Below are 57,671 nucleotides of genomic sequence, written 5' to 3'. Positions count from 1 at the left end.
TCGAATACGCTTTTGGCCCTGGGGCGATGGATACCAGAGAGTTATCCTCCAAAGCCCATGACAGCCATGATGACCACGGTCATAGCGAGTATCCGCACGAGTCGCCGCTGACGATGACGCTGCCCCTGATTGTTCTGGCGGTGCCGTCGATGCTGATTGGTTTGGTTGGGACGCCTTTCCACAATTATTTTGAGGAATTCATTCACGCCCCCGGCGAACCGCTGACTGAGGTGCTGGAAAAAGCCACTGAGTTTGATTTGACAGAATTTCTGATCATGGGGGGTAATTCGGTCGGAATTGCCTTGATTGGAATTACTCTGGCTTCTCTGATGTACTTGAGAGGCAAGATCGATCCCGCTGCGATCGCTGCTAAAATCCCCTTCTTTTACAAGCTGTCGCTCAACAAGTGGTATTTCGACGAAATCTATGACACCCTCTTCGTTCAAGGGTGCCGTCGCTTAGCGCGACAAGTCATGGAAGTGGATTTCCGCGTGGTTGATGGCGCAGTCAACTTCACCGGCTTAGCGACGCTGTTGAGTGGTGAAAGTCTGAAATACTTTGAAACTGGTCGCGTCCAATTCTATGCCCTGATTGTGTTTGGGGCGGTGCTAGTGGGCGTGATTGTCTTTGGTGTGACTTAAATTTAGAAACCGCTCGCTGCGTGTTTCTACCCGCTGTCAACAAAAGATAAAAGGAAAAAGCCGAAAACTTTTTCCTTTTTCCTTTTTAAGTACACTTACTCATAGCTGACAGCTAAACCTTATTGCTCACGATTTGATATCTCATGAATACAGCTAATTTTCCTTGGCTGACTTTTATCATCCTGTTCCCCATCGCGGCATCCCTGTTGCTTCCGTTAATACCCGATAAAGATGGTAAGACGGTACGCTGGTACGCCCTCATTATTGGGCTGATTGATTTCGTGGTGATGGTTTATGCCTTCTATACTCAGTACGACTTTTCTAATCCCGGTCTGCAACTGGTGGAAAGTTACTCCTGGGTACCCCAAATCGACCTAAGGTGGTCGGTGGGCGTAGATGGCTTGTCAATGCCGCTAGTATTGCTTACCGGCTTCATCACCACCCTGGCGACTTTGGCAGCGTGGCCCGTGACGTTTAAGCCGAAGCTGTTTTACTTTTTGCTCCTGGCGATGTACGGCGGTCAGATTGCAGTGTTTGCGGTCCAGGATATGCTGTTGTTTTTCCTGGTGTGGGAACTGGAACTGATTCCGGTGTACCTGCTGCTGGCAATTTGGGGCGGTAAGAAGCGTTTGTACGCGGCTACCAAGTTCATTCTTTATACGGCTGGCGGGTCGCTGTTCATTTTAGTAGCCGCCTTGGCGATGGCGTTCTACGGCGATACCGTGACGTTTGATATGAGGGCGATCGCTGCCAAGGATTACCCCCTAACTTTCCAACTCTGGATCTATGCAGGGTTTCTGATTGCCTACGGCGTCAAGTTGCCGATTATTCCCCTGCATACTTGGCTACCAGATGCTCACGGCGAAGCAACTGCACCAGTGCATATGTTGCTAGCAGGAATTCTTCTGAAAATGGGCGGTTATGCTCTGATTCGGATGAATGCCCAGATGCTACCCGATGCTCATGCCGTGTTCGCGCCCGTTTTGGTGATTTTGGGCGTTACCAACATCATCTACGCAGCCCTCACCTCTTTTGCTCAACGGAACCTGAAACGGAAAATCGCTTATTCCTCGATTTCCCACATGGGATTTGTGCTGATTGGAATTGCCACGTTTACTGACTTGGGTTTGAGCGGTGCTGTACTGCAAATGGTTTCCCACGGTTTGATTGGGGCAAGCTTGTTCTTCCTTGTGGGAGCCACTTATGACCGCACCCACACCCTGATGCTGGATGAAATGGGCGGCGTCGGGTTGAGGATGAAAAAGATGTTTGCCATGTGGACGACTTGTGCCCTCGCGTCATTAGCATTGCCAGGGATGAGCGGATTTGTGGCAGAAATCATGGTGTTTGTTGGCTTTGCGACCAGCGATGCTTATAACCCCACTTTCAAGGTCGTGGTGGTCTTTCTAGCCGCCGTTGGCGTGATTCTGACCCCCATTTACCTACTCTCGATGCTGCGAGAAATTTGCTACGGGCCGGAGAATAAGGAATTAGTGGAACACGAAGCCTTGATCGATGCGGAACCACGAGAGGTGTTCATCATCGCCTGTCTGTTGGTGCCGATTATTGGCATTGGCTTGTACCCCAAAATCCTGACTCAAATTTACGACGCAACCACTTTGCAGCTGACGGAGCGACTGCGAGGTTCAGTTCCGACGCTGGCGAGTGGGCGACAGGTTCCGACCCAAGCACAGGCGGATATTCCCCTGTTGTCGTTGCGGGCACCAGAAATCGGCAATCGCTAGACAATTCAAAGGTGAAAAATCGCAAAAATTTTCTTGATGTTTGAGTTTTCAGCTTGCTAAATTTTCATAATCAATAATCCTTTTTGGGGCGGAATTAAATATCCGCCCTTTTTGTTAAAAATTACGAATTCATCGGCAATAGTATCAAATGTGTGATGGCGGATGCAGGGGAATTTCTATCAGAAATTGCGCCCCCTGACCGGGCGCTGAAATACATTTGAGTTGACCGCCGTGTTTTTCGACCACAATTTGATAGCTAATCGACAACCCAAGCCCTGTGCCAATACCGACAGGCTTAGTTGTGAAGAAAGGATCGAAAAGTCGCTTTCTGACTTCCTCTGCCATTCCTGGCCCATTGTCGGAAATCTTGATTGCGACTCGGTTATTTGTCAACACGTCGGTACGAATCCGAATGATACTGGCGTCGGCTTTGATTTGTTCAAGCGATCGCTTTTTGTTAGACTCATCCAAAGCATCAATTGCATTGGTGAGAAGATTCATAAATACTTGGTTAAGCTGCCCTGGATAGCACTCTACTTTAGGTAGGTTGCCATATTCTTTGATTAGCTGGATAGGGGGATGATCTGGTTTGGATTTGAAGCGGTTTTGCAGAATTAGGAGCGTACTTTCGATGCCTTCATGAATATCTACCAGTTTCATCTCGGCTTCGTCAAGGCGGGAGAAATTGCGTAAGCTACGCACAATCTCACAAATGCGCTCTGCCCCCACATTCATTGAAGAAAGTAATTTAGGCAAGTCCTTGATGAGAAAATCTAGGTCAATCGCGGCAATTTCGTCTTGAATTTCTGGCGTTGGATGGGGATATTGCTGTTGATATAGTTGCAGCAACCCAAGAATGTCTCGCGTGTATTCGCTCGCCGGAGCTAAATTCCCGTAGATGAAGTTAACGGAATTATTGATTTCATGCGCGACTCCAGCCACTAACTGACCCAAACTGGACATTTTTTCACTTTGAACCAGTTGAGACTGAGTACGTTGGAGTTCCTGAAGCGTGGTTTCGAGCCGGGTGGCGTGCGCTTGCGCGATCGCTGCGGCTTCACGAGTTTGAGTATAAAGTTCTGCTTGGTTAATCGCGATCGCGACTTGGTCGCAAACCGCCGAAAGCAGTTCCACTTCATCGTCATGCCAAGTTCGAGGACTGCTAAATTGACCGCAGGCAACTACACCAAGTTCGCCCGTGCGAGTCATTATCGGAAAATTTAGTATAGAAACGTACCCCAGCGATTGGAAGAACTGCCGTGAATTGGGGTCGGTTAACGCTTCAATATTATCCAAATGGATGATTTCTCGGTTTAAGAGTTGTATTACTTGAAAACTGGTCGGTTCCTCTGGATAGCAACCCAGAAAGCTAGGCAAATTGTCTACCTTCGCTTCATGCAATATCTCCCAACTTGCCGATTCACCATTGGGACGATACCACATGAAAAGGCACTGCTCAATTTGCAGCAGCCTGCGGATTTCCTGCACGGCTGTTTCCAAGATGGTATTGAGATCCAGCGAACTGCGAATTTGACTAGCAAGACGATTGAGTAGTTCTTCTCGCTGCGCGAGTTCTCGGAACCGAGCTTCTGATTGCCGCAACGCTTCTTCCACCTGCTTGAGAGCGCTGATATTACTTCCGGTGCCGATAATTCGATAGATGCGACCCGCAGCATCCCGCAGTGGAGTTAAAGTCGTTAGCCAATAAGTGTCTACACCCTGCAAGGGAATGCAATCCTCGTAAAAAGTACATTCCCCTGCGACGAGACATTTTGTATATCTCTCATGCAAGGAATTACCTAACTCTAAACCAAATAGTTCATGGGGAGTTTTGCCCATCGCTTGGGCACTACTGATGCCAGTAACCATCGCTATCGGTCGATTCCAGCTAAGGTAGCGAAAAACCCCTTGTGCGTCCACATCTAAAACAAAGATGGCGTTTTCCACGCCCTCGTAGATGGAATGGAAAAAGTCCTCACTCTGGATCATCTCTGCCGACAGGATCAATCCACCCCTTTCCCCGCTTGGGTGCTTCCAAGGATGCAGGCTCCACTTTATCGGCACCGAGGAACCGTCAGGGCAAACAAAGCTACTTTCCTGAAACTCCCCTGAACTCGCCCCAGATAAAACTAGCTCAGCCTTGTGCCGCCATTGGTCGGGAAGGTGAGGAAAAACTTCGTAATGCGATCGCCCAATCAGATTTTGCTCATCCAGCCCGTAATCGATTAGCCACTGACGAGAAGCGAGCAAGTAACGCATCTGGCGATCGCACATCGCTACGGCAGTGGGTGTATGTTGCAAAAATAGCCCAAACAGCTCTAAATTGTCTGAGGCGTTCATAGGTCGGCAAAGGCTCTTTTTGTAATGGCATTCAAATTTAGAGGTTTTTAGGGTGAAATGCCCTAAACATTGCAATATTCAATTATCTAAACATTTAATTTAAGGCATCCACTCTAGTACGACGCCAACCCGACTATCTTTGCGTTGTCTTGCATTTTGCTTCTCAATGTCTGTCGATAAGCGCAGGTTGCGGGTAAAGGCATAGCCGACGGAAAGCTTTGTAATTCCGACTTCTTCATTCGTTGCTGGAGCAACCCAACTCTGAGTTAAGGAGATATCGGCTGCACCAGTGCGAGATAAAACGAATATCAGCTTCGCACCCACATGTAAGCCATCTGTTGAGTATCGGTCAGTTTCCAAATGTCGATAGCCCACCAGGGGCGCGATATTAACGTAGCCACCCAAAGGAAGTACGTAGTACCGTAAATCTGCTCCATAAGCCTCGCGCTGACCCTTGAACGCAGTGTGATAATCCCCACTGACGGTTAAGCCGGTGCGACCCATAAAAACATCCTCCACACCAATATTGACTCCCCCGGCTTGCCCAGATGAAGGAAACTGGGAGTAACCGAGGCGCACCCTAGTCCGAAAGCTGGGATCATTGCGAATTTCTTCTAGCACATTCGGCACGTCTCGCCGCCAACGCTGCAAAACCGGGCTATTTTCAATCATTTCTGGACTTAAATCTAACTCGCTTGCCTCTGGCTTGGACGTTCCTGGCGGCTGGGTTTGAGTCTGGGTTTGAGCCTGGGTAGGCGAGATCCCCAAAATCAGAGAAGTGCCGATTGCGAACAGGATAGAGTTTCGCGCAAAGGCGCAAAGGCGCAAAGAAAGGCAAGTTAGCGTCTGTGCGTCTAGCGGGCTGAGGCGCGAGATGCTAAAGGTCTTCGTCATGGGGGTTGCGTCAGTTCTATATTTATGAGGAATTTTGATAAGGATAAAAAAAGTGGCTCTGCTTAGTGCAGAACCACTTTAGTTGAGGGAAGATGCTCAAAATTAGCGGGCTTTACCTTGCACGGCAGTCATATCAATCGGCTTGATTAGGTACAGGCGCAGCAGCTGCCAAGCGTTAGAAGCATAAAGGGGTAGCTTCTGGAACAATTGCAGGAATTTGGGGGTGTTGGAGGTTGCGATCGCACCCAGCTTCTCATTATTTTTGATGCACACTTCTAGGCGCTCGTAAAATTCTGGCTTCTCTACATCCAGAATCACTGGGAACACCCGTCCTGCGGTTTCGTTGGTCTTCTGAATCACGTGAATGTCATATTCCCGTGCATCCAGACCGAGTGTGGCATAGAATTTGGAACGCTGGATGTCGTTGAGATACATCGTCGCAAACACTGACAGCAGGAAGAAGCGACACCACAGCTTTGCTTTCCAATCATTCAAGAATTGGGGTTGCGCTCTCATTACGGCATCGAAGAAGTCTCCGTGCCGGTTTTCATCCTGGCACCAGTTTTCAAAGAAGCGGAAGATTGGATAAACTCGGTTTTCGGGATGGGCTTCTAGGTGCCGGTAAATGGTGATATACCGCCAGTAACCAATCTTCTCGGACAGATAAGTCGCGTAGAAGATGAATTTCGGCTTAAAGAAGGTGTATTTGTGATTCTTGGTCAGAAATCCCAAATCTAGTGACATATTGAAGTCTGACATTGCCTTATTCAGGAAGCCAGCATGACGAGCTTCATCCCGCGACATCAAGTTAAAGCCTTCTGCCAGAAGCGGGTTTTTGTCCTTCAATCGGCGTCCGAGTTCTTTGTAGAGTAGGAATCCAGAGAATTCTGCTGTGCAGGAACGCTCTAGAAATTCAATAAATAACTGGCGCGTCTCCCCATCAATATGATCCCAGGATTGGTCAAACTCGGCATCCCGCACGAAGTGGTGACGGTTGTAGTCAGCGCGGAACTCTTCCATCAGCGCCTTGAGTTCATCTTCATTTGGCGACAGATCCATCTTCGCCATTTCATCAAAGTCGGTGGTGTAGAACCGGGGCGTCAGTAGGGTTTCTTTCGCAGGTACTTTCACCCCTGGTCTTAATTCTTCAAAGCTGGGTTTTTTGAGGGAATCCACCATATTCTTTGTCTCTCTTGTTTCTCTTATTATTATGATTCCGTCGCTTTCACTCAAAGGCTTGCGTTCCAGTCTACCAATCTACACGAGAGCGATCGCACTTGCTACGTTAAGACTTACTACACGCTGTCAAGTTTTGTGACATCTTCAAAGTTCTTGTTGCTCAATTCCTAGGTGCAAGAGTGAAGAACAAAATCCTATGATTGAAGTTGGACATCTGAAGCGCTAGGAATCTTATGAAGAACGTCTCGACTGCCTATGTTCTTTGGCTAGCCTGTTTTTTGTCCCCACCAATAGCGGGGATGCATCGCCTATACAATGGCAAGATTGGCACGGGGCTGCTGTGGCTGTTTACGTGGGGTTTGTTTGGGGTCGGGCAGTTCGTGGATTTATTCCTGATTCCCGGCATGGTGGAAGAACATAACGCCAAGCTGCAAGACCGCTTGGGAGTATCCTCTACGGGCGTACCTCTATCGCCACCTGCGATCGCGCTTACCAAACAAGAGCTTACCCGCGATCAACTAATGGTTAAACTTGTGAAAGCCGCTGCTGCTAGAGGTGGCAAACTTTCCGTTACCCAAGCGGTGATGGATACAGGTGTAAGCTTTGCCAAGGCAGAAGCCACTTTGAAAGAAATGCTCAAAAGTGGCTACGTCATGGTTGACAATCACCCAGAAACTGGCGTTGTCATTTATGAATTTATCGAGTTGTAATGGCTCATTAGTCATTAGTAATTATCCAATGACTAATGAAATTCACCTTTCCCGACTAATTTCTTTCCAGCCACTTTTGAGCATTCAACCGCTGCGTCACGCCAAACACCATTAAATCCAGCGTGATCTTGCGCTCATCGCACAAAAAAGGCTCAATGATACTGGGTTTAGAGCCTTCAAAACAGGAAAAAGCTCTTTGTTTTTGGATGTCTTCTTCGGGAAAATAAAGGTTAAAGTTCCGCTTTCCCCCTTGCCAGCTCCCGTTGACTTGCCAGCATTCTGAGATTTCTTGAAGCGGTTTCTTGTCAAATTTCAGCTCTAAATTTTGGACGCCCTTTTTTTCAAGTGCTGTTTTCAAAGCTGGTAAATAGTCTTGTTGAATAAACTCAACAAAAGGCTTGTCTTCTACCGCAGGTGCCTTCTCTTTTTTAGCCGCTTTAGCAGCTGGCTTATCCCCTTCTGGCGACTCGTCCTTTTTAGCAGCTTTGGCACCTGCTGGCTTATCTGCTTTAGCAGCTTTGGCACCCGTTGGTTTATCCTCTTTAGATGCTTGAGCGGTTTTTTTAACATCTGGTTGAACCTGAGCCGAGTCATCTGGGGTTGATGCCTCTGTCGAAGATTTTTCTCCAGCCGCATTCGGATTCACCTCCGGATTCACAGCTTCTGGAGCGGGTGCGTTTGCTGTAGGAATGTCGGTTGCTACGTCAGAATCCGTACTGGGAGCATTTTCTTCAGAAACACTGGGAGCCTGCTTGTCAACAGTGCTAGGAGCCACCTCTCCGGCGTCATTGTGATTGGTTTCTTCTGCCATTGGACTTATCCGCAAGTTGGTGATTTTTTTGAATGTATGCAGCATGGATGAAGGTAGGATTTACAATCCCGATTCGAGATTGAAATCCTTTACTGCTCATCCTATCTTGGAATCAGCCTCCCGCCTGCGCTGCCACAATGCTTACCTCATCACCTTCGCTCAGCGGTGTCTGAGTTCCATGCAAAAAGCGGATGTCTTCGCTGTTGACGTAGAAATTCACAAATCTGCGGGGTTCGCCCTTTTCATCGCACAAACGCACTTTGATGCCAGGATAGCTTTGCTCTAAGGATTCGAGCAGTTCACCAATCGTACTGCCGCTGCCTTCAATGGTGGCTTGATTGTTTGTAAGCTTCTGGAGAGGAGTCGGAACGAGAACTTTGACTGTCATAGTTAAAGATTATTCAGTAGTCATTCATGCGTAGTCACGAGCGATGAGTCATTAGCAACCCCGGAGGGACTAATGACTCATCACAAAAAGCTGGTAGCGGTTATTAAACCAGAACTTGCTGCCAGTCGAGGCGTTCGAGTGTCCGAGAGCGCTCTAATGCCCGCTCGAAACTGTCCAGCTTCGCCTCAATTGTCAGGGGTTCCCCGATGTATCCTTGCACCGCTTCTTGGGTTTTCAGCCCGTTGCCGGTAATGTAAACAACGGTCGTTTCTTCGGGATCAATTTTACCCGCTTCTACCAATTTTTTCAGCACGGCGATGGTGGTGCCACCAGCGGTTTCGGTAAAGATGCCTTCGGTTTCAGCTAACAGCTTGATGCCTTCAACGATTTCAGTATCGTTAACTGATTCAATGTTACCGCCGGTTTTCTTCGCGACTTCCAGAGCATAAACCCCGTCCGCGGGGTTGCCAATCGCAATTGATTTGGCAATTGTATTCGGCTTCACGGGGGTTACGAAGTCGCGCCCTTCCCGATGAGCTTGGGCAATGGGAGAACAACCTTCAGCTTGGGCACCGCTGAAACGGACGCTCTTATCAGCGACCAGCCCAACGTTGATAAATTCTTGGAATCCTTTGTAGATTTTGGTGAACAGAGAGCCAGATGCCAAAGGAGCGACGATATGATCCGGTAGTTTCCAACCTAACTGTTCGGCTACTTCGTAGCCGAGGGTTTTGGAACCTTCCGAGTAGTAGGGACGGAGGTTAATGTTGACAAATCCCCACCCTTGGGTATTAGCAACTTCGCAGCAGAGGCGGTTCACTTGGTCGTAGTTGCCCTGAACTGCCATGACGGTGGGACCGTAAATGAGTGTACCTAGAACTTTACCGGCTTCCAGGTCGGCGGGGATGAAGACGCAGCAATCTAAACCAGCGTAGGCAGCGATCGCTGCTGTAGAATTCGCTAAATTACCCGTACTGGCGCAGGATACTGTCGTAAATCCTAATTCCTGCGCTCTTGTTAAAGCGACCGACACCACCCGATCTTTAAAGCTCAGGGTGGGCATATTGACGGCATCGTTTTTAATATAAAGATTTTTAATACCCAGACGGCGAGCTAAGCGATTGGCTTTTACCAAGGGGGTCATGCCAGTTCCCACGTCAATCGGCTTTTCTGTGGCGACGGGTAAGAAGGAACGATAGCGCCAAATTGAGTTAGGCCCTGCCTGAATGCTTTCACGAGTGACGGTGCGGCGCAAAACATCGTAATCGTAGGTTACTTCCAGAGGGCCAAAACAAAACTCACAGACATGAGTTGCCTTAAGTTCGTATTCGGTGCCGCATTCTTTACACTTCAGTGCCGTAAAGGTTGCCGTTGTTGACTGGGTTGCCTGGGTCATGGGTATTTACACTCTAATCGTCCGTCATCGCTCGGTTGATACTAACACAGGCAAAAATACCCGTCAAATATATCCGACTCTTTTAGTCGGGATTAAATGTTGTCTATGATACAAAATTTAGCCCTCAGTCTGAAGACTGGGGCGATTATATTCCAAGCTTGCGGTCGCTAATTTAGGAAAAAGAGGGAATTGAAGCGGATTTGGGATGAAAAAACCGAATTTCTGGCGTTTAACTTTTGTCTTTCCTAGCCACCGCTAACAGGGGGAATCAGCACGACTTCATCCCCATCATGCAGAATCGTGTCTGGCTCGACGAATTGAAAATTAACGCCAAAGCGAGTAACTTGACGCCATTTGTCAAGTTCTGGATGTTCGGAAGCAAATTTATCTAATATCGCTGAAACATCTGTATTTGGAGGGATTTTCAGCACCAGTTCCGAAACGCCATAGGCTTCTTGATAGGCAGCGAATAATTTGACGGTAATCGCGATCGCTTCAGTGGACATAGGAACTGATGCTAGAGGTGGCTGGCATTAGATTAGCGCGATCGCTGACTATCCGCTTTATGAATGCCCCCTAATCCAAAAAGCGATCGCACCCAAGAAAGGGAGACGGGGCTTTTGGCATCTTCAACATCTGCATCAGATGCACTCTCTTCGAGGTTCTCGGCGTTTTCTGCACAAGGAAGGGAATTTACCACGTTCAAGGAATCTTGTTGCACAGCCGCCAATGCTTGACCCACCGCCACGATAATCTGAGGTGCTAACTTAGCTTTAGCCCGTTGCTGCTGTAGATACCATCCTCTGGGACTGGTCGCATACAGGGCTGGCAGACGATTCAGGGCGTAAGCGATCGCATGGGCTGGATTGATATAGTTGACCAACTTTGGCGGTAACTGCTGGAGTTGTCGGTGTACTTCCTGAGCAACTAACAGTTCCATGACATTGCAGTAGGTTAGAACTTGATTCGGTTGCATAATCTTCTTAAAGACTGAGCTGGCGATCTCTGTAAAGAAGGACAGACGTTGAAGAAGGCGATCTAGCGCGTTATCCTCTTAGATTGCCAAAGACGCTTTCGCTTGACGGCTCACTTTTTTGCTCACCCTTTGGCTCAGTTTTCAGGGTACGGCTGCGATCGCTACACCGAAAGGTGAGCCAGAATAAGCGAGAATTGTGGTAAAGAGCTTAACTATGGCGGGGTCTCTCAGAGCATCTGCACGGGGACTAGAAAGCGTTGATAAAGCCCGAAAAAGGAAAGGTTGGACAAAAACAATGACCGTTTCTTGGTGGCAGGCTGCCCTAACGACCCAGGCAACCTTGAAACGGTTTTGGCAGAAAAAACCTATTCACCAAGAGACCTTTATTAATATTTGCCAAGCTGTCGGGATCGGCAACTGGAGGGAAATTGTTGATTCAGGTGCCGTTGAAGAAGCAGAAGCGCGTGAAATGCCTATACTCGATTGGGGTGAAGCGCCTGATGTCTCTGGTTTCTATGGGCGCACAGAAGAACTCGCTGTGCTTGAGAAATGGATTGTCGCTGATAGTTGCCACCTAGTAACGCTGTTCGGCATGGGGGGAATTGGTAAAACAGCGCTATCCGTGATGCTAGCCGAGCAAATTCAGAATGAGTTTGATTATTTCATCTGGCGATCGCTCCGTTCTGCCCCATCAGTCGAAGACCTGATCGCAGACTTGCTCCGACTCCTTTCCAACCAGCAATCAACCGATTTACCAAAAGATATTGGTCGCCGAATCTCCCAGCTAATTGAGTCTTTGCGATCTCCCAAAGGAACGAACCCTTCCACAGGTTCCCATCGCTGTCTAATAGTTTTGGATGAAGTCGAAACGATTCTAGGTGCTGGTCAAGCAACTGGGTATTATCGAGAAGGATATGAAGGCTATGGCGAACTATTCAGACGAGTGGGAAGAGAGCGCCACAACAGCTGCTTAATGCTAATCGGTCGAGAGCAACCGAATGAAATTGCATTAATCCAGGGAGAAACTCCAAGCGTTCGTTCCTTACTGCTGTCCGATCTCAATGATACAGACGCTTGGCAAATATTTAGAGCCAAAGGTTTGTCAGACGAGAACCACTGGAAAAGCCTTTTTCAAATCTATCGAGGGAATCCCTTAATCTTAAATATTATTGCCAGTTATATAAAAGACTCATTTGCTGGTAAAGTTTCTGATTTCTTAAAGCTAGAAACAATATTTTTAGGCGATATTCATCTAATTTTAGATACTTCCTGGCAACGGCTATCAAATTTTCAAAAAGAAATTATGTTTAAGTTAGCGGCTAATCTCAACCCCAGCTCTATCTTTAAATTAAAAGAAGAAATCAATCTAACGGTTTCAACTTCTGAAATTATGGAAGCGATTCAAGCATTAGAACGTCGTTCGCTGATAGAAAAGCAAATCGAAGGGAATGAAGTTATTTATACGCTTCAGCCAGTTGTGAGAAGGTATGTTAAAAGAAAAATTGCTAAGCGAACGGTTGAACAATAAAGTTATTTTCCGAGAGGAAGTTATAATTCTATAACATTCCCACTCAAATCGGGATAGTGTGTTTGCCGTGAGTTATTGCATCAATCCTAACTGCCGCAATTTCAACGAACCTGGTAATCAAAGCACTTGTCCTGACTGTGGCTCTGAAAGTTTAGTAGAAGGGCGCTATCGGGTCATCCAACGTTTGGGCAAAGGAGGCTTTGGTCAAACCTTTGAGGTGGAGGACGTGCGTCGGGAAGGTATAAAAAAAGTCCTAAAAATTTTGCTTACTGATTATGAGAAGGCAATCTGCCTATTCCAGCGGGAAGCCGAAGTTCTAAAGAAGTTGAATCATCAAGGGATTCCCAAAGTAGAGGCAGATGGATACTTCCAGTTATGTCATCTAAAGAGCGAAAAGCCCTTGCACTGCTTGGTGATGGAGAAAATTGAGGGGATCAACTTAAAAGAATGGTTGAGCAGCCGGAACCATCAACCCATCAGCCAAAAGCAAGCGATCGCTTGGTTGAAACAACTGGCAGAAATCTTACAGCAAGTTCATCAAAGCAACTATTTTCACCGGGATATTAAGCCGTCTAACATTATGCTGCGACCTGATAATCAACTGGTGTTGATTGATTTTGGTGCAGTCCGGGAAGCTACGGAAACCTACTTGCATAAATTAGCCGGAAGAGATGGCACAGCAATAATTTCCCACGGCTATACACCCCCAGAACAAGCCGATGGTAGAGCTGTTTCCAAATCTGATTTCTATGCTTTGGGACGCACCTTCGTTCATTTGCTGACAGGCATACATCCCCATGATCTTCCTGAAAACCCCCAAACAGGTCAGTTGAATTGGCGAAACAGTGCCCCACAGCTTTCACTAGAGTTGGCAACTTTAATTAATGACCTGATGGCTCCTTTCGCAGGGAATCGACCTGAAAATGCCCAAGAAATTGTGCAACGTTTAGAGGAAATTGAGACGCAAATTAACCATCATTGGCGGACACGATCTTCCGACGACACGCTTACTTTGCTTCCTGGAGGCAATTGTTCGGACGCGGAAATTACTAGGATTATCAACTCAGGCAATTTAAGGCTTGTACTCATTTGGGTCATGAGTGCAATTCTCTTGACAGGACTCGGAATAATTATTTATGCGCTCGTAAAACCGCCGAAGGCTTGTGATTCCAATCTTGCAGACAATGTCAGTTGTGGAGAAGAAGTTTTAGTTCCCAGCTTGAAAGGCGCTCTCAAGCAAAAAGGCGTGCAAAAATTTGCCAGAGGTCAATATGCTGAGGCTGTTGGTTTATTAGAGAAGGCACGGAGCGAACAGCCAAGCGATCCAGAAATTTTGATTTATCTGAATAATGCCCGATTGATGGATAGAAAGGAAAAGGCATACACGATTGCTGTTGCCGCTCCAATAACCAACAATCCAAACAGAGCGCTAGAAATTCTGCGAGGAGCTGCCCAAGCCCAAAATGAAATCAATCAAGGTCAAAGGATTAGTGGTAAAGGGCTGAAAGTAGTAATCGCAGATGATGCCAATAATCCTGTCAAAGCTAAACAAATCGCTGAGTCATTCGTGTTAAAAAAGGACATTTTAGCGGTCATCGGTCACTATGCCAGCGAAGTGACACTGGGAGCGATCGCAATTTATCAACAGCACGGGTTGGTATTAATTTCTCCAGGTAGCACCTCGGAAGACCTCTCTGAGTGGAGCCAAAAGAGCGAACACGTTTTCTTTCGCACTGTACCCAGTAATCGCGTGAATGCCCAGGCTTTGGCTAGCTACATGATCCAAGCCAATCAGCGGACAGCCGCAGTCTTTTACTCTGGCACGAGTAATTACAGCAAATCTATCCGAGATCAATTTCACGTTAGCTTCCCCGCAAGTAGAGGACGGGTAAGAGCAGATTTTGAACTGTGCAAAAAGGACTTCAATGCTGTTGAGGCGATTAACCAATCACAAGCAAAAGGCGCGACTACGCTTGTCTTTCTTCCGGATGGTCAGACCTGTCCTTTTTCCTTTCAGAATGTCTTAGCGGTGATTAAGGCAAATCAGGGTCGTTATCCGATGGTGGGAGCATGGGCTGTTTACAGTTCTGAGATTCTACAAATCGACCCTAAATATGTAGTCGGTCGCCTAGTAGTAACAGTCCCTTGGCATTCCTTGAGCAGCCCCAATCCAACGTTTCCCAAAGAATCTAAGCAGTTATGGAAAGCGGAAGTGAGTGGGCTGACCGCTACGACTTATGATGCAACTCGTGCGTTAATAACGGCTTTAGCGAAAAAACCTCAACCGAATCGTTCTGACGTGCGGCTGGTTTTATCGGCTCCCGACTTTCGAGCCAATGGTGCAATGGGGATAATTAGTTTTCGCGGTGGAGATCCCAATGAGCCGATCTTTACATTGGTCAAAGTCGTGCCGTCTAACTGCTCGCTTTATGGTTTTAAGTTTGTACCTGTAGACTATCCCCCAGATAAACTTAAGGAAATAGAGCGCGGTTGCAAAAACTAATCGTACTTATCCGAATGCTCTAGCGGATTCTAACAAATCCAGCCTTTTGAACCAGTTTTTGATACCAGTCTGTTAGCAGTAACTTGGCGTAAGCTTCCCCTGAGTTATTCAATTTGTTCGTTTTGTTTAACAATTACTGATAATCGGCGAGTTAGAGGATATCGACCATTCGAGAGTATTACCACTTGTGTATATCGTTGAATGTCATTAAGTCTCTATTTGAGTTCGTCATTCATCGTCAAACCTTTAACTTTCCAAACTTTTTACCTATGGTTGTTTCTCTCAACTGAATTAGGTTCGCTATATAAATCAGCTCTAACAGCTTCTGTCCTCTAATTCTTATGAGTTCTCTGCGCCTCAGGGGTTCGTTTTTTATCGATACTTCTTTTTAACAGCAACACGAGAATGGCACCAATTGCTAACCCTACACCATGTGCCCAATACCCAATGCCCACGGGATTGACGCCACCGGAAATATTTAAGCTACCGATTCCATAAAACATCTGCTGAATAAACCACCAGAATAGATAAAACAAAGCTGGCAATTCAATAGGGATAAACACAATTACTAGGGGCAAAATGGTATCAATTTTTGCCTGGGGAAAACTCAGAAAATAGGCTCCGAGGACAGATGCGATCGCGCCATTTGCTCCAATTAAGGGCATCGTCAAAGTAGAGTCCAACCAAACTTGTACGATGCCCGTCAAAATGCCGCCCAGCAAGTAAAGTAGCAGAAACCGCCGATGTCCGAGAAGATTCTCTACACTCTTTCCAAAAACAAATAAGAATAGGAGATTTCCTAAAATTTGACCAAAGCTGCTGTGGAGAAACATCGCCCAGAACAGGGAACTGGACAACATCAGCAAGGCAACCCACGCCGCTGGATTTTCCCCACTGAGGGTATCTGAAATCACAGCACTGATTCGGGCAGGAACGATACCCCAGTGTTGGATAAAAGCGCTCAGCTTACCTGCAAGCTCTAGTTTTAGCTCCCACAGAAATAAAGCAACATTGATTCCGATCAGGGCGTAATTAACAATCGGTTTGCTGCGACTGGGGATGTTATCAGCAATAGGAATCATGAAGGTTTTAGATTTTAGATTTTGGACGAATCATCAATCCACACGCTATGCCCTCAAACTTATCCTAGTTCGCTAAACAAATCCGCCAAAATTACATTAGAAAATAAAAAACCTTCCGGATCGGTTAATCTCAATCGTCCCTTTGGTGGGAGTTTCTGGGCGTCAAGTGCGATCGCTTCCCCGCTTTCGCCAACAATTTCTACCCAACCTTGCTGGTAGTAGGATTGCAAACACGTCCAAATTTGTTGCAGCGTCTGTTTGCCAAACTGTTCGGATAAGGTTGATAAACTAAGGCCCTCTGCTAGACGCAAGCCCAGCATCAATGTTTCCAACAATACTTCAGATGTCAATGTTTGAGGACAATCCCAGACGCCACCTGCTTTGACTATCTGTTGCACCCATTCGTAATATTCCCGTGTTTTGCGGGGACGGGTGAACCGGCACCCTTGCAAATGACTGGCGGCACCCATGCCAAAGGCATAGTAGGGGCGATTTTCCCAGTAAACTCGATTGTGGCGGCATTGATGACCGGGTTTGGCATAATTAGAAATCTCATAATGCTCATAACCGGCACTGGTGAGAACTTGCTGCGCCAGTCGGTACATCTCGGCAGCCATTTCATCGGTGGGAAGCGGTTTGGCACCGGGTTGATACTGACGCCCAAAGGCAGTAACTGCCTCGACTTGGAGATCGTAAATTGAAATATGAGTGGGCGCGATCGCTACTGCGGTTTCTAGAGATTCCTGCCACTGTTCCAACGTCTGATGGGGCAAACCAGAAATCAAATCTAAGCTAAATTCGGGAACCCCCACTTTGCGGACTAGCTCCACAGCTGCAAAAATATCAGAGACAGAGTGCGATCGCCCGCATACTTCCAATAGTTCTGGCTGAAACGCCTGTACCCCCAGACTGATTCGATTCACTCCAACTGAGCGGTAGCCTTGAAGTTGTTGCGAGTCAAAGGTGCCAGGGTCCATCTCCATCGAAATTTCAGCATCGGTGGCAATACCAAAACCAGCATCAAGTTGAGTCAAAATTTGCTTGAGTTGTTGCACCGATAACAACGAAGGAGTACCACCTCCAAAAAAAACTGTTTTTAGGGAATTTCCTTGTACTGGTGTAACTTCAATTTCTTGGCACAATACCTCAACATACTGCTCAATTGTGCCAGAGTTCTTACCAGTCTTGCGATCCCCTACCACAGACACTGGAAAATCACAGTAAAAGCACCGGCGTCTACAAAATGGAATGTGGAGATAAGCAGAGCTGGGGATACCCAAATTAATATTTTTTGCGTCCGGGATTAAATAATTTAAGACCATATTTGTATCAATACTCAATATAGCGATGAAATCTTTAAATGTTTGATTAACAGTTGTTACTTTACTGAATTGTTGTCAGGTCTTTTCTTCTCTTAGCAAGAATACGTCAAGGCTATACCCCGTCTTGTTTCCTGCCTTTTAGAAGCGACATAATTGGCTAATTTTTCAGAATTGTTCTTTTAATAAATAAAGAGGTGACTTCATCAAAATAGCTCAAATTGGATTAAATGCTGGTGCTAAATCAATGGTCATACGCAAGAGTGAAGTCAATAACACAAAAGATATAATAAAACAAATGTAAATTTGTATCAGTTCTTGAGAGCCGCTTTCAGGAATTGAAGCAATCATCCCAAATAACTGGAAACCATGCTTGACGCAATCATTATTATTTTATTCATCCTAGCAGCGGCGGGAATCGGGTTCGACGCGATTGAATTACTGCCTAGCGGTGCCCTACATCAAGTCAGCAATCAGGACGCTTTACGCTGGGTCTTCGCCGGGTTTGCCGCCCTGGTTGGGGGCGCTGCCGGTTTGCTCGTGCAGACGACCTATCGACGCTTGGAAAAGAGAGTCCGGGAAATGCCGATCGAGGTCATTTTGACCAGAGCTGTCGGTTTGGTGATTGGCTTATTAGTTGCCAACTTGATGCTGGCACCCGTTTTCTTACTACCAATGCCCTTCGATTTTGCTTTTATTAAGCCTCTTGTTGCCATTTTAGGCAGTGTCATGTTTTCCTACTTGGGAGTGACTTTAGCGGATACCCACGGTCGTTCCTTCTTGAGGCTGATTAGTCCCCACAGCGTGGAAACGATGTTGGTGGCAGAAGGAACCCTCAAACCTGCCTCGACCAAGGTTTTAGACACCAGCTGCATCATCGATGGTCGCATTGAAGAACTGCTAAACACTGGCTTTATCGAAGGTCAAATCCTCGTACCCCAGTTTGTCTTGCAGGAACTGCAACAACTGGCAGATGGTTCCAACGATCTGAAGCGAGTTCGGGGACGGCGAGGGCTAGATATCCTGAACCAGATGAAGGATGCTTACTCAGAACGGATTGTAATCCACTCCGCCGATTACGATGAAATTCCCAAGGTGGATGCGAAGTTAGTCCGGTTGACGCAAGAAATCAACGGCACTTTGCTCACCAACGACTACAACTTGAGTAAGGTTGCTACTTTGCAGAAAGTGCCGGTGCTGAATATTAACGATTTGGCTCAGGCAATTCGGGCAATTTATCTGCCTGGTGATAGCTTGGATATCAAAATTATCAAGGGTGGCAAGGAACCAGCTCAGGGCGTCGGCTACCTGGATGATGGAACAATGGTGGTTGTGGAAGACGGGCGCGACTACATGGGTGGTGAAATCCGAGTGGTTGTAACCAGTGCCTTGCAGACTTCGGCGGGGCGAATGATTTTTGCTCGCCCTCAAGCGTCTGTTGTGGCTTGAGTAGCTTGAAGTGGCGATCGCCACTGGTGGCACCTAGAAAGCCCACAAGCACCACTCTTAAAATCTCACCGCCAAGAAAGTACGCAGAGGTAAATTGCTTCCTCTGCGTACCTTTGCGTTAACCTTGGCGTACCTTTGCGTTAAAAAAGCCTACTCCTGCAAAATAGTTTTAGAGACGATCCGTGTCTTCTTCCTATCTGCTTCCGAAAGTTCTTCACCTGATTGCAAGCGAGTAGCACTGGTTTGGAGAACCGTCGCGCCTCCCTTGTCTCCCATTTGCAGGGCGGTTTTGGCGGCAGTTTGTAACATCGTCGCTGCACCCACGCGATCGCCTTGCTGCAATTTCGCCTCTGCTAACTGAGTTTGTCGGTATTTCGCCAACGCCAAAATAGACTGTTGCACCTGAGGATTGGGTGCGGGTTGGTAACTCCGGACAACATTCGCCTCAACTAAGACTTGTTGAGAAATTAGCCCCATTTTATCCTGGGCGGGATCGTCGTAACGGACTTGCACCTGGGCGATCGCTTGACGCCCTTCCGCTAGCTGGCTGACGTAAAGATTCGCCAAAATGATTCGCGGCACATCTTTCATCAAGTCTCCCAGACGTACCGTATAGCGATCGCCTTCTTGTTGCACCGGCAGTTCAATGGTATCTGGAGCAACTTGGGCGATGGGTTTGAGTTCCGCTAACCGTACCTTCGGCATTAACGAAATTGATAAGTAGGCATTTGTCAACCCCACCGCAGAGATTCGATTAAACAAGCGTCCAAACTCATTAACTGCCTGTTCGGGACGCTCAATATAGGACAGCGTACCGCCACCCGCATCAGCAATTTTTTCCAAAACATCCTGGTTCCAGTGAGCGCCAAATCCCAATGTATTCAACGTCAGGTTGTAGCCAGTCGCCACTTGGGCAAATTTCAGACAGCGGTTATTGTCGCCATGCTCATTTTCGCCATCTGTTAACAGAAAAGCTTGAGAAACCGTTTCCTTTTTGCCCTTCGCCAGTTCTTCAATTCCCAGTTTTAAACCCTCATCAATCGCCGTACCCCCATCTGCACTGAGCCGATTAATCTGTTTCTTAATATTTTCTGGGTTGTCAATGACTTGGTTGGGGACAAGCACTTTGGCTTTGTGATCGAAGGCGACAACCGAGATGCGATCGCCCGGTGTGAGACGATCCACCAGACCGATCGCTGCCTGTTTCACCGTTTCCAGGGGGCGTCCATTCATCGAGCCACTGTGGTCGAGAATTATGCATAAATTGAGCGGGGCACGATCTTCAAGATCCCCAGCGATCGCAGAAATAGAAATTTCTAGTTGACGCTGGCTACTCGTTTGAGTCGCGTCAATATTCATATCATTCAAAGCAGGCTGTAAACCAACTCTCATAGCACGCTCATTCCTGGCAGAACAAGAAGGGATCGGAGTAACCACAAGACTAAACGCTGACGCTCCGGAAAGGGAACCATAAAATTACCCCAACCGCGACCGGGCTTATTTTCTACAATAGCTTGCAGCCCAACACGGCGGAAGCAGCCAGCCAAAAGATCGCAATTCTTTGCAGAGTAAAACGCGATCGCTGGGGTGGATTTCACCCATCACCTTTCGCAAAAACCGATACTTAAACTCAGGTTTCTCTGTTTAAAAACCCAAAAATTAGAAGAGTTTAAGACCCATTTTCCGGCGTCCCCTCCCAAAAAGCCCGCTGACAGGCGCTAAAGCGACATCAAGCCACCCTCAACCTGACTAAAAGCGGTAAGGGGAGTAAAACTGCTAGAATCCAGTCAGTACGGTGGGGCACACCGGAATTAATGTCAAATTAAAGATAGCACCACTATTGCAGCTTTCCGATACGCCATGAACTCACCCATCCAGGCTGTTCAAGCTCCCTACGGCGGCGATAGCTTCTACCGAACACCGCCACCAGACTTACCCTCCCTGATCTTAAAGGAGCGGATTGTCTATCTGGGAACGCCCTTGGTGCCAGAGGTAACGAAACTAATCATCGCCCAACTGCTGTTTTTGCAGTACGAAGATCCAGAAAAACCGATCAAAATCTACATCAATTCCACCGGCACCTCGCGTTACGACGGCGAACCTGTTGGCTTTGAAACCGAAGCCTTCGCCATCTGCGACACGATGAACTACATCAAGCCGCCCATTCATACCATCTGTATCGGTTCGGCAATGGGAATGGCGGCAATGCTACTCTCTGCTGGGACTAAAGGCTATCGCGCTAGCCTGCGCCATGCCACGATTATCCTGAACCAGACTAAGAGCTACGCTCGCGGTCAGGCGACGGATATTCAAATCCGAGCCAAAGAAGTGCTGGCTAATAAGACAACGATGCTGGATATCCTATCGCGCAATACAGGTCAGACTCCTGAAAAAATTGCCAAGGATATGGATCGACTCTTCTATATGACTCCGGAGCAAGCTGTGGAATATGGCTTGATCGATCGGGTTCTAGAGTCCAAATCAGATTTACCAACACCACTTCCCGCTGGTGTCATCTGAAGAATTAAAAATTAAAAATTAAAAATGAAGACCATTCAAATTTTTAATTTTTAATTTTGCATTTTTAATTCTTTGGATACGAATTTTCACTTTTTACGAACGGAGTTCTACATTATGCCTATTGGCTACCCTAGAGTTCCCTACCGGATGCCAGGGGGACAATATACCGAGTGGATTAACATCTACGATCGCCTTTACCGGGAACGGATTATTTTCATGGGCGAAGATGTTGATGATGAAATGGCTAACCAGATAATTGCCGTGATGCTTTATCTGGATTCGGAAGATCCGGGCAAGGACATCTATCTCTATATCAACTCTCCGGGTGGCGTAGTCACTTCTGGCATGGCGATTTATGACACCATGCAGCACATCAAATCAGATGTGGTGACAATTTGTGTAGGCTTAGCGGCATCAATGGGTTCGTTCCTGCTGACCGCTGGGACAAAAGGTAAGCGTCTCGCTTTGCCTCACTCGCGGATTATGATTCACCAACCTTCTGGTGGTACGCGGGGACAAGCCACAGACATTGAGATTGAAGCGAGAGAGATTCTACGGATTCGTCGCCAGCTGAATGAGATTTATTCTCACCGGACGGGTCAGCCTATTGAGAAAATTGAGAAGGACATGGACCGTGACTTTTTCATGTCTGCTCAAGAAGCGAAGGAATACGGTCTAATTGACCGCGTTATCGAAGAACGTCCGAAGTAATGAGTGATTAGCTGTTAGCTGTTAGCTGCTTGACGGGTGGGTAGTCGCAATTGTAAACTTGGGCTTCCAACAAGATTCTCAGAAGCTAATAGCTAACCGCTAAAAGCGAAGGGCTAGAAATAAACTCCCGACTATCAACAAAGATTAAAGCCTAATCGATAGATGATTCCTCTGATGAACCTCGCAGATTGTTACCGGGTGTTGGGGTTAAGATCAGGGGCATCTTTTGCAGAAATTAAAGCGTCTTACCGACGTTTGGCACGGCAGTATCATCCCGACGCAAATCCTGGCGATCGCCAAACGCAAGATAAATTTATAGAGTTGACGGAGGCTTACAAGTTCCTCCTCAGTGTAGTAGATAAGTCTGAGACGGTTGAGAAAGTATCCAATCCAGAACAGACTGCTGCACCGCCTCCTCAACCTTCCGTCACGAAGGTGACTCGCAAAGAGACGCCCAAAGAAACGCCCGTTCAAAAACTCCCAGACTTATCGATAACTGAGCAACAGCTGAAGTGGAGTTCTTATCAGCAGTTGCAGCAGTTGCTGAAAAATCGCCGATTTCCCCGCGCGATCGCCCTCATCGAAGGACTCGCCCAACGTCTGCCAGAAGATCCAGAAGTGCGTCAGTGGCAAGCGATCGCTTATCAACGTTGGGGGCGTCAGCTGATCGCTGAAAAGCAACTCGAAAAGGCAAGAATTTATCTAAAAAAAGCCCTGAAAACCGACCCCCACAATCGCTCTCTCTGGGCAGAAGTGGAACGAGATTTTCGCCGTTTAGAGCAGATTTTTTAGCTTTACTTCGCTGCAACCAAATATCTTCAATTGGGTTCTGCTTGGGATTCTTTGGGAGCAAAGCGAATGCAAGTGATTTTCCAGTTGGACTCCTCGAAGCCTTGATTAACCGACTCCAAGGACTCTCTCACCGCTTGTGAGCCATTATAGATAGGTGGCTCCATCTCAAATCAGGGCAATGGGACTGTTGGGACATTTGTCTAGGAGATACTTGAGAAAAGCAATCATGCCCTCAGAATTGCCTGCCTCAGGTGCTTGAATCAGTTACAAGGATATTGCACGCGAGAGTAAGCACCGCTATATAAAGCGACTCCTATAGAGCAGTCGTATTTGAGTTGTGATGATGCTAACGGTTCAGATCGCCGACTTCTTAGCGGGGATCTCGCCTTCAGGAACAATTTAGGATTGCTATAACAGATAATTTATTAAATAAATATTAATTGTGAAAATCGTTACTCTAGACGCATTTTCGCCCTAGCCTCTCTTAAAAACGGAACCTGAAATCTGGCTGTCTCTACCAAAAATGTAGGTTAACGAGATTCAGATTTTCTTTATAAATGTCCTCTCACCCATCAATAACCGTTTGTTTGGGAAGGGAAGGATTTTATCCAGTGCCTATAACGCTTGACAGCAGATTGTTTTGAGCAATGTTGCAATTGCTTAATCTATGGATAGTTGACGCTCGTATTTATGTTAAGCAGCTTCATAACTTTTTATGATGAAATGCAATGTTTTAAGTGGATATCGTACAAGTTATAGCTCATTGTAAAAATCAGATCGCATACTTTATAAAGACAGAGAAATTTTGCTTTTGAAATGGTTCCTCAAAGGAAATACTTTATGCAACCCTTAAATTCACCAGTTTCAGCCTGTCGCTATTGTCAATTTTATAATCCGATGGGACGACGTGGCGGCTGTTGTCAAACTCTTGGCGTAACCGTTCAAAGTGGATGGCAAGGTTGTCAACTGGGAATTCCTCGGTTTAAAATTCCCTACGAATGTTCCCAAGAAGATTCGCAGAAACGAGTTGAAGCAATTGTAATTTAAAATACAACAGAAAAGAGGAATCTGAAACAGTCTGAAAGTTAGAAAGCCAATTTTTTTTATTTCTCCTTTAATAGCACGCTTCTGTTTGACGGGTTGCCGGAAACTGAAAAAGCAATTTTCTCAATAAGAATCTATGCATTGCAACCCGTCTATAATAGCAAGCCCATGAAAGGAGTTCTTCAATCGTTTAGTTTTTCCCTTTTAAATAGTGCGATCGCTGATTAACCCGTTAATACGGGTTTTTTTGGGTATTATTCCATACGTCGGATAAATGAGCGATCGCTTTCCGATACAAGTCCAAAACCCGCCTGGCCTCTTTGTCTGAAAATCGTTACACTTTCCCCTCTGCCAAGTTTTGTAATTCCTGCTGTAGAAAATTTCCCCACTCCGCTGCAAGGGGAATCTCAGTAAAGGGGATTTTCACCGAAGCGGCTGGTGCAAAGACAAATTCCAGCGAAGCGACACGACCTTTACTGGGCAGTGCTTCTAAATCAACTGGCTTGTCATCTACTAGCAGCCGAATCGCTTTAACATCCTTTAAGGAAAACGTTTGCACCTCCACTGGACCTTTGCGCGTCGGTTTTCCCCAGGTTAAAGTGCTGTCATTTTGAGCCAACACTGCATAGATATCGTACTTAGATCGCTCAAACTGCTGTGCCCAGACGCGATAAGCTTCAACTTTTTGATACTCATTCCAGCCTTGCCAAGCCAGCCAGATAAACGCTGCCAGTAGGGGCAGCCACAACAGACCTCTTTCCATTGTCGGATTTTCGCTCTTTAACTATTCTGATATCTTGCAGCCTAACAGACGATTGCATCTATCCTTGGTTAGCTCCCCTTCGGCTATCTGCTAAGTATAAATACTGGCTCTAGATTTGCCTAAAACCGTCGAAAGGTTTCTCCAGAAGCTTCCCGATGAGAGTAAATTGCCCAAAGGCTTGAATAAGGCTTTACCAATACTTACCAATACCAACAAAGTCCGCCAGCTCTTTGAGAGGCGCTTCGCGCTTCGGAAACTCAATTTAGCCTGCCTCACTGGCTTTGTTTCGATAAAAGCTCTCACAACTTCCGCCCCTTTGTCCTGAACGAGGCATTACGCATAAGTCCCAGCTTGTTGTCTTCCTGATGCTTCTCCCGTACAGATGCGCCCTTGGGTTCTCAGTTTGAGGGTGAAGTACTCGTGCCTTGTACAAGTCCCTTCAACCCAAATCTTTCTGCGCCAATGCTTTACCCATACATGATTTCAACAGAGGCGGGTAATGCATCGTTCAGCTGAAGAGGGGTAAAAGGGTTGGTGTAGCCGAAACTACCAGTATCGTTAGGTATTTTGGCGCTCATTACGCTGCACCCAGTTTCTAGCTGCGATCGAGATCACAAAGCTGGAAACAGCCAGTCACATTTGGTGAGCCAATCCCATCACTCAAACTTGGGGATTTCAAGCAAATATTTGCAGCAATAATGTCACATTTCACTATAGGTTTTTATCACTAGAGAATCTTAATAAAACCTTCATAATTAAAAACATCGAATTCAACAAACTAAGATGCAATCTCACATTTATCTACCTCAAGTCATTATCGAACAAGTGATTTTTCAAATATTTACTATTAGTCGAATTTTTCGTATGGCTCAACCAAAGTTGATGTTAACGTTATCCTCTAAATATTTAATTAATATAAGATTTTAATTGAAAATTATTTGATGTTATTCAGTTTACAGCACTGAATAATAGATCTGATTTAAAAAAATAATTTCATCATAACTATTTCAAAACGATAAAAATTTTATGAGTTATCTACTAATAAAAGCTACAGGAATATTCATCTTTATATTTGGGTTACAACTGCTCAATATTCAATTGAACTTTAGCGTCAGAACTCCCAATAATAATACACAAAATCAAACCTACGAACCCCCAAATCTAGGATTCTCGGACGATAATAGTCAAGGCGCAGGAACCCGCTAACGACAAGAGAATGCCTCCCTCACCTCAAACTGAGTATTAAATAGACGCTCATCGGCTGAAAACCCACAAGTCCTTCAGTAAGAGTAAAAATAGGGTTCTTTCGCTTCAAGAGAACTTTTGTCACAAGCAGCCTGATTCGTATCGCTTATTACTGCAAACGAGCGGTATTACTCCAACAAACAAAAATTAATAACTAAAAACTAAATACACCACGGGGCAGATGCATGAGTTATCGTGGGGAGAAACTGGCGCTCACAAGACGGGTGAATATGAGAAAGCTTTTGATAGCGTGCTTGTTTTTATTGGGGGTAGGTTTTGCCCTGTTTAACTTCAAAGGACTGGCAGCACAAGGTGAGTTTGACTCGATTGTGCTAGATTTCCGCGAAGACGTACCAGCAGAAGTGGTGCAAGAACAGGTGCGATCGCTTGGCGCTCAGTATAACAGCGAATTTTCCGAGTCAGATCAGTTGTATATCATTAAAGGCGATCGCAACCTGCTGAAAACTCTAAAAAAATCGCCTTTAGCCAAAAAAACCGAATATATTGAACCGAATTATGTCTACAAAGCTCTGGAAGTCCCCAACGACCCAGAGTACAGCAAACAGTGGAACCTACGGAGTATCAACGTAGAATCTGCTTGGGACGAAACCAAAGGCGCAGGGATGACAGTTGCCGTCATTGACACCGGCATCAGTCGCGTTCCTGACCTGAAAGATACCAAGTTTGTCCAAGGCTACGACTTTGTTAACAACCGAGACCAAGCAGACGACGACAACGGGCACGGCACCCACGTTGGCGGTACTGTTGCCCAAGCCACCAATAATGGCTATGGCGTCGCGGGTATTGCTTACGAAGCCAGCCTTATGCCTTTGAAAGTGTTGAGTGCAGAAGGCGGCGGCACCGTTGCCGATATTGCTGAAGCCATCAAATTTGCTGCCGATAACGGTGCTGATGTCATTAACATGAGCTTGGGCGGTGGTGGCGAAAGTCAGGTAATGCAAGAAGCGATTGATTATGCCTACAACAAAGGCGTCGTCATCGTAGCCGCAGCAGGAAACTCTAATGAGAATTCTGCCTCCTACCCAGCTCGATATCCCCACGTTATCGGTGTTTCAGCAATTGATTCTGCCGGTGAAAAAGCCTTTTACTCCAGCTATGGTGCTGGTGTGGATATCTCAGCCCCTGGTGGTGCAATCACCGAAGAAAATCCATCGGGTGGGATTCTGCAAGAGACCATTAGTTATGACGAAAACGGGAAGCTCATCCCCACTTTTGCTGCCTTCCAAGGCACCAGTATGGCGTCTCCCCACGTTGCCGGTGTCGCCGCTTTAGTGAAAGCCTCTGGCGTAACCGAACCGGAGGAAGTATTGGGTGTCCTCAAAAAGTCGGCACGGGTAATTTCAGATGACGCTCTCAACTACTTTGGGGCTGGTCATCTCGATGCTTCTGCGGCTGTAAAACTGGCGGTACGCGGGCAAATTACCTTCCGCGACTTCTTCCGCTGGTTGCGCGATAATGGCTATCTCAATCCTCGCTTCTGGATTGATGGCGGTGCGGTGGCACTGTTACCTAAGATTGCGATGGTATTAGGTTCTTATGTCCTTGCCTGGTTCTTGCGGAATTATTTCCCCTTTGGCTGGAGTTGGTCGCTAACCAGCGGTTTAGTTGCCGGGAGTTCTGGATTATTCTTCCTGCGCGGCTTCTATATTTTCGATCTTCCTCAGTGGCCTTTCCGGATGATGGGCAGTTCGATTCCCGAACTGGGCAATACGATTCAAGGCAGTGGTTTATTGAATCCCATCTTCGCCAGCGTGTTGATTCCTTTTGCATTAATCGCCTTGCTACTGGGACACCGCAGTTGGAAGTGGTTTGCGATCGGCTCGACCTTGGGCGTGGCATCCTGTTTATTAGTGAGTGCCGTAGCAGATCCGGCGATGTTGTGGTTAGGTCATGGCGCGATCGCTAGGCTATTCCTAATTACTAATGCCCTCCTGTGTATCGGACTCGCCTATTTATCCAGTAAAGGAGAAGGGCAAACAGCATGAGCATCAGCGTAGAAGGCACTATCGAACGCAAGGGACTTGGTCCAGGCACCTGGGCGCTAGTCACACAAGAGGGTGAAACCTACGAACTCCACAAAGCTCCAGAAGATTTACGCAAATCGGGACTCAAAGTGAAAGTCAAAGGTGAGGTGCGAAAGGACGTGATGACCTTCGCGATGATTGGCCCAGTTCTAGAAGTTAAATCTTTTGAGGAAGTCAGTTCGGATTAGCCATGAGCGCTTAGCGGTTGGTCATTCGTTAACAGCGAATGAGCGATCGCTAATCTGCCTTCTGCTTCTCGTTATTTCTAGCACAGTGGCTCTCCCATCGCGGGGTTGAGGGATGGAAATGCCAAGCAACTTGTGTCAGTTCCCCCCTAACCCGCCTTTGAAGCCGGGAGAAATCCAGAAAGTCTTACAGCGCCTAACGAACCGAAAAAAAAATCCCCGGCTCAAACCGGTGAGCCAGGGGATGTCAATCAGGGTGCATCTACCAATCTACTCTTCTAAAGGATTCCTCAACTATCCGGATTAAGTTGGGGTAAATTTAACGATTAAATTAGAATAAATAGAAATTTTCTCTCCCTTTCCCGGAATCCATCAACGGCATCAGCGTTCAAGAAAACGAAACTGCCCTTCATGGAAACTTTAAGTAACTTGAATCTATCTAGGAAGAAAGGGAAACAGTTCCTCCTCCAGGTAAGAAAAGCAGCTAGAAGGTTCTAACTGAAGCAGGAGTGCATAGTAGCAGTGGCTCAGGAATTTCATATCTCTGTAAATCCCTTAGGGGAAAGTAAATATTGGGTGCGGACAGAATGGGTTGCCGCACCGGGTGCCGTCCCATTTGCCGAAGAGCAGGTAACGTGGCAAGTGGAGGATTGGTTAGCTCAGGCGAGGCACCTGATGAATGACCCTTTGCTGATGGCTTTGTCTCCTAGCGATATTTCTCGATCGGGTTCCCCGAACCGAGAAGCCACCCAATCTTCCCTTAACTTGGTGGCGCTGGGGCAGCAGATGTACGATGCTTTGTTCCAAGGAACGCTGCGAGATAGTTGGATGATCGCGCAAGCGATCGCTCAAGATCGGCAAGAAGTATTGCGGCTGCGCTTGGGATTAAAAGATAGTCGCTTACTGAGCTTACCTTGGGAAGTATTGCACGATGGCGATCGCCCGTTGGCAACTGGAACCGATGTTGCCTTCTCCCGCTACCAGATGAGTACAAGGTTGAGAAGTCCCACCGTTTCGTTAGGTTCTGGGTCAAATCAACCGGCGGTGCGAATCTTGATGGCGATCGCTGCCCCCAACGACCAGGAAAGTTTGGCGCTCAAACAAGAAGTCAGCCACCTGCAAGCAGAACTGAGTCACCGTTCCCGGAATGGCTTACCCGAAATTCAACTCACTGTTCTGGAGCAACCCGGTACGGAGCAGCTGACGCACGAGCTGGAACAAGGTCAATATCAAGTTTTCCACTACGCAGGTCATAGCGACCAAGGAGCCTACGGCGGCAATCTCTACCTCGTAAGCCGCCAAACCGGGCTGACGGAGATGTTAAGCGGAGATGACTTAGCGGGGTTGCTCGTCAATAACGGCATCCAGCTCGCAGTGTTTAACTCCTGTCGGGGCGCTCATACCGCCGCTTCAGCTCCCAGCGACGGTGCCGCAGAGGGAAATTTGGCAGAAGCGCTGGTCAAACGCGGCATCAAGAGCGTGCTGGCGATGGCAGAACGCATTCCGGATCAAGTCGCTTTGACCTTGGCACGGCGGTTTTACGGCAATCTGAATCAAGGTTATCCGATTGACCTCAGCCTGAGCCGAGCGCGGCAAAGTTTAATTTCTACTTACGGTTCTCGCCAGCTTTACTGGGCTTTACCGATCCTCTATCTTCACCCGGAATTTGACGGTTACTTGACACCAGGTCATCATGCCATCAATGCCAAAGCAGAGCGACTTCAGTTGCCTGACGCTTCTGGGGCAGACATTGCTTGGGGAGGAATGCTGAATCCTCTCTCTAGGGAGGAAGAAGCGGTATTCACGGCACCGCCGACTGGATCTCGATCCGGTTTCTTAACCACCGACGAGGCTTTAGACTCCTTAGAGGATGACTTCTACGGGGATGACGATCCCGACTGGACCGATCCGGTTGATGATTTAGAGTATGACGATATTGGCTACGAAGACGACTCGGCTTTGGTTGCGGATCTGTTTCGCCAGCTAAAGCCTGAAGTAGCAGCAGAGACACAGAGGGAAACAGAGGGAGATCAGACAAGGGACAGACATGTAGAAAGAGAAAATCAGACAACGATCGCCGCTCACCCGCTCAGCGAGTCGAAAACACCCCCCCAACCTGTCGCCGCAGCGATCGCTGCTGAGTCAGCACCGAAAAACGCGGGATCGGGAGAATCGTTACTGGGATATGCCGCGGGGAACCCCCGGCTGCGATTTTGGCAGCGTGGTGAAGGGAAGAAGGGACAGCGACGAGCCAAGCGCGCCCCACTGCTTTTGCTGGCGTTAGGCTCGACGATGGCGATCGCGCTTTTGGGTTTCTGGTTGTTGCAACGTCGTCCGCAACCTTCAGACTTGTTGTTCTCTCAGGAGAATACCTCAACCTCACTTCCGGCGCTCCCTAGCCCCAATCTCAAAAATGTCAATCTCCAGAAAGCCAATACCCCGACTGTCACGGCGATCGCCATTGAACAATTCAGTCAAAATAACTTATCCGCCGCCGGGGTAGCTGTAGAAGAACTGCTGAACCGAGGAGCGTTACAGCAAGCCCAAGGGGCGCTTGACAATGTTAACAAACAGAAAATCGACGACCCAGCCATCAGCTTCCTAAGAGGGCGTCTGGCGTGGCAGTCTGTTCAAACTGGCAGTAAGGATTACAGTTTGGATGATGCCCGTCGATTTTGGGAGCAAGCGGTCAAAAAGCAACCTAAGTCCGCTAAATATTTGAATGCCCTAGGGTTTGCCTACTACTTAGAAGGGAATCTCGATCGTGCTAATCAAATTTGGTTTGATGCTTTTTACTTGATAGAAGAAAAGCAAGCTACTGTTGCTGGCTCGGTTGCCCAACAAGAAGCTTTGACAACTTATGCAGGATTAGCAATTGGGCTGACCAAATTAGCTGCATCTCAACCTGCTGATAAACAAGCAAAACTTTTGGATGAAGCCCGGAAGCTCCGACAAAAGGCGATCTCAGAAGACCCGGTTAACTTCCAACCGGAAGCCCTGAGTAAAAACTGGCTCTGGACAGAAAAAGCAATTAAAGACTGGCGATCGCTACTTTCGACAAGTCAAAAGTAATTCCCGAAAAAACATTTACTTGCACGTTGAATTTTAGTTATTAGTAAAAAAAATTGAGTTTTGAATTAAGGATTTTTTTCTAACTCAAAACTCAAAACTTTTATACTAATTACTTTTTGAGCAACGCAGAAAGAGACTGTCGCTTTCGCAGATCCATAATTTCTGCCAGACTATCCTCGCCCCAATCCAGAGGATGATTTTCTTCTGGAGGCACCACCGTTACCTCAGTCATCCCATAATTTGTCATCATTAGGGGCACTTCTTGAGGTTTAGAGAAGCCTTCTGCCGGTTGTGGCGGCATGGGACGACGCTTTTGCTTTTGAGTCGGGCGGCGTTGTTTTTTGCGGACGCTTGCAGTCGGCTTTGACCTTTTGAGAGATTTACGCTGCGGTGAACGACTCAGGTTTAGCGCTATCAAAAGCGTTCCAGTGACAAAGCCCAAGGCGATCGCGCCATACAACCACCGTGGCACTTGCTGTTGCTTTGGAGCTTCCGGAACTTCCGGAACCGCTGTAAAACCTGGCAACGGGGTTCCAGATGGCTGACTGGTTGTGAAGCTTGGCAGTAGTGATGTTTCTGGTTCTGGAACCGTCGTTCCGGCAGGCATCGGTTCAACAGATTTAGATTCCTCCTGCTCGATGGGGCCTGTACTAAATAGACCTAGCGCTGCTACTGCTGCGATGGTAATCATGGACGCCCACAAACCGCCCCAAAAGGCGAGTGGGTACTTTTGAACCATCTGGTACAGGAAAACAAGGCTAAAGCGCTGTATAGGAGGCTTATCGGGCTGATTGAGCATTGAACGCCCTCAACTAGCACGGCTGATTGATATTGGGTAATTTATATCAAAGTTTTATCAAATTTTGAAAAACTCGGTATAACTCACTAGAGGCAGATTTTAGCAAAAATTGCCTGCGATCTTCCAAAAAAGAAAATATAGTAACCCGGACAAAGAGATGATTGTAGCAGCCAAGAACCAGAGATTTTGAAGATTTCAGAGTTCTCAAAGCAGAGAATTACTTATCTCCACGCCCCAAATACAAATTTTGGTAACAATGGGATTAAGCAGACATCCAACCGCAGGTACTGATTCAAGACAAGACACCTGCCTATGATAAATGAATGCGATAGACTAGCTACTCGACAGGGCACAGGGAGGATAGATAAAAAAATGGGCGAGCAGTTTACGCCTGCAATTGAAGAAGAGCCATCAGAAGAAGAAATTGTGGCACAAAGTTCATCGAATCGCCGTGGCACCTCCGGTGCCCTTGCCCGGAGAAATGCAGGACGGGAAAAACATGATATGGCTTTAACTCGGCTAAGCCGTGAAAGCTTGCCCCAATCCTGGTCAATAGAAAACAGTGAGAACCTGTATCGGATTGAAGGTTGGGGTCAACCGTACTTTTCGATTAATGCAGCCGGTCACGTTACAGTTTCTCCCAAGGGAGAGCGCGGTGGGTCTTTAGATTTATTTGAACTGGTCAACGCCCTGAAGCAGCGCAATCTGGGGCTACCACTGCTGATTCGCTTTTCAGATATTTTAGAAGACCGGATTGAGCGATTAAATGCTTGTTTTGCGAAAGCGATCGCGCGTTACAACTATTCCGGTACTTACAAAGGCGTCTTTCCGGTCAAGTGCAACCAGCAGCGGCACTTGGTTGAGGATTTGGTGCGGTTTGGTAAACCCCATCAGTTTGGCTTGGAAGCTGGCTCGAAGCCAGAGATGATGATTGCTTTGGCAATGTTGGATACGCCTGGGGCATTACTCATCTGCAATGGCTATAAAGACCGAGAATACATCGAAACGGCGATGTTAGCGTCTCGACTGGGGCAAACGCCGCTGATCGTTTTAGAGCAGGTTGAAGAAGTACAGCTGTGTATTGAAGCCAGCCGTCAGTTGGGCATTAAGCCAATTTTGGGCATCCGGGCAAAGCTGAGTACCCAAGGCGTGGGACGCTGGGGAGGATCTACGGGTGATCGCGCTAAATTTGGTTTGACCATTCCCGAAATCATTCACGCGGTCAACGAATTACGAGACGCTGACTTGCTGGATTCGCTGCAATTGTTGCACTTCCACATTGGCTCTCAGATTTCTGCGATCAACGTCATCAAAGATGCCATCCAAGAAGCTAGCCGGATTTACGTCGAGTTAGCCAAGCTGGGGGCTGACATGAAATATCTCGATGTCGGCGGCGGTTTGGGCGTGGATTACGACGGCTCTCAAACCAATTTCTACGCTTCCAAAAATTACAATATGCAGAACTATGCCAACGATATCGTGGCAGAGTTGAAAGAAGCTTGTGCCGAACACCAGTTACCCGTTCCCACGCTGATTAGCGAGAGTGGGAGAGCGATCGCTTCCCATCAGTCGGTGCTGATTTTTGATGTTCTCGGCACCAGCGATGTCCCATCCGGGGCACCCGAACCCCCAAAAGAGGGTGAATCTCCGATTATTAATTACCTCTGGGAAACCTACCAATCTATAAACGAAGAGAATTTCCAAGAGCTATACCACGACGCCGCTCAATTCAAAGAAGAAGCCATCAGCCGATTTAATTTGGGGATTTTGCGCCTCACCGAACGAGCCAGAGCCGAGCGTCTTTACTGGGCTTGTTGTGAAAAAATTCTAGCGATTACCAGGAAGCAGGAATACGTTCCCGACGAACTGGAAGACCTAGAAAAAATTATGGCTTCCATCTACTATATCAACCTGTCTGTCTTCCAATCAGCGCCGGATTGTTGGGCAATTGACCAGCTGTTTCCCATCATGCCGATTCATCGGCTGGATGAGGAACCAACACGGCGGGGAATTTTGGCAGACCTCACCTGCGACAGCGATGGCAAAATCGATCGGTTTATCGACCTCAGAGATGTCAAGTCGGTTTTAGAACTGCATACGCTGAAGCCTGACGAACCCTACTACCTGGGGATGTTCTTGAATGGAGCTTACCAGGAAATTATGGGCAATCTGCACAACTTGTTTGGCGATACCAACACGATTCACATTCATTTGACGCCCAAGGCTTACAGGATTGAACATGTCGTCAAAGGTGACACCATGAAGGAAGTCTTGGGTTACGTACAGTACGATTCTGAGGATCTGATTGAGCAGATTCGTCGGCTATGCGAACAAGCGCTTATGGATAAGCGCATCACCATTCAGGAATCCCAGCGATTGCTGCAAAACTACGAGCAGAGTCTCAGTCGGTACACTTATCTGTCGTCCTGATGGGTAATGGGAAATGGGTAGAGAATCCACTTGTGACCCACTACCTATTTCCCAATGATCGCTGACCGATGATTTAAATCGCTTCCATCCCCAGCAGATCGGCGATCGCTTGCCGTTCTGCTGGCGGATTAGAGGGCAGAACTTGACGAGCATCGTTAATCAGCCAATCGAGGGCGGCGGCTTGGACATCAATCGTGGCACCTGTCTTATCCACGCAGTAACGTCCGAACACCAGCTTATCGACTAAGCGCACTCCTGGGCCTAGGCGGGAGTATTCAAAAATCACGCTATTTTCCACCTTGGCACCGCTGCACACCCAGCAATTGGGTCCGATGTAGGTGGGACCGACAATCTTGGCTCCATCTTCAATGCGTGTCATGGCACCAATGTAGACTGGGCCTGTGATGTCAACCTTGTCCCAGTTCACCGCTACATTTAATCCGGTATAAATACCGGGAGCCACTTTCTGTCCGGGAATTGCCACATTTTTGACTTCTCCCAGTAACACGCTGCGAATTGCCTGCCAGTAGTCTGGCACTTTGCCAATATCCACCCACTGGAAGTCCATCGGGATTCCGTAGAAAGGCGCACCCATTTCTACCAGTTTGGGGAATAACTGACCCCCGATATCGTACTCCTCGCCAGAAGGGATGTAATTTAAGATTTCTGGCTCGAAAATATAAATCCCGGTATTGATATTGGTGCTGAGCGCTTCCTCCACTGATGGTTTTTCTTGGAAGGCTTTGATTCGTCCCTCTTCATCGGTGACGACGACTCCATAACTGGAAACCTCATTCTGTGGCACTGATTTCATCACAATCGTCGCGATCGAGCCTTTTTCTTTGTGCCACTTCACCGCTGCGGTCAGATCCAAATCGATCAACGCATCTCCGCACAGCACCACAAAGGTGTCATCAAAAAACGGAGAAAAATCTTGGATGCGACGCATCCCGCCAGCAGAACCGACCGCTTCGCCGATCAAGTCGCCATTTTCTTCAATCCGGCCTTCAAAGGAATAGCCAATTTGCACCCCAAAACGCTGACCATCCCGGAAATAGCTTTCAATCTCGTTAGCAAGGTGGCTGACATTGACCATGATCTGGTCAAACCCATGCTGCCTGAGTAGTTCCACCAAGAACTCCATCACTGGTTTTTGCAGAATGGGAATTAAAGGTTTGGGAATGGTGTAGGTAATCGGACGAACGCGGGTACCTTTACCAGCCGCCAGAATCATGGCTTTCATGAATATTTTTTCCTCAACCTAGGCCACTTTGTTTTCGTGCAATTTAGCTGTACCCCATCCCTTCACTGGAGGCAAGGGATGGCTGGTCAAATATTTTAGTCGATTGACCTTGTCGATATTCTAGATGTTTCTCACCCTAGCGTTTAATCAACATACCGGCAGGAACTGAATGCGCCCCTGTTACAGTACAGAATCATCGCTACAGCGTTCGGATTTTTAGGTCTTGGTAGAACTCCTCTTGGGCTAACTCTACCTTAGACTGAGCAGACAGGAGTAACAGCGCCCAAAAAACTCCCACTCGGTCATTGTGTTTCGGCGCAGTTTCCACCTCTTCAGGCAATTGATGCGCGTTTAACGGTGCTGACCGTTGTTTTACCCCTGCCCATAACTCTAACAGCTGGTCTAATTCCAGCCAATCCTGACCGGGGGACATTTGGGGCCAATGACTGCTCAAAAACCGATCTAGGTGAGCTGCGGTTTCGGTCAGATTTTCTTGGTGAGCGAGGGCAGCGATCGCGCGGGCGGTTTGGGAACGAGACTGGGAACGATAACTTGGGTCTTTAATCGCGTTTGGGCCAGCAGGTTTTTCTTCCAGTACCGTGGCTATTTGCTGTAGCTGTTCGATTAATTCGTGTAGGGTTACACGACGAGTTTGGGGAGGCATTGCTGTCCCTCGGCGTCGCAAATGGCGCTCCAACCGCGTTGGCAATTGTCTGGGATCGGCGGCGGTGTCGTCCAGCTCGTCCTCAGTGGGTTCGAGATTGTCTGGGAGCGATTGCGAAAACAGGGTATCCGCCTTGAGCAATACCAGCATGGACGCATACAGAAACGCCTGCCCGGATTGGGACAGCTCTACTTCAAAGGTGCCAGAGAGCTTCTCCCCAGCTTTCTCCAATTCCAATAAGCATCGATCGATCGCCTCAATCACCTGGACATCCCAAGGGTCGATTTCTCCCCGCTGAGCCAAATCGATTAAAAGGGCGATCGCTTCCTGGGCTGGGCCAATGGTCATCGGCATAAACTCAAGCTCAAATGAAGCTAAATTGATTAGGCAAGGGATTCCTGTTCTTTTGCTGCCGCGAGACTTGCTAGCTTCCCTCCAACTACCTCTGTGTTTTCAGTCTGGAGGGTCGCGTTTAAGGGCAGACTTTGTCTCTCTTCGATTTCTGCCTTGTAGTGTTCAATATTTTCCTCTAATTCTTGGATGCGCTCATCTTTGGCACGCATCTGACGCAATTGTTTTCCAGATTCTAGACTTCGCAGCAACCGCGCCCAGATACTAAAAATCCACGCTAAGACAGCTCCAAGACCCATCGCCAGAATCAGTTCAATACACAAGGGCGCTTGCACTTCGATACCTTGAACAATTTGAATGGCGGCAGGTTCGGGATTTTCTAAGCTGAATAAAACTAGCGCTAGTAACACCGCGAAGATCAGCAAAAAATTAATCTGTCGCATCAATGAACTCCTAAACAATGCAGATCCCTTGCCAATTTTACAAGGAAGAACGGGATGAATTCCCTATTTAAGGATGAGAAGGATTTGAGCCTCACCTATCCTACTCTACGTCTACGCCAAGTGCATACACTCGCCAGTTTTGATAAAATATTGAACCCAAAAGGGGTACCTGTTAATGTTGTCTGAATGCAAGAGCGATCGCGCTTATTTCGTATGATAAGTAGAAGCCGATTTCTCTTCAGAGAACAGAAATAAAAGTCTTGAAATGACACAGACAAACCAATATTGGGGATCGTGCAGAATCTTTTTTGAGTGTGCCAGCGCATCCTCGCTTGGTTTGTAGTAGGTATAGCTTTTAGGGCGGTATTTATTCTGATAATCCTTCAGCTGCCATTAGGGTTTCGGGAAACCGTCTCTGTCGTCACAACTGAGGGCTGACGCAAAAGGCGGAGGGTATCGATAGTGTCCTTAATCGTACCCGCGAGGGGCACCGACACGAGAACCCCAACCAGTCCAGCTATCTGACCTCCGATCAATAGAGCGATAAAGATCCAGATTGGATTAAGCCCGGTGAAATCGCCCATCAACTTAGGAGCAAGGAGATTATCTTTGATCTGCTGCATGAAAATCGATGCGATCGCGACCCAAACGGCTAACCAAAAATCTTGCAGCATCACCAAAAGCGTCACCATCCCAATCCCCAAGGTGGCACCGATAAAGGGAATGAGTTCGGCAACCCCAATTAACAAACCAAACAACAGGGCAAACGGCAGGTTCAGAGTCAAAAAGATTGGCGTCAGCGTTGCCATCATAAACAGTCCTAGGAGGACTTGCGTAATGAAAAAATTCTGAAAGTTTAGCCGCAGGGATTCGCTCAACGGCAGACCGATCTGAGACGGAAGGAGATTAAACAAACCCTTCCACAAGCGATCGCCATACAGCAACATATAAAACGCCAGCACCACCACAAACACGACATCGATTAATCCGGTCAACGTCCCTAGCGCCACGCCAAACGCCTGACTCGCTAGAGCTTGCGCTTGGTTTTCGATCCGAAAACTGACGCGACGGCTAAATCCTTTAAGATCCAAAGGCAAACGACGAGTTTTTGTCCAGGCGTCCAACTGATCTAAATTTTGATTGCTTGCCTCTAACCAATCTGGAATATTTTTGAACAGTTGAGTCGTTTGATCTACCAATATCGGGACAAGAGTCACGCCCAAAATGACAAGCACCGCTAAAGTCACCACCAAAACGATAATTACCGCCTGTGTCCGCTTGAAGCGAATCCGCTCTAACACCCGCACCGGGTAATTGAGTAAAAAAGCCAGAATTGCCGAAATGGTGAGGATGGTAATTAAATGCTCAAAATAGCGAAATATCTGGGACAAAACCCAGATATTTAAAGCCACAATCGGGCCGGTCAAACCGAGAATCAGCAGGCGTTGAAGATTGGCTGAACGGCGCATCGCACTCACAACCTGTAGCAGTGGCTCCCTGGGTACTCGTAGAACGACTGGCTAGACTTTACACTCTAACCCATAGCCAGTCTAAAGTCTAAGGTCTATGAATATAGCCGCAAGCGATAAATTTTTTTGTAGGATGTATGAAAACTGGGGTCAAGCAAGACTTTAAAATACTTAAATTAGGGATTGAAAAAATATAAAGATGGATACAAGCGTAGCCGATCTGCGTAAAAATTACACCCGATTTGGACTGAGCAAAGCGGATAGCGACCCCAATCCCTTTCAACAATTTAAAACCTGGTTTGACCAAGCACGGGCAGCTGAGCTTCTCGAACCCAATGCCATGACTGTTGCGACCGTTGGGGCTGATGGCAAGCCTAGCGCCAGAATGGTGTTGCTCAAGGACTTCGACGAACAAGGCTTTGTGTTCTACACGAACTACGAGAGTCAAAAAGCACAACAACTTCTCGTCAATCCGTGGGCCTCCTTAGTCTTCTGGTGGGCGGAACTGGAACGCCAAGTGCGGATTGAGGGGCAAGTGGAGAAGGTTTCAGATGCTGAATCAGAAGCTTATTTTCACAGCCGTCCGCTCTTAAGCCAATTGGGGGCTTGGGCTTCGCAGCAAAGCCAAGTCATTGAAAACCGCGAGGTACTTGAGCAACGCTTGCAGGAACTCAAAGAGCAATATGAAAATCGGGAAATTCCTCGACCGCCCCATTGGGGAGGCTTTCGAGTCATTCCTACAACAATTGAGTTTTGGCAGGGGCGTCCGAGTCGGCTGCACGATCGCTTGCACTATCGACGAGGTGACGATGGCAACTGGGTAATTGAGCGATTATCACCTTAAGAAAGAATACTTTCAGAAAGCCCATAAAAACAGGCAAACCCTATCTTTATAAGCAATGCTTATAAGCAATACGTAGGGCTAATTTTTGTGTATTTCTCCTTTCTTCCGAAGCTGACCGAGTTGGTAAATGGCTGTCGTGTCTATTCCTCTTGGATGAAGCCTTTACTCAAAATTCTATCCAGAGCTGTAGGGAATTATTCTTAACTTGCCTCATGATTGGGTGGAAACAAAAACACTAACTTGTGCTGTTGTCGGTCAGCGGTAAATACTCAATTTCTAAACTTGTTGTTGGAAATTTATTGAAGAAAAAAGTGTTTTTGGAATAGTGCAAGTTTTCCTCATGAGTGCGTCATAACAAGACATCCTGTAACGGAGGGAGAACAGGAAATTGATGAATACAATAGCCCCACAGCGTCAAAGATTTTTACGCCCAATGGCGCTGCTGCTTTCAGCGTTACTAATGGTTCCGTTTTTAAATGCTTGCGGTGAGTCGCAGACTAACACTCCACCGCCACCTGTTGACGATACGCGGGGTGGAACAGTGACAAATCCTCCCCCCACCAACCAACCCCAAGCCAAGAAAGGATTATCAACGGGTCAGAAAGTAGCAATCACTTTGGCGGGAGCGGCGGCACTTTACTATCTTTACAACAAGAATAAGAACAAGCAACAGCAGGGGGCACAGGGGAAATACTACCTTTCTAAGAACGGTCGCGTTTACTACCGGGATGCCCAGAATCGCCCTCACTGGGTAACGCCGCCACCGGGAGGAATTCAAGTTTCGGAGGAGGAAGCGCGACAGTACCGTGAATTCCAGGGCTATAACAACAGACCCACAGGGCGCGACCTGACGGGACTGGCTGAAGCTGATGCCCCGGTTCCGGTTCCAGCACAGTAAGCGCTGCTATCTCTGGGTTGCAGAGAGCTTAACTAGCTATAAGAAATGCCAACCACAACGGCAATAGAGATTCAATTTGTACCCTCTACATAGCCGTTTCAACATCAATTGAAAAAGGAGACAAATCATGGTAGATGGGTTTATCAGAAAAATGCAGGATGCTTTGCTTGGTAACGACCAAGACGCGAGCAACTACGACGATCGGGAAGTCCGCCCCGCCAGTGAAGATCCGTTTGGCGATCCCGGAGAATATGGGCAGTATGGCGATGTCCGTCCCGCTAGCGAAGACCCCTACGGCGATCCGGGAGCATATGGGCAGTATGGCGATGTTCGCCCTGCGAGTGAAGATCCCTTTGGCGATCCGGGAGCATATGGGCAGTATGGCGATGTTCGTCCCGCGAGTGAAGATCCCTACGGCGATCCGGCAGACTACCAAGGACAGTTTGGACAAGGGCAGTTTGGAGATGTCCGTCCTGCAAGCGAAGATCCCTACGGCGATCCAGCAGACTACCAAGGGCAGTTCGGAGATGTTCGCCCCGCTAGCGAAGATCCTTACGGCGATCCGGCAGACCAGGAAAGTAGCGGCTGGTAAGCTAAAGCTGTTAGCAACTAGAAGTTGTACACAATCGTAAAAAAGCAAGTAAAAAGGCAGTAACGGAATTCGTTACTGCCTTTTCACTAAATGTAGGGAGTTGAAAAAAAACAGACCTTACCGTGTTTAGATCAAGGGAGAATTGTCATAATTGGCTAATAGATCGGCGGGGTGATCGTAGATAGCGATCGCACCCTTAAGTTGATTATCGTCAAAGCCACCAGAACGCACCGCAATTACACCCACACCGGCTTTATTTGCAGATTCAATATCGTAGGGTGTATCGGCAATCATCACTACTTGATTGGGTTCCATTTGCATCTTCTTCAATGCTGCTTCCACGATGTCTGGTGCTGGTTTAGAAGCATTAGCGTCGCTAGAAGTTGTCGCTTCATCAAGTAGATCGTCAACTTGCGCGGCTTTCAGCAACGGGGAGAGTTCTTGACTTGATGCAGAGGTAGCGATAATCAGCTTTAATCCAGCCTCCTGCATTTTCAAGATCAGGTCTCTTGCGCCGTCTGTGGGAGACAGTGTTGGTGCAAAGCGGTTAACCATCAATTCTCTACGCTTCTGGGAAACGGCTTTTCCATCTCCGTCTTCGTCATTTAATTCCGGCACCATTGCTGGGATGACGTGATCGCCACCCATCCCAATCAGCGGTCGAACTTTATCGAAGGGTACGTCATAACCATACGTTGCAAATCCCTCAACCCAAGCTTGGGCATGGGCATCATTGCTCAGAACCAGGGTACCATCGATATCTAAAATTACGCCTTGCACTGTCATGGTTGTATTACCTTTGGATTTTGGTTGTATTTGTCCCCCTTTTTAAAGCGGGATTTTCTCTGCTTTGATTCCTGTTTCGATCCCTTCAACCCCCTGCATCGGGGCGAAGAAAAAACGCGATCGCTAATTTGAGGCTACCGCTGGCAGCACTTCCGGGTCATCATCCAACGAGAGGAGGAATTGAATGATATCGGTCTGATCTTGGGAAGTGAAACCTGCCTCGGTGTCTACCCAATAAGCGTGTCCGCTGCCGTCTACATTCGACTGTTGTAAGTCAGAATTTGCCCGGTTAACGGCTACCGTTGTTTCACGCAGGTTGCGATCCAGCAGCACTCGCAAACTTGCGCTGGGATCGGGCTGGATATTGTTAAGCAACGTACCTGCCATGCCTAGTTGATTGGGATCGGCGACTTTAAAGCCGTCTTTATCTCGCTTCAGTGCTTCGGAACTAGCTGCCACACCGCCATCATGGAGATAAGGTGCGGTTACGGCAAGTCCAATTAAGCTAGGTACCTTGTAACCACCGGCTGGGTTGCTGATGGCAAAGGCTAATTCTAGCGATCGCTGTGGAGTGATATCGGTCGGTACTGATAGCAGCGGCGGATCGGGCGGCAGGGGGACTGGGACGTTACTGGGATAGGTTTGGGGTGCTATCAAGATGCGGGCAAAGGGTGCTTGCGCCGGACCCCGTGAGGGCTGAGTTCCAATCTCATTCGCTGCAATTACTTCATGGTTGGTGAAGTAGCGTCCGCTATGACACTCAGCGCAACCAGCTTTTGAGAAGATGGCTGCACCCCGCTTCAGGGTGTCTGTGCTTGCAGTTTGAACGGGTGGCGGTGCCAAGCTATTCTGAAATGCGGATATTCCATTAAGTTGTTCGCCGACCGGGAATCCTGGTGAGTTTGCCATCAACCCATCCAAAATAAAAGGCGAACCTTTCGGGTATCCAGGCATCTTAATTACCTGGTTCATTCCCGGTTCCCCTGGTGTGGGATCGATTTTTTCAAAGAATTCTGATGGTTTTGCCCCTTCTGGCAACCGAAAAGCTTGATTGGCTGAATTTTGAAAAATAATTCCCAAATAAGTTTCTTTGTCAATATTTAGTAACGCTTGGCTGGAATCAGCCCCGGTTGTGGCGTCGGAATTGGTGCCGTGAACGTTGCTGTTGAGGGTAGTCAGTCCGTGAAACCAGCCAATGGCAGCGTTTCCACTCCAGCCGTAGGGCCAAGCTTTGTGGGTATAGGAGGAAGGATTTTGGGAGGGATTGTTGACCATGTTGCCGGTAGAATCAAAGTTCCCCGGAGGCCAACTGAGCAAATCGGCATCGATGGCATCTTCTACGGCTTGGACATCTGGGAGACGGGCGATTTCCCCATCAGCGTTGATGTAAGTGCGATCGCCTAAGGGAAGTTTAGTGGGATTCACACCCGTCTGGCGAAACATGGCGGCGGAGTTCGTAGCCATTGCCAAGACTAAGCCGGGATCGACATCGTTGTTCGGCGCACCTTCGATAACGCGCCCACTTCTGCTATCAATTGCTGCATGACACAAGGCGCAGGTGATGCCGACTCGAACCTTACCCTTCTCAATGCTGGTACGCATTCCCAAGGGCAGAATTGAACCAGCAGGCACGTCCATTCCCGTGTTCAGCAAGGTTCCGGCGGTAAAAGTTCTGCCGCCGATGGTGACATCTTTATCGATGGGAATCTGGAGGTTGGTGGTATGTTTCCCTCCCAGCCGCGCGATCGCTTTCGTCATCGTTACCAGGTTGATTGGCCCATTCAGCGCCCCGACAACATCGGTCTGAAATACCTGATCTTTAAAAGTTTCTGAGTAAAAAGCTTTGCGTCCCAGGTTAACTAAGTCCTCAGTAACCGCAACTGCCCCATTCTCCGGTGAAAGTTGCTTGTGCCCTTCCCCCGTTTGCAGCAGACTTTGGGCTTCGTCTTTGGCGATCGCGTATCCCAACACATCATAGGAGCCTATCTGTTGCGGTGCAGGCTTCGTAAGGGGTGTAAAGGTGTTGTAGAGGCTGGGTGTTGCGGGAATGGCTAGCTCAATTTGAAAAGCCAAAAAGCTGATAACGACGAGAACTATAGCTAGCAGGAAAAATGGGCGCGGTACCTTCGGCAACACCTTCATCGAACGCACGATGCCTCGCAAATCTATCAATTACCTCAGCTACTTTAAAGCGACAAACGCCGTCTCTCGTCTGTCTGGAGGCTGAACCGACTGAGTGTATATTTTTACACTCATGAAAGCAGAGGTTTTTTAACACAATTAGCACAATCGCGATCGCGTGTTGTTGATCCAGTACCTTCCCAGGATAATTTTGTTAGTAGTGGAAAGCCCCGCATCCCGACAGTTCGTGGGCTTTCCACACCTGCTGTCATCACAAGTTTTGACAGCAGGATGTTCACAAACAGACATGATTCTTAAAATTGTACTGCTCTAAGAATCTACGATTAAGATAAATTTCTGAAAGGTCTAACTAACCCAATAATCACCACTTTAGCGGCTTATTCGCTATCTAAAACTGTAGTCCTAGCATTGCTTCTGTCATCAGGTAGATACACTCTTTTAAGCAAATTGCCTAGATTGAGCAGTGATAGGGCAGTAGGAGAAGTAGCGTGACCCAAGATAAAGCTGGATTGGGAGAACAAACGCTTAACAAGCTAGCAGAAAGGGCGCTGGCAAGCCAACTGGGAATAGTAGAAGAATTAAAAGTTCAGATCAAGACGGATCTAAGCAAACTTGCTCGTGGGGAAGTTGATTTTATCGCTATTAATATCAATGGTCTAGTTATACAAAAGTTTTTGCCATCGGAAAAATTACAAATAGAAATTAATCGGATTAGTGTCAAGCCTCGTCTTGCCCTAATCGGCAAAATCAAATTAACCCAGCCTTCTGAAGGAACACTTCGCGTTGTTATCAGTGAAGAGAATCTTACCCATGCCTTCAATTCTGAATCTTTTCAGAAACATCTGCACCAAAGCAAAATTTTTATTGAGAATAAAAAATTATCAATTGATATCCAAAAAGTAAACTTTTCTCTACTATCAGACGGCAATATAGCTTTGAAGTCCGAGCTAATTCTGGATAAAACTGGGCAAGTTCAGCAACTTGCCTTCACAGCTAAACCTCGTATCGGAGCTAATGGGCAAGAAATTGTCCTCCAAGATGTGAATTATTTAGAGGGGAAGGAACTCCCACCACAACTAACAGATGTTTTGGTCGCACAAGTGAGCGAAGTTTTAAGCCTGCGTGACTTTGACAAAAAAGGGATGTCACGGCAATTTCAGCAGATTGATGTAGTGGCAGGTAAGTTAACTTTGCAAGCCGCCATTCATATTGAGCAGATTCCTTCCTCTTAAGCCGACATTACACAAGTTTGAGTAAATTTTTGTTTACAAATAATTTTAGTGTTTAAAGTTACAATTTAACTTAACAGGACTACCATTCTTTAGCTAGAAGTAGAAGTGAATTAGTAGCAGGTACTTTAGTTACTAACAGGCTAACAAGGGATTATTTCTCTGAATTTTTTAATACCCGAAGCCAATAGGTCTATTTTATCCGGTTCTGCGCTCCTGTTATTGATTTTGGTTTAGAAGCTCCCAGTCTTATGATTTTAATCTCTTAAGTAGTAGCATCATCAGTTAACCGACTGGTTGCTCTTGAGGCTTACTTATGTTGATTACTTTTTGTATTTTTCCCTGACTGGATAACGCTGACCTAAAACCAAAACCCTCAGTAGAGATACCAGGAAGTTGTCTTTGCTTACAAGGCTTAAAAGAAGTGCGTTCATACCGTGGGTTTCCTAAAAAAAAGCAGGATTGCTTGCTAATAAGTAAGATTACCTCCGCTTTATGAGGATAGGGTCTGAGCCTTATGCGTGGCGTGCTTGCAGGAGCTTTAAATAGACCGCTTCATTATTAAAACTCTATCTAAGCCGACCCATGACTCACTTTGGTGTAATTTGCCCGCCTTTTTCAGGTCATTTGAACCCCTTGGCAGCGTTGGGACGAGAATTGCAACAACGCGGTCATCGCGTCACTTTCCTGCAAATACCGGATCTAGAGGCATCTGTACGCTCAGAAGGGCTAAACTTTTATCCGATTGGGCAGGGGATTTATCGACCCGGATTTCTTGCGGAGTCCTTCGCGCAACTCGCTCAATTGAGCCGTCTAGAGTCACTCCGTTATTCAGTCACCTTGTGCCAGCAGGTGAGTGAAATGTTTTGCCAAGATGCCCCCGATGCCATTCAAGCGGCGGGGATTGAAGCACTGCTGGTGGATCAGCTTGAACCAGCGGGTGAAGTTGTAGCTGAATCCCTCAATATCCCTTTTATTACTGTGTGCTGCGCCCAAGCTATCCGCCGACAGGCAGATGTTCCCCCCTTTTTTATGGGCTGGAGCTACCAGAATACCTGGTGGGCGCGTCTTCGCAATCTAGCTGCTTATTACCTATTAGATCGCAATAGCGAGCCGATTCAGAAAGCTCTAAATGAGTATCGCGCAGCGTGGAAGTTGCCCCTGAAACAAGGCTTCAGTCTCTCCTGTTCTCGACTTGCCCACATCAGTCAACAGCCTGCTGCTTTTGATTTTCCCTGCGCCAACCTGCCAGAAAACTTCTATTACACTGGGCCATTCCGTAATGCGTCACCGCGAACAATTCCCTTTCCCTATGAACGGTTGACCGGACAGCCCCTAATTTACGCTTCGCTGGGGACTGTGCAGAGTACCAAACAGGAAATTTTCTCCTGCATTGCAGAAGCTTGCGTTGGACTGGATGTTCAACTGGTTCTCTCTTATGGAGGTGGGATGAATGTAGAAGCGGTTGAAAGGATGCCCGGTTCGCCGCTGGTTGTAGAGTATGCCCCTCAGATGGAATTGATTTCTAAAGCAAGGTTAACCATCACGCACGGGGGACTGAACACAGTACTCGATTCGCTCAGCCACGGGGTTCCTCTGGTTGCCATCCCCATCACCTATGAACAGCCAGGAACTGGAGCGCGAATCCAATGGACAGGTACGGGTGAGGTGGTTCCTTCAGACGGTCTGAGCATTTCTAAGTTGCGAGGCGCGATTCAACGAGTGCTTACGGAGGATTCTTACTCAAATAATGCATTTCGGCTCCAACAGGCTATCCGTCAATCAGGCGGCGTGAAGCGAGCTGCTGATGTTGTTGAGCAGGCTGTCGGGTTCAAGCATCCAGTGCCGCAATTAACGTCCAGTGTATCTAGGAGTGTTGCGTGAACTCTATCAAGTGAATTATCAAGTGAATTGTCCGCCGCGACTCTGCTTCGGTGATGGTTGGCTAATCCTCTAATGAAAAAACAGGATAGAACGCCAGCGTTCTATCCTGTTAGCAAAATAAAACTCTATACATCAACTGAAGTGATGATGAGAGTTTTTTGAGGTGATTTTATTTAGGTCGTAACTTCGGCAGCTTTTGCTGCCACGTCGAAAACGATGTTGTAGCTTTCGGTTGAACCCAAGCGTTGGAGGACTCGCTGATGGGCTTCTGCGTCACAGCGGCGGCGAAAACGAGCAACAACCGAGGATTGCAACTTGGGTACGCGACGCATTAGGCACCAAGGGTGAAGCTGGTTAAAGTAGGTCATAAAATTTTCCCGATGATACCTAGGGTTTTTTGATGAATGTGCTTTGAAGGATGGCGATAAGGGTGTGGCGATCGCTATCGTTCTTTTGCGAGTGCAGTCCCCATCTGTGAATGGGAGTGCGCTGAAATGCCAGCTAGTATTGGTGTTTTATCTGTAACCCAGACAGTCCAGATGGGCTATTTATGGAGGAAAGCAGGTGCGATCGCCCCTTTGGTTCAGTGCTGCTTTGATGGCAGCAATTCCCGGTGCTACTCGCAGTGCTTCTGTTGCTTTGGATTTGTTCATAGATATTTGATTGGGTAGATGGGTACAGGCGTGCGAGCCTTGTCGCTAGCACAAACAGCACTCATCCAGCTTTATTTCCGGCAGCTATGAGCTGGAAATATGACTTTGTTGGGGGATTACTGGAAGGTTAAAAATTGAACCCTCTTTATACATTGTAACATAAAATGATTCAAGTTACTAACTTGAAACGAATAGTCGCAAAGTAGGGCATGATAGCTTAGTTTTAGGCAGTAAAGACGATTACTAGCGGTTTTACCTGTAAGAAGGAAGAGAGAGTCGTTGAGACGAAGGTTTACGGATGAAGGGCTGCGGCAGATGGGCAACTTCTTACGAGCCTGTCGGGAAGCGAAAGGCTTGAGTGTCCACAAGTTGAGCGAACAGACGAAGGAGTATGAGGCTCGCTTCTATGAAGGGTTGGGAGAGCCATTGCCTAAGGTTCTTGGGGTGAGCATTGCAGCCATTTCGAGAATCGAGAATGGAAACCTGAATAAACCAGCACCTGATATTTTGTGGATACTCTTAGACGTTCTTAAACCCGAACACCCAACTGAGAATCGTACTCTGACGCTGGAAGATTTGCTGCTGATTGGTACGGAAGCTTGGAACCCAAACATCGGAGACTGAAGCGGTCAGTTGCTCTTCGATACTGGGCTAGTTTTAACCAGAAGGCGAAAGTTAACAAGAGTTTGGACGATTTGCCTAACTCGTTGATAACGTAGCGATCGCACTCAGAAGAAGATTAGGCGATCGCATTGCAGTGGTGAAGGGGAGAATGCGCGATCGCGCACCATTACCATTATAGGCACCCGATGAGATAGACTCAGAAAATCGTTAATCTTGTAAATATATACATGAGTACAGCATCAGTAAAACTTACTGAAGATGAACTAGATAAATCTTTGCAAATATTAAAAAAACATGGTTGTTCTGAGTTTTTCCCTCATCCATTTGAAATTGATGCAATTGAAAATAAATGGGATAAAGTAAAACCAGAATTACTGAGAGTTGACTTACTCTCCTATCATCCACATTCTGCAATCAAAATGATTGCCCCAAAACAGAAATATACTACACGTCCTATCCTTCTTTTAGATCCAATAGATTATTTATTAATTACAGGTTTTATATTAAAAATTGCACCCAAGCTCGAAAGTTGTCGTATTCCTAAGGATAGCGATATTGTTTTTTCATGTAGATTTGATCCTTCTGTTAAAGATGATTTATTTTTACCCCATCCAGAGTACACAGCTTATAAAAATGCTATTAAATTAAAATTAGATACTGCTCCATTTGTAGCTACGGCTGATATAGTTGATTTTTTCCCTAGAATCTATTTGCATAGACTAGAAAATGCAATAGATTCTATGTTAAAGAGTAGCCATGAAACAAAAGTATTAATGCGCTTTTTAGAAAGTTGGTCTGCGGGGACATCTTATGGCATTCCAACAGGACCAATCTTCAGTAGTCTACTAGCAGAAGCAGTATTGGATGAAGTAGATAGATTTCTATTGAGCAACCATATCGATTTTGTTAGATATGTAGATGATTATGTAATGTTTGGAGAAACTGAATCTGAATGTTTAAGAGGATTATTTTTATTAGGAAGTAGGTTGCAATAAACCCAAGGATTGAGTTTAAATTCTTTAAAAACAAAAGTCTATAAAAGCGAATTATATAAACAAAAAGCTAATTTGTCTAATGATCCTGAAACAGAAATTAGAAGAGAAGTTATACAGGAAGTTTTTAAGGGTAATCCATACACTATTATTCGTTATAATCATCTTACAGAAGAACAAAAAAAACTTATTGATTCGATAAATGTAGAAAAAATTATCAACGATGCTTTAAATGAAGATCCAGTAACAGATTTATCAGCTGTAAAATTTATTTTAAATGTGCTTTCTCTTCTCAATCGCCCAAAATTAATTGAGCCAATATTAGACAATCTTGAAAAGCTTTATTCGGTTTCCCACTCTGTAGCTAAATTTCTTAATGTTTTTGGAGAATTAAAATTGGAGCAGAAAATAGAAATTGGTGAAAGACTAATTCAGTTTATTGAAAAATCAAAGTATGTTCCGGACTTTCAGTCTATGTGGTTATTAGAGCCATTTACAGGTTCTGAGGAATGGAATAATTTAGATGGAATTCGTAGAATTGCGCGAGATTATAGAAATAGACTTGTTCGGCGGCAAGCTATATTAGCTTTAGGTAAAATAGGAGATAGAAGTTCCTTACTAGATGTAAAGACTCAAATTAATGACTGTCAAGATTGGGAACAGCGAGCTATTATCTATGCTTGTAGGTCATTGCCTAAAGATGAAAGTGAAGCTTTTTTTAAAAATATTCCAGTTCCAGGAGACTGGAAAGTTGAACATATATTGCTTAAGGCAGTTTTAGAATATAGTAAACAAAAATCTATGTAGATAAACAGAGACAACATAAAGATAAATTGGCTTTATTTATTTATCTGTTTAGACGGCTAGCATCCTCTGCAAAAATTCAAATCTGCCAAAATTAGCAGGATGCGATCGCATCCTTTTAGATGCAATAAAAAAGGGCGCGATCGCACCCACGAAGACAATTATTAAAAAACTTTAGAATCTTGAGCCGCAGATAGATTCCACAACCGCTACAGGCTCATTTCGATGTTGCTCTCGGCAAATTAAATTCTTAGCCAAACGTTGCTCAGCATAGGCTCGGTGAGTAAACCAGCCGATCGGCGTACCAGCGATCGCGCCGATCAGCAGACCCGTTAGCAGACTATAAACCAGATGCTTTCGAGTAATCCTATTCTCTTTCATTTAAAAGTTTCTCCTAATTGCTGAACCATTATTAAAGAAAGCAAAATTTAGGATAAATTTGCGTCCCTCTCCTTGCTTATATCCGAAGTCGCACTCGTGATGATATACCGTCTTTGCGTCTATCTCATACCACCGGAGAGGAAACTAAAAGCTAAGAGGATTCGCTACACTTACGCTCGTTTTTGGTATTTTGGGTATTTAAAAATTTTGTTGCTAGCGATGAAATTAGACATTTCCAGTCCGTCCGACAAGGGACGCAACGACCGCAATTAACTCAGTAGGGTCAATGGGTTTAGCGACATGGGATTGAAAACCTGCCGAAAGGGCTGCTTTTTGGTCGTCTGCTCTAACATAAGCCGTCAACGCTACAGATGGAATTTGTCCTTTTTCCGCCTCTAGCGCCCTCACCCGGCGAATTAGACTGTAGCCGTCCTCATTTGGCATCCCAATGTCGCTGATGAGTAAATCTGGCTTTGACTGTTGGATAGTTGCGATCGCTTCCTCGGCTGAGGCGGCAGGGATTGCTTCTGCTCCATACTGTTCTAGAATGCTCTTCAGCAACTCACGGGCATCAGCTTCATCATCAACAACAAGGATCTGCAAGCCATCAAGAGGGCTTTCCCAAACGGTGGGACGAGGACTTTCTTGAGGATTGGGTGCTGAAGATTGAGAACTGCATAAAGATTCCGCTTCCTCAGCCCTCTTTTTCGCGTCAGCACTGGTAATTAGCGGCAACTTCACGATAAATGTTGACCCTTGCCCCGCACCGAGACTTTCAGCACGAACGGTTCCTCCATGTAGTTCCACCAAGTGGCGGACAATTGCCAATCCCAGCCCTAACCCTGTATAAGACCTAGTGATAGAGTTATCAGCTTGGCGAAAGCGGTCGAAGACGTAAGGCAGAAACTCTGCGCTGATGCCCTCACCCGTATCCCTAACTGAAATCTCGGCGTGGGAGCGATCGCCTTGAAGGTAAACTTCAACTCGTCCGCCTTCGGGAGTGAACTTAATCGCGTTGGTGAGCAGATTCCAGATTATTTGCTGCAAGCGGTCTGGATCTCCTGAAATTAAACCCACAAAAGTATCCACCAACAGATGAACTTGAATGTTCTTCGCATCTGCTGCTGGACGAACCGTATTGATGGCTGACTCAATGACTGGAATCAGTTCCATTGAGCGAACTGTGAGACGGAGTTGACCTCGAATAATCCGCGAAACATCCAGCAGATCCTCAATCAAACGTGCTTGCGCCTTGGCATTTCGCTCAATCGTTTCGATAGCACGAGCGGTCGTTGCCGCGTCAAATTTTCGGGTGCGGAGAAGACTCGTCCACCCCAGCATCGCATTGAGGGGCGATCGCAGTTCGTGAGAAAGGGTCGCCAGGAACTCGTCTTTCATCCGGTTGGCTGATTCAGCCTGGGTACGTGCTTCTTGTGCGCGGGCAAGTAACCGAGTACGTTCCTCTTCAGCTTGCTTGCGGTCCGTGAAGTCGCGCATGATTTTAGCCAACCCTTGCACCTGTCCGCTCTCATCGCGTAAAGACGTGACAATGCCACTGCCCCAGAAACGGCTGCCATCCTTACGGACGTGCCAGCGTTCGTTCTCAGCCCGACCTTCCGTCAATGCCTTTCCTAGTTCTTTCTTGTCCTCGCCGCGATCGCGATCTTCAGGTGTAAAAATTATGGAGCCAGATTTGCCCAAAATCTCTGCTTCCTGATAGCCTAAAATGCTTTCTGCCCCTGCTCCCCACTTGATAACACGTCCGTCGGGATCGAGGAAAAAAATTGCATAGTCTTTCATGTTTTCCAGCAACATCAGGAAGCGCTCTTCGTTTAACCGCAAAGCCTTCTCTGAGTGCTGATATTGATTTTCTCGTTTCTCTAACTCCGCAACTCGTTGGCGGAGTGCTACTAATTCAGCGATGAGTTCACTTTTAGTTTTATCTTCCTCTTTCATGGGGGGAGCATTACCATCGAGTCTCACTCTAGAGAAGGAGCTGGGATCGAGTTGTGGTCGATTTTTCAGAACTCTTTTCACAGTTGCAGCTCATAAGGTTTTTCTTCACCTATCTTTAGGCTGAAATTTAAATTATTTAAGTAGTTGAATTAATTTTTAGGGATAGAGAGTCCCCTTCGAGGCAAAAAAAGCTGAGATTTGGTAATTTTTAATCCAGCCGAAAATGCCAAAACATCTAATCTAGAGATTCAGCTACATTTTTTTAATTAAACTAACGCGATGTGCAACTTTTCCGAATAAAAATCCCACGGAATTATTTTAGGAAGTCTAGCTTTCATCCCACGCTTGTACTTGTATCAAGTGCTTATGAGACAGCCTAGCAGCCGTAGGTTGGCTCTGTGTGAGAGAAAAAACAAAGCAAACGTTTGCTGCATTTGGGTTACACGCACCTCAACCCAACCCATAGGGAATTTGTTAGTCAGCCGTTTCGTTTCACCTCTCTCCTCCAAAAGAGGGATTCTTTTTTGGGCTTGCATACCTGCAAGTCTAGACATAGCAGCTTGTCCTTAGTAACTTACAGCCTGCTCCTAATTATGAAGATTGTGTCAAGAATACTCCTGACTATTTTAAAGATTGTATAAACTTAATATTAAAAAATCTTCATCAGTGAAAATTCCTTGTATATTTACTTAGAAAACAAGTAGGGTGCATTGAAGAGGTTCAGTAACAATACGTTTATCGGAACAGCGATACCGTAAAATTTTAACCTCTAATAGAAGAAAAGTTACATGGGATACCAGGGAAAATGCTGAAACTTGTTACTTTTGCGAATAATTTATCTGTGTAACTTAATCATGGCGGCTAAAACACCAAAGGTTTGGTCATTCACCGAGAGGGCAACATTAGAATTTTGGGTAGAAGATCCACGACGGGGTGAACGACTCGAAGACATTCATCTGGATTCTGAGCAATGGTTCCAATGGCTAAATTTGCCAAGTTCTAAGTCATTTAAATTTGAGCCAGTCGATCAACGTACATCTGATTTCATCGCTAGCAAAGAAACTAAAACCGATGGAGATTTTTGGTACGCCTACAAGAAAGTAAATGGCGAACTCTATCACTGTTACATCGGGCTTAGCAAAGATTTAACGTTGGTGCGACTCAGAGAAATTGGGTTGCAATTGCTACAAACTGCGAAAAATGATAGTCCTTCCAGCCAGCAAAGTTATATACAAGAAGTCCATTTAAATTTGCCTGGTGAATCTCAGGAAGTACACCATCTGAAACAGGAAATTCAGCGGTTACAGGACGAACTAACAAACTCTCGCCTAGAGCTTGAGAAGAATCAAAGTATTGGCACTCAACAAAGTGCTGCCAAAGAGGTTCATTTAACAGAATTGGAGCAGTTGAGACAGGAAAATCAGCGGTTACAAGATGAACTGGCAAATTCTCGGCTAGAGCTTGAGAAGAATCAAAGTATTTGCACTCAACAAAGCGCTCCCAAAGAAGTTCATTTGAAAATCTTGGTTGAATCCAAGGAATTAGAGCAGCTAAAACAGGAAAATCAACGGCTACAGGATGAACTGGCGAACTCTCGCCAAACTTACCTAATAGCTTGTCAAGAACATAAGGAAGCAATTCAACAGCTACGCCATCAAAATCAACGGCTACAAACCGAGTGCGACCAGATGAATGAAGAGATCGAACAGCTCTATGCTAAATATGGCGACCTGAAACTGGAAAAGATAATCCGGCACCAGGACAGCGAAAGAGTGAAAACCCGGACGACTTTGCCAGAGCAGAAGGTGAGCCTGTCAAACACTGCGTACAGCTTTTAAATATGGTGGGGTAGAGAGCGATCGCTTGAGCGAAAAAAAGTAGGAAGCGATCGCTCTCCATCAAGTAGGGTGGCGTAGAGAGCGATCGCGTTACACACCTGCAAAAATACAGGTGTGTTGATACCTTGCTGCAATAGCATCGATTAGGTTTTGGTTGAGAATTAGCCGACACGCAGGCGAACTAATTCTCAGCAGTTATTTATTAGGTGTGTCGTGCCTTTTCAAAACCTGGGGTACCGTGCAACTTTGGTTCAGCAGGCGGAGGTGTCGGTTCTGGCCCTAACGGTTGCGGATTCTCTACATACTCAAACTCGCCTTTGCCGTCCATTGATTTGCCTTTCGCCCAACGTCCTTCAGCACTTTCGGTACCGTCAGAGTGATTCCAGAACTGATAGGCATACTCCCGCTTCTCCAATTCCAGCGGGAAGGAACTCGGAACCGGAGTGTTGTCCAGTCCGGAGTCTACGATATCCTCAATCGCTGCCAACCACTGGTTTTGGTGCATGGTGTCGCGGGCGATCATGAAACTCAAGGTATCTTTCACTCCTGGGTCGTCTGACATTTCATACATTCGCACCGCCTGCAAGCGACCTTGCGACTCGGCGTGGAGATTAGAGCGGAAATCTGCTAACAAATTACCGCTGGCGACGATAAAGCGACCGTTCCAAGGGTAGCCAACGCTGTCAGAGGGCGTCGCACCCAACCCGGAGACAATGGCGTGCTGCGGGTTCATCGCTGCTGCCATAATCTCATTCCGCACGTTAGAACCGCCCATAACCGCGCCGACTAGCCGATCTGCGGCACCTTCCTCTTGGACTTTTAGAGGCGCTTTGTCCAGCAGATGGGCGATCATCGTGGCAAGCATCTCAACGTGACCGATTTCTTCGGTACCAATGTCCAGTAGCATATCGCGGTACTTAGCAGGCCCTCGACAGTTCCATCCCTGAAATAGGTACTGCATCATCACAGTCATCTCGCCAAAGGTACCGCCGATGAGTTCCTGAATCTTCATGGCGTAGACCGGATCGGGGTTTTGTGGCGGAGTGAAATACTGAAGTTGCTTTTTATGGTAAAACATTCAAAAACTCCGAATTTTTTTTACTATCAGAACAACAGAAAAATGGTGCAAATTGATATTTAGCAATTTGCTAAATATCGAAATTTCAATTGCAAAACTTATGCTCTCTACTCCTATAGGAAACTATTTAAATCAAGGTCTTGCCTCTTCCTGGAGAAGGACAGTTTTAAGTTTATTTCGGTAAATTTATTCTTGATTTATGTGCCTATTTAATGACGAATTACCAATTATTTTGTATCAAGTTCATTCTTAAAAGTTTGTGTTAATAAAAAAACCGTCTTCATCAAAAAGACGGTTTTTTTATTAGCAGTATTTAAGTATTTTTGCTTAATTCATGTCGGATTAAGCTTCGTCGCGCCCGTGAACTTGGGCCGGTGGAGAAGTTGCCTCAACTGCCGTGAAAGGCTCCAGAATTTTATAGGTGTGGGATGCACCTTTTGGTACAGTCCAAGAATTACCGGGTTCTAACAAAATACTTTGACCTTCCAGGTGCAATTCAGCGCGACCGTTGATGACATAACCAACCGTCTCATATTCTCGCGCAGTTGGTTCCTTTGGTTCGTTGGGTTGCTCGTTTTCCCAAAGGCGCATCGAGATGGTTTTGCCTGATGCGAGATACTTTTGACCCATTTCCCCTTTGGGGGAATTGGTAGAATCTACTTTCATCACAGTTGTATCTGTCATATTTGCTGCTTCCTTGTTCAGATATGTTGTTTAAATGCTCTTAGCGGAGCAAGATCGGATTCCCATCAATGCGGACTCGGAATAGACTGTAGGGCTTTTCTCTTAAATCTCTGCCGCCATGAAAATTTGGTTGGCGATGCAGTTGATTGGCAGTGAAATAGAGATAGCCGTCTGATGCTACAGAAAGCGTATCGGGCCACAAAACGCGAGGATCGTGAACGAGCGTTTCATACATTCCATCCGGTAGGCGGCGAAGAATGGAATTGTGTTCGTAGTTCGTCAGGTAAACGCGGTTTTCAGCATCTGATTCCAGTCCATCTGAAGCACCACTTTTATCGCCGAGATCCACCACGGTTGCTGCTACTTGCGACTTTGTTAATTGCTCGTTTGCTAAAGCATCAACGCTGACACTGTATAAACGGCGACCTGCCAGAGGGCAGTAAAATAAGCGATCGCCATCAGCACTAATCGCAATCCCGTCTGCACCTACTTTGATATGGCTGGGTGGTTGATTAGGCGATCGCATCATCAACGGTTGTCCTTCGACGCTGGGCAAAAAATTTGGTTCGGCTTTGGTGGAGGGATGATTGTTCAGCCGTCGCCAGCTTTTGCCAGAAGCCAGGTCTACAACAATAATTGCATTTGGCCCAGAACTAGAAGAATCAGTGATGAATGCCATTCCAGCTTTGCCGCGCCGCAAGTCAAATCTGACATCGTTTAAGTAAGTCGTTGGCAGCGCTACATCCTGGGGAAATAGAATTGTTTTGATAATCCGATTTTGCTTTAGGTCAATCCCAATTAATTTTGGCCCCCCGTAGGAAGTGGGGGAAAATTGGGGACTCCCAGTATCTAAAATCCACAGGCGGTTTTGCGGATCGACGACGACACTTTGAACCGAAATCAACGATTCAGCTTGGTTGCTAGGATTTGGGCGGTTAATTTCGGCATTGGGATAAGCCACCGCCGTCCCGTTTTTTAACTCAGCAACGGTAAATTCTACATTGTCTCCCCAGCGAGGGAAATTCACGAAAATTCGACCGTCCTGAGACACGGTGACGCCAGTAAGCATCGGCCCATTAAAGGAGGCAACTGATTCAATGTTGCCAACTGTTTTCTCAATGGGTTTCTCAGCAGGTTTCTGTGTGGGTAGCGCCCGACCGGATGATGCAAAGGGAATTGTCACCACAAGGCTTAAAAGAATTGGAAGCGATCGCCAACCCAGTTTTCCCACGTTTCTCTCCAGATACTTCACGGTGTCAGCACTACTGACTGAATGCTTCGTCAACACTCCTGCAACGCCAACGTCCAGCCGTGACGTCCTAGCAGACTGCTGATACCCCCTCTTATATTAGATGGCATTCATGGTTTCAATTCACTGACGAGACGCAACCCATTGACATCTCGACCACAGAACTAACAAAACACCTATTTCTGTCCAAAAGATTGACTTTCAGCAGTAAGAATCTCGCCAGCTTCTAACTCTTGTTGGAAACGCTGGCGATTTTCTTCTGCCTCTTGTTCAAGTTTTTCAACCAAGTGATAAACTTCT

Annotated in this window: 50 protein-coding genes (2 of these 50 cut by a window edge); 23 read left to right on the top strand and 27 right to left on the bottom strand. The window is 46.7% G+C overall.

Features of this window, described 5'->3' with window-relative positions:
- Together NDI33_RS16695 and NDI33_RS16690 are read left to right on the top strand one after the other, a co-directional pair.
- Window positions 1-641: the 3' end of an NAD(P)H-quinone oxidoreductase subunit 5 gene (locus NDI33_RS16695; RefSeq protein WP_190427835.1), read on the top strand. It extends 1,432 nt beyond the left edge of the window; 641 of the gene's 2,073 nt are visible here — the last part of the coding sequence; its start codon lies beyond the left edge, outside the window; its stop codon occupies window positions 639-641.
- Window positions 642-784: 143 nt separating this feature from the next.
- Window positions 785-2,386 (top strand): NAD(P)H-quinone oxidoreductase subunit 4, encoded by a 1,602-nt coding sequence (locus tag NDI33_RS16690; RefSeq protein ID WP_190427834.1) that lies wholly within the window; start codon window positions 785-787, stop codon window positions 2,384-2,386.
- A 144-nt stretch (window positions 2,387-2,530) separates the two neighbouring features.
- Here the strand turns inward: NDI33_RS16690 and NDI33_RS16685 are convergent, their stop codons facing one another.
- From NDI33_RS16685 to acsF, 3 genes are all read right to left on the bottom strand, one after another.
- The gene (locus NDI33_RS16685; protein WP_190672740.1) at window positions 2,531-4,726 is read right to left on the bottom strand and encodes an ATP-binding protein; all 2,196 of its coding nucleotides are present in this window, start codon (window positions 4,724-4,726) and stop codon (window positions 2,531-2,533) included.
- 99 nt (window positions 4,727-4,825) lie between these two features.
- The gene (locus tag NDI33_RS16680; RefSeq protein ID WP_242033007.1) at window positions 4,826-5,620 is read right to left on the bottom strand and encodes a hypothetical protein; all 795 of its coding nucleotides are present in this window, start codon (window positions 5,618-5,620) and stop codon (window positions 4,826-4,828) included.
- A 102-nt stretch (window positions 5,621-5,722) separates the two neighbouring features.
- Entirely contained in the window at window positions 5,723-6,799 is a 1,077-nt protein-coding gene (acsF, locus tag NDI33_RS16675; RefSeq protein ID WP_190413139.1) for a magnesium-protoporphyrin IX monomethyl ester (oxidative) cyclase, read from the bottom strand.
- Window positions 6,800-7,032: 233 nt separating this feature from the next.
- Here acsF and NDI33_RS16670 point away from each other — a divergent pair, with 233 nt between their 5' ends.
- Window positions 7,033-7,509: an NINE protein gene (locus NDI33_RS16670; RefSeq protein WP_190413137.1), complete on the top strand. Its 477-nt coding sequence runs from the start codon at window positions 7,033-7,035 to the stop codon at window positions 7,507-7,509.
- Between the two features lie 55 nt (window positions 7,510-7,564).
- On the opposite strand, the gene NDI33_RS16665 is transcribed toward NDI33_RS16670, so the two are convergent.
- The 5 genes from NDI33_RS16665 to NDI33_RS16645 all read right to left on the bottom strand — a co-directional run bounded on the left by NDI33_RS16665 (window position 7,565) and on the right by NDI33_RS16645 (window position 11,080).
- Window positions 7,565-8,320 carry a DUF2996 domain-containing protein gene (locus tag NDI33_RS16665; protein ID WP_190672737.1) on the bottom strand — a complete coding sequence of 252 codons (756 nt, stop codon included), beginning with the start codon at window positions 8,318-8,320 and terminating at the stop codon, window positions 7,565-7,567.
- A 112-nt stretch (window positions 8,321-8,432) separates the two neighbouring features.
- Window positions 8,433-8,708, bottom strand: coding sequence for a MoaD/ThiS family protein (locus NDI33_RS16660; RefSeq protein WP_190533320.1), 276 nt, complete (start codon window positions 8,706-8,708; stop codon window positions 8,433-8,435).
- 103 nt (window positions 8,709-8,811) lie between these two features.
- Window positions 8,812-10,104 (bottom strand): threonine synthase, encoded by a 1,293-nt coding sequence (gene thrC / locus NDI33_RS16655; protein ID WP_190413131.1) that lies wholly within the window; start codon window positions 10,102-10,104, stop codon window positions 8,812-8,814.
- Between the two features lie 245 nt (window positions 10,105-10,349).
- The gene (locus NDI33_RS16650) at window positions 10,350-10,610 is read right to left on the bottom strand and encodes a MoaD/ThiS family protein (RefSeq protein WP_190413130.1); all 261 of its coding nucleotides are present in this window, start codon (window positions 10,608-10,610) and stop codon (window positions 10,350-10,352) included.
- 32 nt (window positions 10,611-10,642) lie between these two features.
- Entirely contained in the window at window positions 10,643-11,080 is a 438-nt protein-coding gene (locus NDI33_RS16645) for a late competence development ComFB family protein (protein ID WP_190672733.1), read from the bottom strand.
- Window positions 11,081-11,294: 214 nt separating this feature from the next.
- On the opposite strand from NDI33_RS16645, the gene NDI33_RS16640 reads away from it, so the two are divergent.
- Both NDI33_RS16640 and NDI33_RS16635 read left to right on the top strand, forming a co-directional pair.
- Window positions 11,295-12,608, top strand: coding sequence for an NB-ARC domain-containing protein (locus NDI33_RS16640; protein WP_190672730.1), 1,314 nt, complete (start codon window positions 11,295-11,297; stop codon window positions 12,606-12,608).
- Window positions 12,609-12,675: 67 nt separating this feature from the next.
- Window positions 12,676-15,111 (top strand): bifunctional serine/threonine-protein kinase/ABC transporter substrate-binding protein, encoded by a 2,436-nt coding sequence (locus tag NDI33_RS16635; RefSeq protein ID WP_190672727.1) that lies wholly within the window; start codon window positions 12,676-12,678, stop codon window positions 15,109-15,111.
- Between the two features lie 332 nt (window positions 15,112-15,443).
- Here the strand turns inward: NDI33_RS16635 and NDI33_RS16630 are convergent, their stop codons facing one another.
- Together NDI33_RS16630 and hemW are read right to left on the bottom strand one after the other, a co-directional pair.
- Complete coding sequence (locus tag NDI33_RS16630) at window positions 15,444-16,193, bottom strand: rhomboid family intramembrane serine protease (protein WP_190672724.1); 750 nt, start codon at window positions 16,191-16,193, stop codon at window positions 15,444-15,446.
- A gap of 59 nt (window positions 16,194-16,252) precedes the next feature.
- Complete coding sequence (gene hemW, locus NDI33_RS16625) at window positions 16,253-17,515, bottom strand: radical SAM family heme chaperone HemW (protein WP_190672721.1); 1,263 nt, start codon at window positions 17,513-17,515, stop codon at window positions 16,253-16,255.
- 366 nt (window positions 17,516-17,881) lie between these two features.
- Between hemW and NDI33_RS16620 the strand changes: the two genes are divergently transcribed.
- A complete protein-coding gene (locus tag NDI33_RS16620) occupies window positions 17,882-18,961 on the top strand; it encodes a PIN/TRAM domain-containing protein (RefSeq protein WP_190413113.1) in 1,080 nt (359 codons plus the stop codon).
- A 150-nt stretch (window positions 18,962-19,111) separates the two neighbouring features.
- On the opposite strand, the gene NDI33_RS16615 is transcribed toward NDI33_RS16620, so the two are convergent.
- Complete coding sequence (locus NDI33_RS16615; protein ID WP_190413111.1) at window positions 19,112-20,353, bottom strand: VWA domain-containing protein; 1,242 nt, start codon at window positions 20,351-20,353, stop codon at window positions 19,112-19,114.
- A 468-nt stretch (window positions 20,354-20,821) separates the two neighbouring features.
- Between NDI33_RS16615 and NDI33_RS16610 the strand changes: the two genes are divergently transcribed.
- From NDI33_RS16610 to NDI33_RS16595, 4 genes are all read left to right on the top strand, one after another.
- On the top strand, window positions 20,822-21,481 hold the full coding sequence (locus NDI33_RS16610) for an ATP-dependent Clp protease proteolytic subunit (protein ID WP_190413108.1): 660 nt from the start codon (window positions 20,822-20,824) through the stop codon (window positions 21,479-21,481).
- 114 nt (window positions 21,482-21,595) lie between these two features.
- Window positions 21,596-22,192: an ATP-dependent Clp protease proteolytic subunit gene (locus NDI33_RS16605; RefSeq protein ID WP_190413106.1), complete on the top strand. Its 597-nt coding sequence runs from the start codon at window positions 21,596-21,598 to the stop codon at window positions 22,190-22,192.
- Window positions 22,193-22,366: 174 nt separating this feature from the next.
- Window positions 22,367-22,984: a J domain-containing protein gene (locus NDI33_RS16600; RefSeq protein WP_190413729.1), complete on the top strand. Its 618-nt coding sequence runs from the start codon at window positions 22,367-22,369 to the stop codon at window positions 22,982-22,984.
- An 840-nt stretch (window positions 22,985-23,824) separates the two neighbouring features.
- Window positions 23,825-24,031: a hypothetical protein gene (locus tag NDI33_RS16595; protein ID WP_190413102.1), complete on the top strand. Its 207-nt coding sequence runs from the start codon at window positions 23,825-23,827 to the stop codon at window positions 24,029-24,031.
- Between the two features lie 331 nt (window positions 24,032-24,362).
- Here the strand turns inward: NDI33_RS16595 and NDI33_RS16590 are convergent, their stop codons facing one another.
- Window positions 24,363-24,791 (bottom strand): hypothetical protein, encoded by a 429-nt coding sequence (locus tag NDI33_RS16590; RefSeq protein ID WP_190413100.1) that lies wholly within the window; start codon window positions 24,789-24,791, stop codon window positions 24,363-24,365.
- A gap of 1,475 nt (window positions 24,792-26,266) precedes the next feature.
- Between NDI33_RS16590 and NDI33_RS16585 the strand changes: the two genes are divergently transcribed.
- From NDI33_RS16585 to NDI33_RS16575, 3 genes are all read left to right on the top strand, one after another.
- Window positions 26,267-28,042, top strand: coding sequence for a S8 family peptidase (locus tag NDI33_RS16585; protein WP_190525922.1), 1,776 nt, complete (start codon window positions 26,267-26,269; stop codon window positions 28,040-28,042).
- A complete protein-coding gene (locus tag NDI33_RS16580) occupies window positions 28,039-28,269 on the top strand; it encodes a hypothetical protein (protein ID WP_190413096.1) in 231 nt (76 codons plus the stop codon). The genes NDI33_RS16585 and NDI33_RS16580 overlap by 4 nt, the downstream gene beginning before the upstream one ends.
- A 519-nt stretch (window positions 28,270-28,788) precedes the next feature.
- Window positions 28,789-31,338 (top strand): CHAT domain-containing protein, encoded by a 2,550-nt coding sequence (locus tag NDI33_RS16575; RefSeq protein WP_190672718.1) that lies wholly within the window; start codon window positions 28,789-28,791, stop codon window positions 31,336-31,338.
- Between the two features lie 109 nt (window positions 31,339-31,447).
- Here the strand turns inward: NDI33_RS16575 and NDI33_RS16570 are convergent, their stop codons facing one another.
- The gene (locus NDI33_RS16570; protein WP_190672715.1) at window positions 31,448-32,137 is read right to left on the bottom strand and encodes a hypothetical protein; all 690 of its coding nucleotides are present in this window, start codon (window positions 32,135-32,137) and stop codon (window positions 31,448-31,450) included.
- A gap of 372 nt (window positions 32,138-32,509) precedes the next feature.
- Here NDI33_RS16570 and speA point away from each other — a divergent pair, with 372 nt between their 5' ends.
- Complete coding sequence (gene speA, locus NDI33_RS16565; RefSeq protein ID WP_339380229.1) at window positions 32,510-34,567, top strand: biosynthetic arginine decarboxylase; 2,058 nt, start codon at window positions 32,510-32,512, stop codon at window positions 34,565-34,567.
- A gap of 73 nt (window positions 34,568-34,640) precedes the next feature.
- Here speA and NDI33_RS16560 read toward each other — a convergent pair whose 3' ends face one another.
- The 4 genes from NDI33_RS16560 to NDI33_RS16545 form a co-directional block, all read right to left on the bottom strand.
- Window positions 34,641-35,810 (bottom strand): NDP-sugar synthase, encoded by a 1,170-nt coding sequence (locus NDI33_RS16560; protein WP_190413091.1) that lies wholly within the window; start codon window positions 35,808-35,810, stop codon window positions 34,641-34,643.
- A 199-nt stretch (window positions 35,811-36,009) separates the two neighbouring features.
- Complete coding sequence (locus NDI33_RS16555) at window positions 36,010-36,822, bottom strand: ScpA family protein (protein ID WP_190413723.1); 813 nt, start codon at window positions 36,820-36,822, stop codon at window positions 36,010-36,012.
- Window positions 36,823-36,857: 35 nt separating this feature from the next.
- On the bottom strand, window positions 36,858-37,268 hold the full coding sequence (locus NDI33_RS16550) for a LapA family protein (protein WP_190533349.1): 411 nt from the start codon (window positions 37,266-37,268) through the stop codon (window positions 36,858-36,860).
- Window positions 37,269-37,651: 383 nt separating this feature from the next.
- Window positions 37,652-38,737, bottom strand: coding sequence for an AI-2E family transporter (locus NDI33_RS16545; RefSeq protein ID WP_190672712.1), 1,086 nt, complete (start codon window positions 38,735-38,737; stop codon window positions 37,652-37,654).
- A 199-nt stretch (window positions 38,738-38,936) separates the two neighbouring features.
- On the opposite strand from NDI33_RS16545, the gene pdxH reads away from it, so the two are divergent.
- From pdxH to NDI33_RS16530, 3 genes are all read left to right on the top strand, one after another.
- Complete coding sequence (gene pdxH / locus NDI33_RS16540; RefSeq protein WP_190672709.1) at window positions 38,937-39,581, top strand: pyridoxamine 5'-phosphate oxidase; 645 nt, start codon at window positions 38,937-38,939, stop codon at window positions 39,579-39,581.
- 391 nt (window positions 39,582-39,972) lie between these two features.
- Complete coding sequence (locus NDI33_RS16535) at window positions 39,973-40,479, top strand: hypothetical protein (protein ID WP_190533353.1); 507 nt, start codon at window positions 39,973-39,975, stop codon at window positions 40,477-40,479.
- Window positions 40,480-40,606: 127 nt separating this feature from the next.
- Entirely contained in the window at window positions 40,607-41,071 is a 465-nt protein-coding gene (locus tag NDI33_RS16530; RefSeq protein WP_190533356.1) for a translation initiation factor, read from the top strand.
- A 126-nt stretch (window positions 41,072-41,197) separates the two neighbouring features.
- On the opposite strand, the gene NDI33_RS16525 is transcribed toward NDI33_RS16530, so the two are convergent.
- Complete coding sequence (locus tag NDI33_RS16525; protein ID WP_190668332.1) at window positions 41,198-41,857, bottom strand: HAD family hydrolase; 660 nt, start codon at window positions 41,855-41,857, stop codon at window positions 41,198-41,200.
- A gap of 123 nt (window positions 41,858-41,980) precedes the next feature.
- Window positions 41,981-43,999 (bottom strand): hypothetical protein, encoded by a 2,019-nt coding sequence (locus tag NDI33_RS16520; RefSeq protein WP_190672777.1) that lies wholly within the window; start codon window positions 43,997-43,999, stop codon window positions 41,981-41,983.
- A gap of 488 nt (window positions 44,000-44,487) precedes the next feature.
- Between NDI33_RS16520 and NDI33_RS16515 the strand changes: the two genes are divergently transcribed.
- Together NDI33_RS16515 and NDI33_RS16510 are read left to right on the top strand one after the other, a co-directional pair.
- The gene (locus NDI33_RS16515) at window positions 44,488-45,231 is read left to right on the top strand and encodes a DUF2993 domain-containing protein (protein ID WP_190672706.1); all 744 of its coding nucleotides are present in this window, start codon (window positions 44,488-44,490) and stop codon (window positions 45,229-45,231) included.
- A 582-nt stretch (window positions 45,232-45,813) separates the two neighbouring features.
- A complete protein-coding gene (locus NDI33_RS16510) occupies window positions 45,814-47,112 on the top strand; it encodes a nucleotide disphospho-sugar-binding domain-containing protein (RefSeq protein ID WP_190672703.1) in 1,299 nt (432 codons plus the stop codon).
- Between the two features lie 173 nt (window positions 47,113-47,285).
- Here NDI33_RS16510 and NDI33_RS16505 read toward each other — a convergent pair whose 3' ends face one another.
- A complete protein-coding gene (locus NDI33_RS16505) occupies window positions 47,286-47,480 on the bottom strand; it encodes a hypothetical protein (protein ID WP_190438634.1) in 195 nt (64 codons plus the stop codon).
- Between the two features lie 564 nt (window positions 47,481-48,044).
- On the opposite strand from NDI33_RS16505, the gene NDI33_RS16500 reads away from it, so the two are divergent.
- The 3 genes from NDI33_RS16500 to NDI33_RS16490 all read left to right on the top strand — a co-directional run bounded on the left by NDI33_RS16500 (window position 48,045) and on the right by NDI33_RS16490 (window position 50,188).
- Window positions 48,045-48,389 (top strand): helix-turn-helix transcriptional regulator, encoded by a 345-nt coding sequence (locus NDI33_RS16500; protein WP_190438630.1) that lies wholly within the window; start codon window positions 48,045-48,047, stop codon window positions 48,387-48,389.
- Window positions 48,390-48,616: 227 nt separating this feature from the next.
- A complete protein-coding gene (locus NDI33_RS16495; RefSeq protein ID WP_190672700.1) occupies window positions 48,617-49,384 on the top strand; it encodes an RNA-directed DNA polymerase in 768 nt (255 codons plus the stop codon).
- A gap of 9 nt (window positions 49,385-49,393) precedes the next feature.
- Window positions 49,394-50,188, top strand: coding sequence for a HEAT repeat domain-containing protein (locus NDI33_RS16490; RefSeq protein WP_190672698.1), 795 nt, complete (start codon window positions 49,394-49,396; stop codon window positions 50,186-50,188).
- A 171-nt stretch (window positions 50,189-50,359) separates the two neighbouring features.
- Here NDI33_RS16490 and NDI33_RS16485 read toward each other — a convergent pair whose 3' ends face one another.
- Together NDI33_RS16485 and NDI33_RS16480 are read right to left on the bottom strand one after the other, a co-directional pair.
- Entirely contained in the window at window positions 50,360-50,566 is a 207-nt protein-coding gene (locus tag NDI33_RS16485; RefSeq protein ID WP_190413078.1) for a hypothetical protein, read from the bottom strand.
- Between the two features lie 225 nt (window positions 50,567-50,791).
- Window positions 50,792-52,603, bottom strand: a complete 1,812-nt coding sequence (locus tag NDI33_RS16480) for an ATP-binding protein (RefSeq protein ID WP_347275847.1) — start codon at window positions 52,601-52,603, stop codon at window positions 50,792-50,794.
- Between the two features lie 773 nt (window positions 52,604-53,376).
- On the opposite strand from NDI33_RS16480, the gene NDI33_RS16475 reads away from it, so the two are divergent.
- Window positions 53,377-54,360, top strand: coding sequence for a hypothetical protein (locus NDI33_RS16475; protein WP_190672695.1), 984 nt, complete (start codon window positions 53,377-53,379; stop codon window positions 54,358-54,360).
- Here NDI33_RS16475 and NDI33_RS16470 read toward each other — a convergent pair.
- The 5 genes from NDI33_RS16470 to NDI33_RS16450 form a co-directional block, all read right to left on the bottom strand.
- Complete coding sequence (locus NDI33_RS16470; RefSeq protein WP_190413076.1) at window positions 54,357-54,500, bottom strand: hypothetical protein; 144 nt, start codon at window positions 54,498-54,500, stop codon at window positions 54,357-54,359. The genes NDI33_RS16475 and NDI33_RS16470 overlap by 4 nt on opposite strands.
- A 62-nt stretch (window positions 54,501-54,562) precedes the next feature.
- A complete protein-coding gene (locus tag NDI33_RS16465) occupies window positions 54,563-55,438 on the bottom strand; it encodes a manganese catalase family protein (protein WP_190672692.1) in 876 nt (291 codons plus the stop codon).
- A gap of 342 nt (window positions 55,439-55,780) precedes the next feature.
- Window positions 55,781-56,122 (bottom strand): cupin domain-containing protein, encoded by a 342-nt coding sequence (locus NDI33_RS16460; RefSeq protein ID WP_190413074.1) that lies wholly within the window; start codon window positions 56,120-56,122, stop codon window positions 55,781-55,783.
- A 40-nt stretch (window positions 56,123-56,162) separates the two neighbouring features.
- Window positions 56,163-57,299, bottom strand: a complete 1,137-nt coding sequence (locus NDI33_RS16455; protein ID WP_347275848.1) for an L-dopachrome tautomerase-related protein — start codon at window positions 57,297-57,299, stop codon at window positions 56,163-56,165.
- A gap of 248 nt (window positions 57,300-57,547) precedes the next feature.
- Window positions 57,548-57,671 carry the 3' portion of a hypothetical protein gene (locus NDI33_RS16450; protein ID WP_190413073.1) on the bottom strand. The gene runs 59 nt beyond the window's last position, so only the last 124 of its 183 coding nucleotides appear in the window; the start codon falls outside the window, past its right edge; it ends in the stop codon at window positions 57,548-57,550.

The sequence above is a fragment of the Trichocoleus sp. DQ-A1 genome (assembly GCF_039961955.1).
Lineage (GTDB): Bacteria > Cyanobacteriota > Cyanobacteriia > Cyanobacteriales > FACHB-T130 > FACHB-T130.
Note: the sequence above shows the minus strand (reverse complement) of the source record. Positions and strands in the feature narration are given on the sequence as shown.

What these genes read in the sequence shown, in the direction of transcription:
- NDI33_RS16690 (WP_190427834.1), top strand. Translation starts at nt 785, where the DNA reads ATGAATACAGCTAATTTTCCTTGGCTGACTTTTATCATCCTGTTCCCC.
- NDI33_RS16685 (WP_190672740.1), bottom strand. Translation starts at nt 4,726, where the DNA reads ATGAACGCCTCAGACAATTTAGAGCTGTTTGGGCTATTTTTGCAACAT.
- NDI33_RS16680 (WP_242033007.1), bottom strand. Translation starts at nt 5,620, where the DNA reads ATGACGAAGACCTTTAGCATCTCGCGCCTCAGCCCGCTAGACGCACAG.
- acsF (WP_190413139.1), bottom strand. Translation starts at nt 6,799, where the DNA reads ATGGTGGATTCCCTCAAAAAACCCAGCTTTGAAGAATTAAGACCAGGG.
- NDI33_RS16670 (WP_190413137.1), top strand. Translation starts at nt 7,033, where the DNA reads ATGAAGAACGTCTCGACTGCCTATGTTCTTTGGCTAGCCTGTTTTTTG.
- NDI33_RS16665 (WP_190672737.1), bottom strand. Translation starts at nt 8,320, where the DNA reads ATGGCAGAAGAAACCAATCACAATGACGCCGGAGAGGTGGCTCCTAGC.
- NDI33_RS16660 (WP_190533320.1), bottom strand. Translation starts at nt 8,708, where the DNA reads ATGACAGTCAAAGTTCTCGTTCCGACTCCTCTCCAGAAGCTTACAAAC.
- thrC (WP_190413131.1), bottom strand. Translation starts at nt 10,104, where the DNA reads ATGACCCAGGCAACCCAGTCAACAACGGCAACCTTTACGGCACTGAAG.
- NDI33_RS16650 (WP_190413130.1), bottom strand. Translation starts at nt 10,610, where the DNA reads ATGTCCACTGAAGCGATCGCGATTACCGTCAAATTATTCGCTGCCTAT.
- NDI33_RS16645 (WP_190672733.1), bottom strand. Translation starts at nt 11,080, where the DNA reads ATGCAACCGAATCAAGTTCTAACCTACTGCAATGTCATGGAACTGTTA.
- NDI33_RS16640 (WP_190672730.1), top strand. Translation starts at nt 11,295, where the DNA reads ATGGCGGGGTCTCTCAGAGCATCTGCACGGGGACTAGAAAGCGTTGAT.
- NDI33_RS16630 (WP_190672724.1), bottom strand. Translation starts at nt 16,193, where the DNA reads ATGATTCCTATTGCTGATAACATCCCCAGTCGCAGCAAACCGATTGTT.
- hemW (WP_190672721.1), bottom strand. Translation starts at nt 17,515, where the DNA reads ATGGTCTTAAATTATTTAATCCCGGACGCAAAAAATATTAATTTGGGT.
- NDI33_RS16620 (WP_190413113.1), top strand. Translation starts at nt 17,882, where the DNA reads ATGCTTGACGCAATCATTATTATTTTATTCATCCTAGCAGCGGCGGGA.
- NDI33_RS16615 (WP_190413111.1), bottom strand. Translation starts at nt 20,353, where the DNA reads ATGAGAGTTGGTTTACAGCCTGCTTTGAATGATATGAATATTGACGCG.
- NDI33_RS16610 (WP_190413108.1), top strand. Translation starts at nt 20,822, where the DNA reads ATGAACTCACCCATCCAGGCTGTTCAAGCTCCCTACGGCGGCGATAGC.
- NDI33_RS16605 (WP_190413106.1), top strand. Translation starts at nt 21,596, where the DNA reads ATGCCTATTGGCTACCCTAGAGTTCCCTACCGGATGCCAGGGGGACAA.
- NDI33_RS16600 (WP_190413729.1), top strand. Translation starts at nt 22,367, where the DNA reads ATGAACCTCGCAGATTGTTACCGGGTGTTGGGGTTAAGATCAGGGGCA.
- NDI33_RS16595 (WP_190413102.1), top strand. Translation starts at nt 23,825, where the DNA reads ATGCAACCCTTAAATTCACCAGTTTCAGCCTGTCGCTATTGTCAATTT.
- NDI33_RS16590 (WP_190413100.1), bottom strand. Translation starts at nt 24,791, where the DNA reads ATGGAAAGAGGTCTGTTGTGGCTGCCCCTACTGGCAGCGTTTATCTGG.
- NDI33_RS16585 (WP_190525922.1), top strand. Translation starts at nt 26,267, where the DNA reads ATGAGAAAGCTTTTGATAGCGTGCTTGTTTTTATTGGGGGTAGGTTTT.
- NDI33_RS16580 (WP_190413096.1), top strand. Translation starts at nt 28,039, where the DNA reads ATGAGCATCAGCGTAGAAGGCACTATCGAACGCAAGGGACTTGGTCCA.
- NDI33_RS16570 (WP_190672715.1), bottom strand. Translation starts at nt 32,137, where the DNA reads ATGCTCAATCAGCCCGATAAGCCTCCTATACAGCGCTTTAGCCTTGTT.
- speA (WP_339380229.1), top strand. Translation starts at nt 32,510, where the DNA reads ATGGGCGAGCAGTTTACGCCTGCAATTGAAGAAGAGCCATCAGAAGAA.
- NDI33_RS16560 (WP_190413091.1), bottom strand. Translation starts at nt 35,810, where the DNA reads ATGAAAGCCATGATTCTGGCGGCTGGTAAAGGTACCCGCGTTCGTCCG.
- NDI33_RS16555 (WP_190413723.1), bottom strand. Translation starts at nt 36,822, where the DNA reads ATGACCATTGGCCCAGCCCAGGAAGCGATCGCCCTTTTAATCGATTTG.
- NDI33_RS16550 (WP_190533349.1), bottom strand. Translation starts at nt 37,268, where the DNA reads ATGCGACAGATTAATTTTTTGCTGATCTTCGCGGTGTTACTAGCGCTA.
- NDI33_RS16545 (WP_190672712.1), bottom strand. Translation starts at nt 38,737, where the DNA reads ATGCGCCGTTCAGCCAATCTTCAACGCCTGCTGATTCTCGGTTTGACC.
- pdxH (WP_190672709.1), top strand. Translation starts at nt 38,937, where the DNA reads ATGGATACAAGCGTAGCCGATCTGCGTAAAAATTACACCCGATTTGGA.
- NDI33_RS16535 (WP_190533353.1), top strand. Translation starts at nt 39,973, where the DNA reads ATGAATACAATAGCCCCACAGCGTCAAAGATTTTTACGCCCAATGGCG.
- NDI33_RS16530 (WP_190533356.1), top strand. Translation starts at nt 40,607, where the DNA reads ATGGTAGATGGGTTTATCAGAAAAATGCAGGATGCTTTGCTTGGTAAC.
- NDI33_RS16525 (WP_190668332.1), bottom strand. Translation starts at nt 41,857, where the DNA reads ATGACAGTGCAAGGCGTAATTTTAGATATCGATGGTACCCTGGTTCTG.
- NDI33_RS16520 (WP_190672777.1), bottom strand. Translation starts at nt 43,999, where the DNA reads ATGAAGGTGTTGCCGAAGGTACCGCGCCCATTTTTCCTGCTAGCTATA.
- NDI33_RS16510 (WP_190672703.1), top strand. Translation starts at nt 45,814, where the DNA reads ATGACTCACTTTGGTGTAATTTGCCCGCCTTTTTCAGGTCATTTGAAC.
- NDI33_RS16505 (WP_190438634.1), bottom strand. Translation starts at nt 47,480, where the DNA reads ATGACCTACTTTAACCAGCTTCACCCTTGGTGCCTAATGCGTCGCGTA.
- NDI33_RS16495 (WP_190672700.1), top strand. Translation starts at nt 48,617, where the DNA reads ATGAGTACAGCATCAGTAAAACTTACTGAAGATGAACTAGATAAATCT.
- NDI33_RS16485 (WP_190413078.1), bottom strand. Translation starts at nt 50,566, where the DNA reads ATGAAAGAGAATAGGATTACTCGAAAGCATCTGGTTTATAGTCTGCTA.
- NDI33_RS16475 (WP_190672695.1), top strand. Translation starts at nt 53,377, where the DNA reads ATGGCGGCTAAAACACCAAAGGTTTGGTCATTCACCGAGAGGGCAACA.
- NDI33_RS16470 (WP_190413076.1), bottom strand. Translation starts at nt 54,500, where the DNA reads ATGCTATTGCAGCAAGGTATCAACACACCTGTATTTTTGCAGGTGTGT.
- NDI33_RS16465 (WP_190672692.1), bottom strand. Translation starts at nt 55,438, where the DNA reads ATGTTTTACCATAAAAAGCAACTTCAGTATTTCACTCCGCCACAAAAC.
- NDI33_RS16460 (WP_190413074.1), bottom strand. Translation starts at nt 56,122, where the DNA reads ATGACAGATACAACTGTGATGAAAGTAGATTCTACCAATTCCCCCAAA.